Raw genomic sequence first — 57,045 nt, forward strand, 5'->3', positions numbered from 1 at the left:
CGACCTGTTCGGTGGTGCCAATGGGGAGCTTCGAGGCCCGCGCGAAGGCGAGGCCGTAGCCGCCGAGGAGCGTCCACGCCCCGTCGGCAGCGTGACCGGGCGCCACGGTCTCCATCAGCCGCAGAGCGAGCTCGACCTGGCAGAGCAGAGCGGGCCGGGTCCCGGCGTGTTCTTCGGGCCAAGGCCTCAGTGCGGCGACGACCGGCTGGTACCAGCTGCTGCGGTCACGCATGGTCTGCTCCCTTCTTCCCGGCGCCGTCGGTTGCCGCCGTTTGACTTTCGGACCGGGACGACGCCGTGCGGGCCCCGTCGTGCTCCCTTGCCGGAGGCACGGTGTGCAGGGGCGCGATGGACGCGTCCGGCCCGCGTTCGCCGGACAGCCGCAGCCGCGCGGTCCGTTTCAGCTGGTCGTCCGTCAGCAGCCGCAGACCGCACGCCCCCGGGCCCCGCTCCCTGGCATACATGGCCAGGTAGTCGCGGCGGGCACCCACCCGGAATGCGGGCACCACCCAACAGGCTTCGTCGTACGGGGGCTCGGGGCGGACGGCCGTAGCGGCGCGTCCGAGGAAGGCGGGGTGTGCCCAGTCCTTGACGTCGACGGCCCACACGTGACCGTCGGGGAAGGTGATGCGAAGGTCGTACGCGTCGAAGCCGGGCCACATCTCGATGGTGAGGCCCAAGGCGCGTAGCTCGTTCTCCAGGGAGACCTCGGCGCGTCCGGGCCCGGTGACGAACTGCCTCAGAGGTTTCCGCAGTTGACGCAGCTCGCCCACCTCCGACGCGACGAGTTCCCGGCCGTGCGGCGGGGGACCTTGGTGCCGACACTGGTCGCGCTCGCACCACCACTCGGTGTCGGACACCGGATGGAGCAGGGTCAGGCAGCGGTGACAGCACAGGTACGCGCCGGCCCGGCGGAACCCGAGGGGGACGGGGGCGTAGATCTCCTCGATGAGGAAGCGCACGGGATCGAGGAAGAGGTCAGTGCTCACCTCGGCCCAGTCCGCTTCGGTGAGGACGGGCCGATTCACCAGGAGGCGCCGGAAGGCTGTGTACGACTCGGGTGACGACACGGCCCGGCAGGCGCGCAGCGCCTCATGGATCACCAGGCGGTCGTACTGCCGTCCGGTGCTGTCCCCATATCCCCGCACGCCGAGCTCGTGGCAGAGCTGCGTGGGCTCTCCGGAATCCTCGTCGATCAGCCGGTCCGCGGTGTCGAACAGGTCGGTGGGCAGTCGGTCCAGGGGCCAGCTGCCCAAGGGGCGGGCGCGGGCCCAGCGCATCATCTCGGGCACCCCGGACGGGGGCTTGGCGCCGTTGCGCAGGCACTGGAGTACCAGGGCATCCAGGGCCCGCTGCGCGCCGGCCGGGTAAGGCAGAGTGAAGGAGTCGAGGCGATCGACGGCCGCCAGGTGCAGTACGGCGGTGGCCACGTCCCGCAGGAGGACGACATCGGGGTTGGACAGCCAGTCCGGTACGAGCTGTTGGTCAGGCATGGGGCGTGGCGTCTCCTCGCGGCGAGGTCTGCGTGTCGGGGCTCGGCGGGCGCGGATGGTCGGTGACGAAGGCGCTGCCGGGCCGACACCACGTCCGGGCCTGACAGCCGTGGCAGTGGCGTCCGGTCCTCGGTTCGTAGGTGGTGTCGTCCAGGAGTGGCTGGGCGAGTTCGGCGATGACGGCCCGGGCTTCGTCGACGATCTCGGCGCGGCCGGGGTCGATGGGTTCGAGTCGACTCTCCCCACGGACCTCACGCAGATGCTCCAGTTCGACCCAGGTGCGGCGTGGGTCGTCGCCGAGCGCGCCCGAGTGGAACAGCAGGACACCGAGGGCGAGTTGGGGATAGGTGCGGAGCAGGGAATCGCGTTCCCACAGCGGCCGGGCCGACGTCTTGGTCTCGCGCCAGATCCAACGGCCGCGGTGGGTGTACACCAGGTCGGGTACAGCGAGGACGACGATGTCGAGTTCTGGCACGTAGGCCGTGACCCGATGCTGTACGAACACCTGCTCGTCGGCGTCAAGTCCGTTGAGGGGACACAGCAGCCGATGTTCCGCGAGCATCCCGGCAGCCTCGTGTGCGGAGGTGTCGTCGAGTCCGGCCCTGGCCCGTACCGCCGTCGGCTCGGGGATCTCGCGGTCCCGGCAGCCGCGCACCGGGCGTTCGGCGTGCTCTGCGTCGAGCCAGGCGTCGACGGCTCTGCCGCGCCGCGCCCCCCGGTCCTCGGCCGAGAGGTCATTGAGGTGCAGTCGTCGCACCAGGTGGTACTGGGCGGGGCACTCGGCGTACAGCCGCAGGTCCCAGACGGAGACGGAGCGGCGTTCGCGTGCGAGAGCCGGAGGGCGCCCGCCCCACAGCCGCGGGGTGCGCTTCAGATCCGTACAGCCGGCGATGGCCTTGCAGTCGACACAGCTCTCCCCGGGCCGCACGCCGGGTTCGGTGGCAGCCGTGACGAAGGCAGGCGCAGCGTCGGTCCTGAACCGCTGTCTCGCCTCGTCGGGGCCTTCGGAGAGCAGCTCCTCCACGGACCCGTCGGCGCACCCGACGTCGAAGACACGGACCAATTCGGGCAGGCAGGTGCTCTCGGTCGCGGTGGGCGGGGGCTGGGCGCGTTGTTTGCGGCGAGGCGTGGGTGCGCCGAAGGCCATCACCTGTGCCACAGCGCCGAGTTCCGCATCGGGACGGTCGGTCTTGGCTCGGCCGATGGAAGGCAGCCACAGGTCGCGCACCCTTCCGTCGGAGGAGGCGTACATGCGGCCCCAGAGGGTGTGCTCGTACTGCCGGGCGCCACGCGCATCGGGAGCGTCCGTGCGGTAAGTGCGCCACGTCCATGGCGGCTTCACCGGCTTGGTCGGAGGCAGCCCGGCCTCGACGGCGGCTGCCTGTTCGCGGATTCGGGCGGCCACGTAGCGCTCCAAGGCGTGGGCGGTCCAGGCCAGGTGGGCGGGGTGGACTGGGGCGCCCCATCCCCGGAAGGGACCGCGGGTGCCCCGGAGTTCCTCGCGCACCCGCTCCACGGACCACCCGTCGTGTTCCAGTAGGTCGAGGGCGGTGAAGAGCGGGCCGAACCCGAACCCCTCGCGGGGTGGCCGCCGGAACGGCACGGCCGGATCGGCGACGAGCAGGGGCCGCATCGCAGTGCGTCGGTGGGTGGGACAGGCCGCGTCGTCGGGTCGGGCCATCCGGGGGCTCGCCCTGATCAACCAGTCGTGGCCGATGACGCCGGGTGGGTTCTGCATGGTGACCCCCGTGGCAGGCGGTGTGGGCAGGAGGGGTGCCCAGAGCAACGGGAGTCCGGGGACATCCGGGCACCACTCGAGCATGGCACAAGATTGTGAACTGAGTCCATGGACGGCTCGCGTCTAGAGTCTTTCACGCTACGCTGGTGCGTCATATGCGCAGTGCGAAGGGGCACGGTGGTGGACGCGGATACGTACAAGCCCGGCGTGGGCGATCTGGTCGACGGGCGCTACGAGTTGAAGGACTCTCTGGGCAAGGGAGGAATGGCCCAGGTCTGGCGGGCCCGAGAGGTGTCCGGGGGGCGGGAGGTGGCAGTGAAATTCCTGCGCCACGACGCCGAGGCTCTGTACTGCCTCGACCCGTATGAGCGTGAGGCCGAACTCGTTGTCAGGAACGCCCGGTTCCGGCGCGAGGCCAACCTCCTAGGCACGCTCGACCACCCGGGCATCACCGAACTGTATGGGAGCGGATCGCACCGGGGTGTCCCCTACATCGCCATGCGCCTGGTGACCGGAGTGAGTGTGCGAACCTTCCTCGACGAGCACAGCCCGCTCCCTCTGGCCACGGCGGTCGCCGTCGCGATTCAGGTGGCAGGGGCATTGGCCTGCGCACACACGCTCCCGGTCGTGCACCGAGACCTCAAGCCCGCGAACATCATTATCGATGAAGAGGGGTGGGCCGTCCTCATCGACTTTGGCATCGCCAAGCCGTTGCACGCTGACGCCACCCGTTACACGGCACACGGTTCGACACTTGGCACCCGCGGCTATCTGGCACCGGAGCAACTCCTGGAACGCGAGCCCACCACGCGAACGGATGTCTACTGCTTCGGCTGCATCTTCTACGAACTCCTCACCGGGCGGCCCCCGTTCCCGCTCGGCGCGGAGTCCGGCCTGACCGACAAACACCTCCACGAGGAGCCGCTGCCACCCAGCACGTACGCCGCGGGCATCCCGGAGCCGATCGACGATCTGGTGCTGCGCATGCTCGCCAAGAAGCCCGAGCAGCGCCCGGCCGTTGACGAGGTCCTGGAAGTCCTCGACCCGTTCGCCCCGGGGGTTGGCGATCCCGAGCCCCGGCCCCGCACCCACCCCGACCCCACCGCCCCCATGCGTCGGCCGCAGGACCGGGCTGCTCGTCCGCGCCCGGTCGCTCTCACGCTGCCTGTCGCGTCCGCACCAGCAGATGAGTGGCTGGACGCCCGCGTCGTGGAACAGCTCTGCGCGCAGGCCGAATCGGAGATCGCGACTGGCGAGCCGGGCGACGCGATCGACCGGCTGCACGGTCTGACAGAACGGGTCCGCGAGGAGTGGGGTGAGCGGCGGCCTCTGGTGCGTCGCGTGTGGCAGGGGGCTGCGGACGGATTCCGCCTCTCCGGCAATTTCGGCGCTGCGGCTCGCCTCTACCAGGCCGTCGACGACGGTCTCATTCATGGGGACGGCCCGGCCGAGCGGGCCGATCGCGCGCTGATTCGGCTGCGCATGGCTGAGTGTCGACTCGCCTTCGGGGAACTGGAGGCGGTCATCGCGGCGGTCGACACGGCGGGCCGCACCGCCGCTGGCCTGCCCCCGGAACTCGCAGCTCGTGTCGAGGCCGTACGCCGCGCGGTCGACGCTCAGCTCACGGACCGCCTGGCCGAGCCCAGGCGAAGGGAGGCGTGACGCCGACTGGTGTGGGCGAGCCGATGTGCTACGCCTGGTTGGCCAGCCGTCCCGCCGCCAGCTCGTCGCCGAGGTCGCGGACGAGGCTCGTGCCGAGGTCGGCTGCGCGACGCAAGAGCCGTTCGAAGGCGGTGAGTTCGCGGAACGCCTCTCCGTAGCGCCGCTGTTCTCCGAGGGGGATCTGGCGGATCTGGAGACGGCGGACGTCGATGCGGGAGGAGCTCGTGGTGTGGGTGCCGGCCTGCCGGGCATTGGCGGGAGCCCGCAGCGAACCGGCGAGGAACCAGGCGTCGAGCTGTTCGGGCTGTACTTGCACGGCATGCAGTTGGGGGCCGAGGGCGGTCGGCGGCCCCTCGTGGACCCAGGCGGAGAAGGCACGGGCGACGCCCACCACCACGATGTCCCCGGGTTCGGCGATGACGGCCTCGCCGGCCGCCGCGGTGCCGGGAGCGAGCCAGCTGCGGGGTTCGCCGTCCACCAGAAGATCGGGGACGGTGAGGAGGGGGATGCCGCCGTCGGATGGCGGGCCGGCGTGGATCGATTCCTCCGGCGGCTGCTGGCCGCCGCGCAGGGTGAGCGCCCCGGCCCGGGCGAGCTCGGCGACTGTGGTTGCCGTCGGTGTGTCCGCCTCGGCCGTGGCGAGGTCGAGCGCCGCGAGCAGCCTGGCCGACTTGTTCAAGTTCGCGGTGAGCCCGGTGAACTCCCGCCAGGATTCGGCCAGTCGGAGTGCCGTGTCTGCCGGGGGCGGGGCAATGTGGCGTCCCGGGGTGAGGTCGACCTCGTCGTTGAGGAGTTCGATGACGGGCACCTGTCGTACGTAGGCAGGGGCCTGTGGGGAGTCTGCCTCTTCGACGGCCTCGCGCACGAAAGCGCTGATCGCCGCCCAGTCGGGGGTCCACTTCTCCTCCGGGTCCCGGGGGAAGCGCGAGGCCGCGTCGGCGACCAGCAGCCGATCGCCCACCGGTGTGCCTTCCCCGTGGGCGGGCATCCGCAGCACCCACAGGTGCAGGGAGACGCTGTGCGGTGCGGCGCAGCCCGGCGGCAACGCGACGACGGCCCGCAGTTGCCCGGTGCGTAGCAGCGAGCCGCGGATGCGGCGGCCGGCCTTCCTGGCCGCGACGGCGGGCGGCAGCAGCAGTACCGCGGCGCCGCCAGGCCGCAGCTGGGCCAGGCAGTGCTGGACCCAGGCGAGTTCGGGCTCGGTGCGCGGGGGAAGGCCGTGGCTCCAGCGGGCGTCGGTGGCCAACTCCTCGTATCCCCAGTCCCGTTCGTTGAAGGGCGGGTTGCACAGGACAATGTCAGCGGGGGTGCCGGAGAACGGGTCGTCGCGTAGGGAGTCAGCAGCCCGTACGGAGACCTGCGCCCACTCCTTCTCCCTATGGCCGTCGATCTCGGCGAGGGCCATGCGGGAGTCCGCCAGCGAAGCGAGGACGGCGTCCCGGTCACTGCCGAGCAGGGTGAGTGCCTCGGCGCCGGATGCCCTCGCGGCGTCGGCCGCGGCTAGGAGGAGATGCCCGGGGCCGCAAGCAGGGTCCATGGCCGTGGTGCCACCGGAGCCGCCTGGGCTGTCGCCCGCCAGGCCGTTGGCCGCCCTGAGGGCGAGTTGCGCCATGAGGGATGCCAGCGGTTCCGGGGTCGTGGCGATCTGGCGCACATGGACGTCGAGCCAGCGGCGCAGCAGAAACGCGAACGTTTCCGCGCCTCCCTCACGCTGGCCGAGATCCACGGCCCGTTCGATCAGCTCCCGTGTGTCGGCACGGATCTCTTCGCCTGCGTCGCTCACCCGCCCGGAGAGGAGCCGTCCTACCTCGGCGATCGCGGCCCCGGTCTCGTCCCGCCCGCTGAGTGCCTCGAAACCGGGCCAGAGCCATTCCCTCTCGGCGGACTTCTTCAACTTCTTGTTGTCGCGCAGCCAGTCCTCGATGTCGGTCAAGGAGAACTGCGGGTTGGTGTCGGTGCCGGCGATCCGCTCGGGGAAGGACGGATGCCGCCGCCGCCAGTTGCTCACCGCGGCTCGTCCCACACCCGCAAGGCGGGCGATTTCGGCCAAGGTCACCGGTACGGCGCGCGACGTGGACATCTTCACTCCCAGGGCATTTCTGGTGGGGGGAGGGCTTTCCCCTCAGTCATGGGTGTGTGATCAAGCCACCCTTCCGAACTGCATCGGTCAGCGTACATGACCATTGACTTTGTTCACAGATGCATCGTGGCGGGCTTGGGGGCGTACGTCGCGTTCTGGTCGGCCAGGCGCGCGGGTCAGCGCGACGGCTGGCCGTGCCGCCCCGGCGTTGCCCCCGTCCGCCCGGGTCGGCTGTTCCGCCCCGATGTTGCCCATGCCCGCACGGGCCGGGCTTCGGGTCCCATCGGGTGGGTGAAGGGTCGCAGCGGGTCCACTTCGGCCCACGGGACGATGATCCCGGCGCGACGGTCACCGGCGCGGCCGTCATGGCGGGCGCCGGATACGCCCGCCACGTCTTCCGCCTGAGCGGGATGAAGACCTTCCAGGGCTCGTCGTACGCCACCATAGCGGCGGCGTTCCTCACCGCCGACGGGCTGGGTAAGGCAGCGGAGACCTTCCCCGATGAATCCGGTCGAGCGGCGGCCCAATGGCTGCTGGAACAAGGCAACCACTTGCCTTCGGCACTTGCTCGCTGGCGGGCGCGCGGCAGCGAACAGACGACTGGCCGTACAGCTCCCAAGGCCAAACCCGAGGGGCCTGGTCGTTCGGTCCCGAAGAACGCCGCATGTCCCTGCGGTTCTGGCCGGAAGGCCAGCCGTTGTCATCCAGCGGGGCTGTGAGGCGCTGAGAACGCCGGTCTGCGGCACGCAGGCCAGGCCCGCGATAGCCAATGCTGACCGGCGTGCTCCGACCGGCTCGGTGCCGCCGTACGGTCAGCTGGCTTCGGGGCCGCCCGGAGCTGTCACCGGATGGCGGGCGGCGTCGGCCACGTTGTTCCCTCCACCGCGGCCGTGAGGATGTCGCCGAGGCGGAGCCAGGCGTTGGGGCCGGAGGGACTGATCGGGCTGTCGGCGAGCCGTTGCCAGGCATGGTCGTCGTCGCCGAGCGTGCCGACGACCAGGGCGACCACGGTGGGGTGGATGCTGTCGTAGTGGTTCCCCCTCGCTTTGAGTGCGGTCCAGGCCGGCATCGCGAGGACGGTTTCGTTGCTGCAGTCGGGCAGAGCGAGAACGTGCCGGGCCCAGGCTTCGCGGTTGGCGGGATTACCGCCCAGCCTGCTCCGAAGCTCGTGAGTCAGAGTGTGGACCGCCTGCTGCGGGTTTGTGTGGCGAGCGAGGACTTCGGGGAAGGAACGGTTGTAGCCGTAGCCGCTGTGCGCGAACGACAGAAGTGCCTTCTCGATGAGTTCGTCGTTGCCGGCATGCCGGTCGAGGTACTCGTCGAGGACGTCCGCCGTTACGGCGGAGAGGGCGCGGGGCGTCACCTGTGCGGGATCGCCGAGTGCCGTGCATCGCGTGGCGGGTGTCTGGGGGATCGGGTCGGCGACGATCCGGCTGATTTCGGCGATCAGTTCGTTGAACTGCCGGTGGTCCTCCTGCGCCTTGTAGTCGTAGGACCTGGTACGGGCCTGGCCGTGGCGGGCTTCCCGGATCATCGACTGGACCGTCTTCTTGACGGCAGGTGTCACCTTAGGCAGGTGAAGCAGCATGGCGTGGACCCAGCGGAGGTCGGCTGCCCGGCTGGTGCCGAGGTAGTCTTTCGGCTGCCAGGTGTGGAGCGCCTGTGCGGCCACATCGGCGAAGCGCTGTCCCAGTTCGGCGAGTTCCTCCGTGGGGGTGAGCCAGGTGTAGGGATCGCCGTATGAGGGCTTGGCCTCGGCAGGGTTGAGGACCAGGTGCCAGCGCCCCTCAACGGCGTTGGAAGCCCAGAAGACGGCGGCGAGCACGCCCCACCTGGCCCGGCGGCCGCCGCCGTCTCCAAGGTAGTACTCGATGTCTTTGCGGTCCTCCTCACCGAGGGTGGCGAGTTCGGCGGCGAAGCGCTCCCGTGCCTCCTCCGGTGAGGACCCGTCCTGGAGGGCGTGGCATACCCGGGCCGCCAGTCTGGCCTGAGTGAAGCGGTCCAGATCCTCCAGGGCGATCTGCTTGAGCAGGCCGGGCTCGACCATCCACGGCAGGCTGCCGAGCAGCTGGTCCGTGATGACGCGGTGGGCGTCGGTTCCTTCGGCGCGGACGATGAGCTGGGGGTGCCGGTCGGGGTGGCGCTTGAGGACCGCCGACCACATGGTCCCCCAGGCGGCGGACGCCTGCTTGAACCGCTCCCACCAGGCGTCGGAGCTCTCGTTGTCGCGCTCGCTGTCGTCAGGTGCGTCGGGCAGTAGAGAGACCGCAGTGTCGAACACGTCGTCGTGGAGGCGTTCCGTCCGCAGCACCAGCTGGGCGGGTGTCGGTTCCTTCAGCAGGGTCGGCGTGATGAACGGGCGCTCAGGCATCCGCCGGCGCAGCTCCGCTGCGACGGCCCCGCACAGAATCGGTGGCCGACGGGCGGTGCCAAGAGAACCGAGCTGGCCGGCCGTGCACCGTTGGAGTGCGTCGTCTCGAAGGGCATCCCCGCACTCGGGATGGGCAAGCGCGAGAGCCACCAGCTCGATCGCCGTCCCGACCATGTATTCGGGCTCCGACTCCGCCTTCCGCAGGCCGTTCGTCACTGCCGCTTCCAGGAGCCAGTCAGGCGCCTCGTCCCGAAACGGCTTCGTGAGCAGTGCTTCCAGCAGGCGCGTGTACTGCCGGTCGTCTGCCAGCGCGCGGGCTTGTTCGGCAGCCATCCGGGCCGCGGCCGACCCGGCGTCGGCGTCGGCCGCAACAGCGACCAGGAACTCCACGGGCAGCCGTGAGCCGTTGGTGGCCATGCCGCACATCCCTCCCCAGACACGAACGATCAGGCCCATCCTGCTCCATGCCTCGGACAATCAAGTCGACAGGCCTGTCTACGGTCCAATAGTCAGGACCGATCCGGCTTTCGCAGCGGACACGAGTGCTGCCGTCGGGTACGGTGATCGGCAGAGCCGGGTCCGGGCCGCCGACAGCATCGGCGGAGCCAGCCGCGGGCCGATACCTTCACCACAGTCCGGAGACGCGTCAGCAGCGCGTCCACCAGCGGAACTCCACACCTGTGCGGCACCACGTGCCCACCCCCTTCCTACGGAGTCCTCCGCATGCCAGAGCACCAACTCGATGCCGTGCCCCGCGACTTCTTCTGCGAGCACACGGCCAGCAAGAGCCGCGTCCTGGCTCTCGTCGGCCACCAGGACGGACCGGACTCGCTCCAGGCCGTCCTCACCTGCCGCGAGCCCGAACTCGCCCAGAGCACGGCCGAACTGCTCCGCACTCTGCGTTCGGGCTCCGGCGCGCCGCTGGAGAAACGTGTCGAGGACCTCTGCGCACGACTCCCTGACGCGCCGGCGGCCTCCTTCCGGCAGGCGGTGGCCCACACGCGCGCCGGAACCTGGCCGGCCGCCGCGGGATCACTCTTCAACTGGCCTGAACACCCGGACGGCCTCGGTGGCAGGAGGCCTGTCGACGACCAGGAAACGCGCCTGGACAACACTGAGGGAGAAGAGACCGACGGCCGGGCCGTCCGGACGCCCCACGACGCCCGGCTGCGCGACCTCGCCGGCCCGGTCGTCCGCCTCGCCGTGCTTCGGGAATTCCACGTCCACGACCGGACGGCCCTGCTGGACGCCGCCACCGACCAGGGCTGGAGCCCGTTGCCGGCCGAGGAACTCGACGAGGACGACCCGCACGACGTGGTCGGCGCGGTGATGTGGCTCGCCGACTCCGGAGCCGAGATCGAGGGAGCCGACAGCCTCCTCGACCTCGGCAAGGCGCACCGGCTGCGGTCGGCCGAGGGCCACGAAGTGGCCCAGTGGAGCCCGGAGCCCATCGTGGAGGACTTCGGCAAGGGCTGGCTGCACCGGGCCGAGGCCCAATCCGACGACAGCGACCGGTCCGAGGAACGCGTGGACTTTGCCGCGCTGTTCGCGGCGGAGCCGCTCCACTGCGATGACCCGCAGTGCGAGGACGAGGGCCGCCTGTGGCAGCTGACCCCCCGCACCGCGGACCTGCTCCACACCGCGCTCACGGTCCTCGCCGATGAGGCGTACGACGACGCCGCGGAACTCGGCGACAACCGCCTGGTGGAAGGCGACCATGAGGGCAACTGGGGCGTGTTCGCGCGGATGCCGAAGCTGACGTTCGCCGCGGACCTCCAATGGCGCCGCCGCTTCGCCCGCGCCGCCGACGACCTCGCCGACGACCTCGAACACGGCCGGTGGCCACAGCCGACCTGCACCGCCGAAGAACTCGCCCTCCACTTCGCCCTCGACGACGCCCGCGACCTGCAGGACGAACTCGGTGAAACGGACGATCCCGACCACACCGCGCTGCCGGTCCACCGCGACGACTACGACTTCGACGCCTGCACGGACATGTTCTTCCAGGACACCGACGTCCTCATGCTCTACAACGCCCGCTTCGACGGGATCGAGGACCCGGACGGCGAAACCAACCAGCAGATCGGCATGGGCGACCTGCGCGCGGCGGCCTGGTTCAACCCGTTCGGGAACGTGAAGACCCGCGACCCGCACCGCGGCTTTCGCCGCTGAATGATCCCTGCGTCGCACAGGGTGGTGGGGCCAGGCCCGAGGGGCGGTTTCCAGCGGTCGTTGCAACACACGGCCGGCGTGATGTGCGATGGCCCCTGCCTGCGCATCCACGCATGCAGGGGCCATGCAACCGCTGGTTCTGCGGCGAGAGCCGCGATCAGGGCAGCATCCATGCTAGCGGTGTCGACAGAGAGGTCACTCTCAAGGAAGTGGCCTTCGGCGCCTGCACCGGAGCCGACGCTGCGTACCGCCGCACCTACGACGGGCGCTCTCCGAGTATCATCAAATACATCCTCACCCGGCCGCGCGCGAGTCAACCCTCAAACTCCCGCCCCGCCGAGCGCTCGCCCGGAGTGGAGCGAACAGCGCCTCTAGGTTCGACGTTTGGGGGGAACTGGGCCGGGGATGACGTCGAGATTCAGGTGCTCTTTGAAGAGGTGGACCAGGTTGGCTCCGTCGAGGAGCTCGAGTCGGCCGTGGTCCTGGGCGAATGCCTGGCTGGCTCTGCCGAACCAGGAGGTGGTGACCAGGATGCCCTTCGCCGCCCGCTTGTGCTCGACGACGCCGGCCAGGGCCGAGACGGTCTCGAAGGGCACCACGTTGCGGCTGCGCTTGGCCTGGATGACACACAGCCCCTTCATCACCGGGTCGGTGTTCATCACGACCGCGTCCACCCCCTCGTCCTTGGAAGGCTGCGTGTTCCACCCTTCCATGCCGATGGCTTCAAAGAGCTGACGGACCAAGTGCTCGAACTCGAGGGGCGAAAGGTCGATCAGCACCGGTCGGCTGTCAAGGCCGGCAACCACGTCCATGCTGTCCATCAGCCTGAACTTCGACAGGTCAAACGTCACCAGCGGGCGCACCGGTTCCAACTCGTAGGGGTTCGGGGAGATGAGAGCCCGAAGCCGCTGGAGACACAACCGGGGTTCCACCTGGGTCAGAACGAGGGCCTCGAACTCCTCCCTGCTCGCCTGCAGGGTGATCAGGCACGGATGGACACCGCGTCCCGTGGCACGGTCAATGGTGTCGACGTGGCAGTTGAGGGCGATGGACCGGATGACCCGGTCCGGGTCGGAGACGAATACGTCGTGCAGAGTGCGAAGCGCGCTCTGGGCGAGCACCGACGCGTACAGCTCCTTTCGCTCCTTCTCGGACCGCGGCACAGGAACGATCTCGTCCCGCGTCTTCACGTACTTGAAGGAACGGGCTGCCGGCACCACGTCCTCCAGCGGCAGGTCCAACTGCACAAGGAGATCACCGGTGTCGGCCTGGTAGGACACCTGGTGCTGCTTTGGGAAGCCGAGAGGATAGACAGATGCGGCCAGCACCTGGTCGACGAACCATTCCACGGCCTCGACGTCGCCGGCCCTGTACGCCGCTTCCCGCTCTGCTAGCGCGGCGTTGAACGCGTGGACCCGCTCGGCAGCCTCTCGGACCTTCGAGTTGTGCGCAGCCCGGCGCTCCGCGAGCTTGGCCACCCGCTTCCTTTCTTTTCGGGCGTGCTCGCCGAGCGCTTCGTCGAAGCGCCGCCGGGCTTCCTCGACCGCAGCCTCGTAACGCGGGCTGGCGAATCCCAGCGAGGCCAGCAGGCCACGGCGAGCGGGTGGCTCGAATTCCTCCCACCGTGGTGCTGGCGCTGCACGGTCAAACTTACCGGCCACGAACGCAGCAGGCGTGAACTGCTGGCGAAGCGCGCTGAACGACAACGGAGCCGCGTGTTGGACCGACCGGGCGAGAAGCGTCCGCAGCTTCTCGGCATCGTCCTCCGCCATGCTCGTGAGGTCCACCGCCTCCTGGGCCCGCGCCACCGCGTAGGCGGCACGCTGCTCCCGCTCAGCTTGCTTGGCGCGGGCCTCTGCGGCCTTGCGTTCACGCTCTGCCTGCTGCTGAAGCCTGCGCTGCTCGGCTTCGGCCCGCCGTGCCTGCGCCCCGTAGTCCGGCTGCCGCTTCGGACGCGCCGCCCCTCCCGCCACTGGCCCTCCTCGTGCCCACGCATCTTGTGCCGCTACCACCTTGCCCTAACCGACCCGCCACCATCAGGCAAAGTCGACTAGGGCGCGTATCTGGTTGTGATCAATCTGCGGGTTTTGCCCTCGTGGTCGCGCCTGATCCGCTAGATCATGTTGCGTGACGCGAGTGCAACTGACTGACACCGAGTGGGAGTTCATCGGGCCGTACCTGCCGATCGGTGAGTACGGTCCGTACCCCGAGCGGCTGCGCCGGCAGTTCGAGGGTGTGATCTGGCGGTTTTGGACGGGCAGCCAGTGGAGGGAGATGCCTCGGGAGTTCGGCGCCTGGTCGACGGTCCACAACCGTTTCCGGCAGTGGAGGGACGCCGGGGTGTTCGAGGCCCTGCTGGAGGGCGCTATCGCGGAGGCCGCGAAGCAGGGTGAGGTGGACTTGTCGCTGGTCAGCGTGGATTCCACCACCGTCCGGGCCCACCATGACGCCGCCGGGATGCACCTCGACCCCGACACGCTTGCCGACCTGGAGAAGGCCGCCGAGGAGGCGGAGAGGGCCCGGCAAAAGGTGCCCCTATGGTTTTCGTCAAGCGGCGGTGGCGGCCGGGGGTTCGTAGAAGGTGCCGTCTCGGAGCATGGCGAAGAGAACGTCGATGCGCCGGCGGGCGAGGCAGACGAGGGCGGCGACGTGGTGCTTTCCCTGTTGTCGCTTCTTGTCGTAGTAGGCGCGTGACTCGGACTGGGACAACGACGCGAACGCGGCGAGGTAGAAGGCTCGTTTGAGCTGCTTGTTGCCTCGGCGGGAGGGGTGCTCGCCGCAGATAGAGGAGCCGGAGCTCCTGGTCACCGGTGCCAGACCGGCGTAGGCGGCCAGGTGTCCGGCGGTGGGGAAGGTGCTGGCGTCGCCGACGTCGATGAGGATGCGGGCTCCGGTCCTGACCCCGATGCCGGGCATGGAGGTCAGGACCTGGGAAAGAGGGTGGGCCTCCAGCAGTTCCTCGATGCGGGCGGCGAGGAGCTTGCGCTGGTCGAGCACGGAGCTGAGTGAGCCGGCGAGGCTGGGGATGATCAGCGAGGCCGCCTCGGTGCCGGGCACGACGACGCTCTGCTCGTCGAGGGCGTCGAAGATGTCCTCGACCAGGCGTTCGGCCAGTCGGGGGGCCTTGGGTCGCAGCCGGGTCACCAGTCGACGCCGTCCTGCTTTCCTCAACTGGGCTGGGGATCCGTGCCGTTCGAGCAGTATCAGGACGGCAGGATGGTCCAGTCTGGGGCCAAGCACCCGCTCCAGCGAGGGGTGGATCTGGGTGAGTAGGCCGCGCAGCCGGTTCTTGATCCTGGTGGACTCGGCGGCCAGGTCGTCATCGAAGCCGACGATCATCTCCAGCTCGGCGACGGTCGCGTCGGAGGGTGCCAGGTCGCGCAGCGTGTGCGGCATCGTTCGCGCGGCGTCCGCGATGATCGCCGCGTCCCGTGCGTCGGTCTTGGCCTCGCCGGGGTAGAGGTCGGCGATCCTTCGCATCGTCAGGCCGGGCAGGTAGGCGACGCGGCAACCCGTGTCGCGGGCGACGGCCAGGGGCAGTGCGCCGATCGAGGCGGGCTGGTCGACCACCACCAGCACGGTGCCGTGCTTGGCCTTCAGCTTGCTGAACACCTCACGCAGCTTCGGCTCGGTGTTGGGCAGCCGCTTGTCGAAGACCCGCTTGCCAGCTGGGGTCAGGGCGGTGGCATGATGCTCGCCCTTGCCCACGTCCAGGCCCAGGTAGACGTCGATGTCACCCGTGTCGATCACGCGTACTCTCCACAGTGGTCGTGCCCTCCCCGGCCTTACCTACGGCATCAGCGTGCCGGCATCCACGTTACGAAGAGCCTGCCTCACCCATGAACGGGATCGGCGCTCGTGCCCCTAATCAGCGGTCTGCCAATGCCTCCGGTACCCGGTGACAGCACCTTTTCGATCATGATTGACTGGGGTAACAAGTCATGCCGGGCCCGGAGGCCGGGAGCCCCGTTGCGGGGCCGTGAAAAAGGTAACGGGGCGGCACGAAGGAACAAGACGGGCAGGACACTGCAGACGACCCAGAACGGGACGAGCGGCGACGGGTCCGACGCAGACGCAAGCTCCGCCTGAAGGCGGCACTGCTCGGACGGTCCAGAGGCGGGCAGACCAGCAAGGTTCACATCGCCGGTGAGCGCACGTGTCGCCCGCTGGCGATCGTCCTGACCGAGGGGCAGGCCGCCGACAGTCCGCAGTTCATCCCCGTGCTGGCGAAGGTCCGGGTCCGCGGGCCTGTCGGCCGCCCCCGCACCCGGCCCGACGCGGTCGCCGGCGACAAGGCCTACTCGTCCCGCGGCAACCGTGCTCACCTGCGCAAACGCGGCATCAAGGCCGTCATCCCGGAGAAGCGGGACCAGGCCGCCAACCGGAAGAAGAAGGGCAGCAGGGGCGGCCGGCCCGTCGATCACGACGCCGAGCTCTACAAGGAGCGGAACACCGTCGAGTGCCTGATCAACAGGCTGAAGGCCTGGCGGGGCATCGCCACCCGGTTCGACAAGAAGCCCGAGAGCTACCGCGCCGGCCTCCACCTCCGCGCCTCGATGATCTGGATCAAGGACCTCACCAAGACCACCCATTGATCACGACCAAATACGCTCCCTAAACGGCGATCCAACGGCTGGTCGTCCGGATACCGGCGGATCCGCTGGCATTCCTCACAGTCGACGGACTCTGTAGGGGTGAGTCGAAGTGTCCGAACGGGATCCGCAGCTGGGCAGGAGGTCGGGCATCCCGATCCTCGGGGGCTTGATCCAGAGGATCGCTTGCGAAGCCGGTCAATGTCCCACCGGACCATAGCGGCGTACCACCAGGGGCAGGAGGGAGGCCCTCCGTCGACGCAGGGCACGGATAGAGTCGACGCAGCGGCCCACGACCGGGACGTGCGATGGAGGAGAAGGGCTGGAGGACGGGGCATGTACCTCAAGAACGTGCGGGTGCGGAACGTCCGCGGCTTCCGCGGCGCCCGTGAGGTGGACCTCGACCTGACCCGGCCCGACGGCTCCTACGCCGGATGGACGGTGCTGGCCGGCCGCAACGGCTCCGGCAAGTCCACCCTGCTGCGCGCCGTCGCCCTGGCTGTCAGCGGCCCGAGCGCTGCACGCGGGCTGGTGACCGGCTTCGACTCGTGGATCAGCGACGAGCGCGAGCGGGCCGTCGCGGAGGTCTGCCTCCAGCCGGATACGGCGGAGGACAGGTTCACCACGGGACGGCCTCCGGCCGGGGTGTTCTGGGCGGGCCTGCAGTGGACCGCGCCGGAATCCGCGACCGCGTCCGGTCGCCATGCCCAGCCGGCCCTGAGCCCAATGGCCTACAGGAAGGCACCGACCGCTGCCCAGCGCGGGCCGTGGGCGGACAACCCGGTGGGCTGGTTCTGTGCGGGCTACGGGCCGTTTCGTCGGCTCGTCGGTGGGTCGGGGGAGGTCCAGCGACGAATGGCCGGGTCGGGTGCCGTGGCCCGGCTGACCAGTCTCTTCCACGAGGACGCCTCGCTGGCCGAGGGCGTCAGCTGGCTGATCGAGCAGCACCTGCGATCCCTGGAGAACCGGCCGGGGGCGGCCGAGCTGAAGCGCACCGCTCTGGAGATCCTCGGCGACGACCTGCTGCCCGACGACTACACCATCGGGGACGTGGACTCCGACGGCCTGTGGGTCGCGCACGGCGGCCGGTCCTTCGCTCTGCGGGAGATGAGTGACGGCTACCGGACCGTGGCCGCGCTGGTGGTCGACATCCTCAAGCAGCTTCACGACACCTACGGAAACCTTCACATCGACTACGACGACGGTCACCCCGTCGTGATCGTCCCCGGTGTCGTGATCATCGACGAGATTGACGCGCACCTGCACGTGTCCTGGCAGAAGCGCATCGGCGGGTGGCTCAAGCAGCACTTCCCGCTCGTGCAGTTCCTGGTCACCACCCACAGCCCCTACATCTGCCAGGCCGCCGACCCCGCCGGGCTGATCCGCCTGCCCGGCCCCGACGTCGACGAAGCCCCCGAGGTTGTAGGGACTGACCTGTACGACCGGGTGGTTTTCGGCAGCGGCGACGACGCGGTGCTGTCCGAGCTCTTCGGCCTCGACACTCCGTATTCGCAGCGCGCGGACGAGGCCCGGGCACTCCTGGTCGCGCTGGAGATGAAGATCGTGGCCGGCGAGGCCGGCGAGGAGGAGCGGGAGCGCTACCGGCAGCTGAAGCGGACCCTGACCAGCTCGCCCGCCGCCCGGGTCGACGAGGTCGCCGCCCGCCTGCACTCCCTGACCGGGCACGTCGCGTGATCCGAATCCAGCGGCTTCCCCTGCCGGAGCCGCCGCGCTCCCGCATGGCCGAGTGCACCTGCGACATCGTGCTCGCCGAGAAACCCGCGGCGCGGGCGCGAGGGCTCTGGAAGCATTCGACCGTCCGACGCCACGTACACGGGCCGCTCAAGGACCTTCTCGCGGACATGGCGGCCGGACGAGAGCGGTGCATGTACTGCGGGGACAACCAGGGCACGGACATCGACCACTTCGATCCCATCGACCGGCACCCGATACGCGCCTTCGACTGGACCAACCACGTCCTCGCCTGCTCACTGTGCAACAGCCACCTAAAGAAGGCCGTCTTCCCGCTCGGCCCCGACGGCAAGCCGCTGCTCATCGACCCCACGGCCGAGGACCCGACACCGCACCTGCGCCTGGTCCTGGCGGTCGGCCAGTACCACCCGCTCACCCCCAGGGGCCAGGCCACCATCGACCTGTTCGACCTCAACCGTGGCCTGCTGGCCAAGGGCCGGGTCAACGCCTACCACGTCACCAAGGCCTGCGTCGCCCAGTGGGCCGACGCCACCGCCAAGGGCGACCACGAAGACGCCGCCCACTGGGCCGCGGTCGTCAATGAACAACCCATAGCCGACGTCGTCCAGGCCATGCTGCACCAGGCCCTCGACCCCGCTGCCGAGATCGTGTTCGACGACGACCCCCAACTCCTCACCCACCTCCGCGAAACCACGCTCCGAACGGCGCTGCTCATCCGGTAGGGCACTGCTGGCGGAGACCCCATCCGCCCTCCGCCGCCCGAAGGGAGGCGGGAAAACCCGGATGCACCTGCCGACGCACATCAATGGCAGCACGAACCCGACGTCGAGGAACCAGCAGTGCGCGCGTACGCCCCTGGCACGCGCCCCGAACGAGCGGCTTAAGGTACGGCATCTGCTTTGCGGGACTCGAGAGTTGGGGGAATGCCATGGAGGGAAACGAGCCGAAGAACGTGCGCGAGGTGCTTGAGCAGCTCGCGCAGCCGTCGAACGTCGCGGTCCACTCCAGCGACAAACTGCTGGGCGAGGTCGAAACCGTCGCCGCGAAGGACGACGAGGATCGGGAGCAGAATCAACTCGACGCGCTGCGCCGCAAGCCGGGCCTGCGACCCGTGCCATCCAGGGAAATCGGCAGCGTCCAGCTGACACCGTGGGACGTGCTGCACACCCTCGGACGCGCGACCGCACTCGCGCGACGCGGTGCCGGGCGGGGGCTCGCGGAGCACTGGGGCTGCCTCAAGTACAGCCAGGCGCTAGAGGGAGCGCTTGGAACCTTCATGGCCCTGTCGGCCGAGGGCCGTGACACGGCGGACTACTACAAGGCGCTGCAATCGGACGAACTCGGCGTCGGATTCGCGCTGGCCGTGGCCAAGCACGTCCTGGCCAGGCGCTATCCGGACCACAGCGTGTCCATCGTGCCCGCGGACGCCGCCCTGCGGGCGGGCTTCGCCGTGACCGGCCGGGACAAAGGGGTCTCCGCCGGCTACCGCTACCGTCCCCAGTACTTGGCGGAGGTGTGGAAGCCCGGCCGGCCTTCGCGGGTCTTCCCGATCGCCTGCAAGGGCAACCACAGCGGCGCCTCCGCCTCCCACACCCAACTCGCCTCGGCCGCGGTCCACGCCGACGCCGTACACATCGGCGGATGGATGGACACCCCGGCCCTGATCTTCAGCACCGAACTCCCCGTCGACGGGCCGATGACCGTCCACCTGCTGCACGCGCGCGGCAACGGCGGCACACCCACCCGGCCGGCGAAGCCCGAGACCTGGACAAGGAACTCGACCAGGACAACATCTTCCCCGGAATCCTGCCGCCCGCACAGGACGGCGAGAACCCCGAATCCGTTCCGGGCTTCCACATCCAGGCCAACCACTTCGCCTGGTTCCAGCACGCCCTCGCCCGCACCGGAGCGGCGGGCCTGACAGCCTTCGCCGGCGACGCGGCGGCCACCGTCCCGTACCTCACCGGCCGACAGGGCCGCAAACGGTACGAGGGCATCTCGCACGCCGCGATCGGCAGCGTCCAGGACGCGGACCACGAACTCCTCGGCATCCCGTTCGTTGGCACCGACCACGTCCTGCGCCTCAACCGCACCCGGGTCGAGGCCTTCTCGGGCGTCGCGGAAGACCTCTTCGAACACCTCGCAGGGCGCCGCCTCACCCAGTACCGCGACGAGGCCCACGCCCGCCGCGCCTCGTGGCCTACCGCCACCTGGGACGACGACTGGGACGGCCCCGTCTCCATCCACCCGGACGGATCCGTCCTCGCCCTGCGCGTGCTCCCGGAACGAGACTGCTGGCGGTGCAGCCGACCTGCCTGAACCGAACCCCTGCTTTCGGAACCGCGCGGGCCTGTCGTGGCAGAGGCCCGCGCGGCGGCTGGTGCGGCTCCCAGGCCCGATACTGTTTGTAGGCGTGTTAACTTCTCGGATCATGAAGGCGGAACCGGGCTGATGGTCGCCGTCCTGATCGCGACATCATCTTCCTGGAGGCCCGCTCGGCCGGAATCGCGGCCAGCCCGGTGCACAGCAGGAGACGACCTCGTCGGTGTCCGGGACGCGCGGGGAGTGGATGTCCCAGACACCGGGGCCGACGTTGCGCGGGTAGCCGGGCGGCGGCGAGTTCGCCGGCCACCTCCATGTCGGAGCGGGTGAGGCGCGCTCGAAGGTGCAGGGGCGGCATGTGCGGAGTCCCAGGGCGCGACAATGCCCGTTGCCTGGCCCCACAGGTCAGGGCACCACGAAGGCGACACTGTGTTTCGCCCGGGTGACCGCCACGTACAGCTTCTCGCGGCTGCCGGCGTCGGCGGGGTTGCGGGTCCGCAAGTATTTGATCATTGGTTTGGTGGGGAAGAGCAGGACGCGTTCGAAGGTGCTGCCCTTCGACAGCCCGATGTTCACCGCGGCCAGCCCGAGTGTGTCGGCGCGCTTGTCGTAGCGCAGCACCGTCGGTGAGTACCGGTGGGCGTACTCGTTCACTTCGTGGGGCTTGATCTCGAAGATCCCGTCGTGGTCGGTTGTCTCGGTGTTCTTCGAGACCGTCGGTTCGAGCTCGGGGAACAGACCGTCGGCGAAGTCGCAGATCTGCTGGTTGCAGCGGTAGCTCTCGGAGCGTGACTCCAGGGTGCAGTAGTCGGCTCGTTTCCTCAGCCAGTCGACTATGCCGCCGCCCTTGTACGCCTGGTTCTTGGCCGAGTTGTTGGTCGCGTAGGTGAACTGGCGGGGGTCGCCCACCAGGGTGACGCCGATCGAGGACCGGAACAGCAGGTCCAGTAGTTCGAGGTCGTGGCCGACAAGGTCTTGGACCTCGTCGATGTAGATGTGGTCGAACATGGCCGCGAGGCGTGCGATGACTTTGCCGCGGGTGGCGGTGTTCGCTCGGACGCCGAAGTCCGAGAGGCCGTCACGGAACATGTCGTGGTGGCGGTCCATGTAGAACTGCCGCGGTTTGGCCCGCGGCACGTACCGAGGGCGTGCCGCCACGAAGTCCAGTCCGCGAATTAGTCCCACTTCGTCGAGGACGGCTGCCTGGTAGGGCCGGGCGCATTCGTTGAGCAGGAAGGTGAACCAGCCCATCGCGGTGACGTGGACGGGCAGAGTCCCTGCCGCAGTGTTGAGCCGCTCGGTGATCTGGCCCAGGTTCTCGGTGGTGAACGTCGTCACCAGGACGCGTTTCGTTCGGTCTGCCAGGACGCTGTCCACGATCTGCTGGGTCTTGCGCGATCCGGCGGCCGCGATCACCGCGAGGTTGTCAGGCGACGGCGTCACGGATGTACTCCGGCATGGTGATGGTGTCGCCGTCGAAGACGGCCAGGGCCACCGTCGTCTTGTTGTTCTTCATGTAGTCCAGCAGGTCCTGCGAACTGCTGAAGACCTTCCCGAGCACCCGGTTCAGCAGGACGAGGTTGTTGGCCTTGAGGAGCTGTGGTTCCAACGTCTTGAAAGCCTCGTCCTCGCCGACACAGACCTTGATGTTCGGTTTGCTCGTGTATGCGGCGTAATTCCCTCGCACGACGGCTGCATCCTTGCCGTCGTTGTCGGTCACCACCGCCACCTGGTTCCGGGACAGGAGCGCGGCGATGTCCAGGAACCGCGTGAACGACAGACCGCGGATGTTGATGACGTCGACGCCGCCCTCGCTCGGCAGGCGGCCGTGCCGGTCCAGGTAGGCGCGCTGCACCACCAATTCGTCGGAGGGCCCCTCCACCAGGATCGACCGGCGGGCGAGGACCACACGCAGGGTGTCGTAGCCGGAGAGCTTCCTGAAGTAGTCCCGCGTGTCGGGGGGCAGTTGGTCGAGCCGGAACCCGCCGTCGGCCGTCAGCAGGACCAGTTTGTCCAGGCCGAGCTTGTTCAGGACGAACGAGCTGTGTGTCGTGATGAAGACCTGCTTGCCGGCGCACTTGTCGCCGATCTTCTTCACCAGCCTGCCGAGGTTCGGGAAGGACAGGTGGTTCTCCGGCTCCTCGACGAGCAGGACGTGGGCCTCGGCGACCTGCTTGTTGAGTGCGAGCAGGATCTTCAGCGTGCTCTGCTCGCCCTTGCCCACGTACTGGAACGGCAATTCGGGTGCGGGACCAGGCTGTTCTCCCAACTGGCCCTGTGCGACAGGTCGATGCCGAGGGTCAGCTCCCGATCGCTGACCTCCCGCGGAGCGCCCCGCAGTTCCTCGTTGATCTTGCGGATCGCGTCGTCGTTGGCGAACTCCTGCTGCAGGTTGCGGTACGCCCGAGTGAGCCCGACCCGTTGCCCGGCCTCCAGATTCTGGCTGATGATGCGGTTGAGGTAGTAGTCGACGCCGCTCTGGAGCTGGATGTTCGACGCGTCGATCAAGGAAGCAGTGGCCGGCACGCTGCGGAAGGTAATGCCGTTCCCCGAGAACCCCAGCCAGTCAACCCGGTAGTACTCGGTGGGAACCAGCTGCACCTGGCTGGGGTACTTGATGAACTCCTCGTACTCCGGGGCGAAGTCGGGATTCAGGTATGCCCGGATGCGGACCCCGCAACTGTCGGCCTTGCGCAGGTTGTTCATGCCTCGGAGCGTCGCGGACTCGGCCGTGTCGGCGAGGAAGAGGTCGATGATGATCTCCGGTGGCCGGGCGTCAACGGCACCGCTCCGGAGGGCGTGAAGATAGTCCTTCACCGCCCCCTGGTGGAACAGGAAGGGCGACAGCTCCTGCGAGAAGACCGGCCTCGGAGCCGGCCGGTCAGAGCAAGCCCGATGGCCTCCAGGATCGTTGACTTACCGGTGTCGTTGTCACCCACGAGGATGTTCATCGTAGGATCGAACTCGAGCTCGAAGCTGCGAAACGCCCGGAAGTTGCGAATCGAGATACCGGTAAGCAAGCAGGCACCCCTCGCCCTTGATTGACGCAGACATGCTCGAAACTCGTGCAGATCTGCAGAATTGTCCAAGCATGCCGCACCGTCAATCTGCTCGTATGAGTTTCATCCGGAATTTCTTATCGCTTTTTTGTTCGAGTAACTTATTGGTGCCCCTGTTGACACCAGCGCATGGCGACTACCCGTTGGCACAGCCTCGTACAGAGGTGGTCCCGCAAGACCGGATCGGGCAGAACGTAGATCCGTCCATGAGTCTCATCCCGGTCGGCCCGCAGCGGCTGCTCACGATCCCGACGAGATTGAGGAGCAGCAGGAGATCGAAGGCGGTCGCCGCTCTACGGCCTACCGAGCCCGTCGATCTCGAGGCGACGAGGAGCAGGAGCCGGACGACGCGCGACGCTGGATTGGCTTCAATTCGGAGCGAGCGTGCCGGGGTACCACGGACGCGCTCCGTTGTGGTGCGGTTCGCCCGGAACACGCGCTCGCGGGGCCGATGTCCGTGCTCCCGGATATGCTCACCGGCCGAGACTGATAGGGGAGTTACGTGCGCGACTCTGTGCTGACTGCTGACGTTCCGCTTGGCCCGTTCGACGGCCATCCCTGTCTTCGCGGCGAAGGGCAGAGCCTCCAAGCTGCACGCACACCTGCGATGCCCCCGACTCCGCGCGGACGGAGCGGTGGCCTCCGAGGCGCCGCTGAACGCCGCGACGATCGCCCGTCTGTGCTCCGCCTGCGCACATCACGGGGACTGGGACCGTCCGGACAGCGGTGCCGGCCTGTTCCTGCGCGCGCTCGGCGGCCACCAGGGGCTGCTCTCCCAGCTGCAGGAGTACACGGAGGCGGATCCGGACGATGAGGTGACGCAGAAGGAAGCAGAAGGCGCCGCGGAGGTTCTGCGCGCCGATCCGGTTCCCGAGGAGGACGAGACCTATGGCGAGGGCAGGGATGCCCGCGACGACGCGGAGCGCCTCCGGGATCTGGTGCTGTCCAGGTGGCGTGACGCTGTGGACAGCCTTCACCTCGCCGAGAGTGTTGTCGCGAAGTTCCCCTGGCTTACCGACTGGGCGCGGCCGAAGGTGGCACTGAAGGAGGAGTACCTCCAGACGCTGCGCGAACGAGCGGGACTGTTCGTCGATGCGGCCGCACTGGTGGAAGCCGCGGCGGCCGCGAGCCTGGAGATGCCGGAACTCCCCACGGATGAGTAGGCGTTCAGCGCCATCGGCGGCCGCAAGGAGATCGCCGGCCGGCTGCGGTCGATGTGGTCCCGCTGGCAGGGGACAGCGGCGGACGCATGGGGACTGCCGGGTGACCACCTGGTCACGTATCACGCCATCGGGGGAATCAATTCACGGCGCAAGGGGTACGGCGAAGCCTGCCGTGCGGCAGACCGGCTGCTGGCTTCCTGGGAGGAGGAAGCACGCCGGGTCGCCCATATCTCGAACCCGGGTGTGATGGTGGCGCTGACCGCACACCTGCAGGAACCCCGGGATGAGGACCCCTACTCGCAGCAGCGAGAGCGGACGCTGCGGGGCGGCCTCGACAACTGGACGATCGGCGTCCTGCTCACCTTCCTGACCAGTGCCGACTGGGGCCGGCGCAGGCTCACTTTCCGCGCACCCCAGCTGGTCGTCGACCAACTCCTGGCCCGCACCGCGCTCGTGCGGTGCGAGCCCGAGCCTCCCGACGCCCCGACGGTTGCCGACGAAGCGAGTGCACTGGGGCCGGGGGTGTTCGACGACAGCCCGGTGCACCAGCGCCGCCCCCTCACCGCGGAGCACCTGCGGCTGCTCAGCACCGCGCCCCGCGCCGAGGACCAGCTGTACACCGTGTTCTCCACCGACGCCGGAACGGAGGTCCTGCCCTTCAAGGAACTCGAGCGGCGTGCGGCCCGTGGCTGGCAAGGCGTCCTCGTCGCCAGCTCCGCCGACCTGCCCGCGGCACTGATCGAGCCCTGGTCCGAGGCGATCGGCCATCCTCCCCAGGAGCCCTCCGCCATGTGGCGGGAACGGATGCGCGAGGCCGACGACCCGCTGTTCGGTGAGCGGCTGGGCCTGGCCGTCGGCGCCGAGCACGCCGCCTGGCTGGTCTTCGGCGACAAACCCTGGGCGCGGGAGTTCAACCTGAGGCTGCTCGCGGTGGCCCGCGGCGTGCCCGACCTGCGCAGTCTGGACTCCGGGTACGACCGAGCTGGGCGTGCGCGCAGCCTTCCCAGCGCGGTGTGGCACGGACTCCTCGCCCACAGCCAGGACTTGGACCTTGAACCGTTCGAAGCACCCGACGACAGCACCTGGAAGCGCAGCGGTAGCGGCATCCCGCTGGGCCTCCTCGCGCAGGCCGAGGTCTACGCGGTAAACGCCGACCCCCGCTACCAGGGCAAGGGGCACTCGCCGTTCTGCTCCCATGTCCGCGAACGCGGTGTCGCTACAGACGACGACCTGCTCACCATCGCCGACCTGCTCGGTGACACGAAGTTCGACTGGTGCAGCAAATGCGGCGGCTACGCGATCCGCCGCCTGACGGACACCAGCTCGCTCACTACCGTGCCGCCCACCGGCTCCACGACATCGCGCAGCAGTTGGACCCCGGCTGGGGCGGGTACGATCCGGGCCGCCTCGGCCAGCTGGTGGAGCAGCTCCTGAAGCTCGAGAAATGGGATCCCGCCGCTGACGACCGCTCCTTCAGCGAGGACTCTCGTCGGTGGCGTCAGCGCGTCCAGGAGCTGCTGCTCCGAGCCCGGTCCGCCCAAGCTGGCTAGCCCTGCAACCGCCCTCGACCTACTGCTGCCCCAAAGCACCCTGACGATGCTGGCCTGCGTGCCTACGCCTGGAGTTCGGCGAGTTCGGCTGCGATTTTGTCGACCTCGGTGGCGAAGATACGGAGATCTGACGCGAACTTCCGAACCCGGTCGGCATCGCGCATGTAGCTGCTGCTCATGCCGGTGTCGCCGAGATCGATCCAGACGCACGGACCGCCGTCCTCGGGGGCGGCGAGGATACCGGCCTTGAGAGCTGCGTGCTCGATGTCACCGCCGGGACAGTCGCCCTGCGGCAGAAGGACGGTGGGTTCCTCCGTGTTGGCGCGCGCGGTCCCAGATGCGGCGGCGGTCGACGTCATGCTGTCTCCAGTGCTCGAGGGTGGCTCGGAAGGACGAGGCAGGGGCCACCAGCTGATACCCGCTGCCTTTCTTGGGGGGATCGATGACGGGCAAGGCTGTGATCGTCTACGCGGCGAACCGCAGTGCGCGGGTGTGGCCGTCAACGACGTGGTGGGCGTCGGCTTGGTCGAGTGCGGTGGAGAGTGCCTTGACGGCTTCGTCGGCGGAGTCCTTGAAGAGGTGGCCGTAGAGGTTGATGGTGGTGGCCAGGGTGGCGTGGCGCAGGGTCTTGGAGACGATGGCGATGGGGATGCCTTTGGCGATCACGATGCTGGCCGCGGTGTGGCGCAGGTCGTGGAGGCCGATCTTGGGCAGTCCGAGTTCGGCGGTGCGTTTGCGGAGCTGGTCGAGGACCCACTGCGGTCGCAGGGGCGATCCGTCCGAGTTGGCGAAGACGAGGCCCTCCAGCCGGCCCTCCAGGTGGGTGTTCATCTGGAGGTCGGCCTGGTGATGGAGGGCTGCCGTGACTCTGGGGGAGAGGCTGATCCAGGCGCGGCTGGCCTCGGTCTTCGGCTGGTTGAAGTGGAGGGCGCCGTTGTCCACGGCGGACAGGGTCCAGCGGACGAACAGCTTGCGGTCCATGAGGTGGACGTCCGACCAGTGCAGCGCCAGGACCTCACCGCGGCGCATGCCGGTGCCGAGCAGGACCTCGAACAGGTCGGCCAGCTGGTCGGCGTACTGCTCCGCGTTGTGCCGCAGAAACGCCGCGGCCTCCTTCGGGGTCCAGCACATGCGCTCGTCCGCGCGGGGCTTGGTCGGCACGCAGTGCTCGGCCGGGTTGAACTTCAGCCGCCACGACCGCACCGCGTGGTTCAGCGCGTTGCGCAGCGTCGAGACCACCCGGTACAGCGTGACCCGGCCCCGGCCGGCCTTGCGCTGTTCGGCCACCCAGTCCTCGATCTGCCTCGGCCGCAGGTCCAGCAGCCGGCAACGCCCGAACGCCGGGACCAGGTCCCGCTCCACGTAGGCCTTGTACCCGACGTAGGTGTTCGCGGTGAGCTCCTCCTTCCTCGCCGCCAGCCACTCCCGCAGATACTCCGCCACCGTGGTACGGCGCTCCTCGTATGCCCCGCTGAGCTCGCCCTCCAACACCGCCGCCAGCTCCTGCGCGGCCTCGGCCTCGGAAGCGAACCCACCTCGCCGCCGGGTACGCCGCCGGCCGGCCTCCGGCGCCAGGTCAACGCAGTACGTCCACGACCCGTGCCCGCCTCCTCCAGTAACCGCACACACCACGCACCCAACTGCCGCCCGCCCTCGTCCCGGCACCCACACCGCCGGTACACCCTGCCCCGCTGCGTACGCTGTCCCATGAGCTTCCCCTTCTCCCGGACTGCCTGGTGGTTCTGAGGCAAGAGTGGCTGCTGTGTCGGGTGTGGCGGCAGAGCGCATCGTGCGGTGCGTGAAGCACGTCAGAACCAGACGGCGACGACACGCGCCAGGCGACACACCGCCCGGAGGATCACGATCCGTAGCCAGTGGGTAAGCGACCGTGATCCGCCCGAGGCACTCCACCTGGCCAGGGGCGACCCGTGGAGGGTTGCGGCGGTCAGCGGGAGGCTCCTGCTGGCGGGTCGACAGCTTGCTGTTACTCGCGGTGACCAAGGTCGGTCTGGGGGTCTGGGGACCACTTGGGGACCAGCTTGGGGCCGTACCTGGTGAGCGCCCATGAGCGCCCGTGGGCGCTTACGGACATCTATGTACGAACTTGAATCCGACTGGGCATCGATCGGGTTCGACCTCGGTCGACGGTGGACTTTCATGATGAGCGTCAACTCCCCGTGTGTTCGGCATGGTTGAGCAACAAGAAAGCCGAGGTATGGAGGCCTCGGCTGCCGACAATAGTTGAACCCCTTGACTTTGGGGGTCAAGGGGTCGCAGGTTCAAATCCTGTCGTCCCGACCGGCGTTTTCGCAGGTCGGAGGCCGTTTCCACCGAGAGGTGGAAGCGGCCTTGATGTGTTTTCAGGGCCTTGTGAGTGCATTGTGAGGGCGGGATCTCGCCGAGTCGATCAAGGTGAGTGCTTGGTCGTGTCAACTCGCCTTTGGGGGCTGGCCCTTGACCGTAGCGGCTTGGTTGTGGTGTTGGCCGGTGTGAGCGGCGGGTGTGTGTGGGCGTGGCAGCTTCATGGAGTCGGCCGAGGTGAGGGCTTGGTCGATGGTGTCGACGGCGTCGCGGGCGGCCTGGGTGGTGAGGTGGCCGTAGATGTTCGCGGTGGTGGACAGGGTGGCGTGCCGCAGGGTCTTGGAGACGACGGTGAGGGGGACGCCAGCTGTGATGGAGATGGTGGCGGCGAGGTGGCGCAGGTCGTGGATGGCGGTGCGGGGGACGTCGAATTGCCGGCAGAGGTCGTGGAAGTGGTTGAGGACGTACTGAGGGTGCAGGGGGCGTCCGTCGGGGCGGTGGAAGACGAAACCGCCGTGGTCTGCGCATGAGGGCGAGGGGCCCTTGTCGACTGAGCGGTGGCGCAGGGCGGTGGCGACCCGTGGGGAGACGGCGCCCAGGTCTTGCTGCTACGGGCCTTGGGGTCGGTGAGGACGACGCGGTTGTTGTCGACCGCGGACAGCGTGTACTGGATGTAGAGGACGCGTTCGGGCAGGTGGACGTCATCCCAGTGCAGTCCGAGGGCTTCGCCCTTGCGGATGCCGGTGCCGATGAGGACCTCGACGAGGTCGGCGAAGGCCGGGTCGGTGGCGCGGCAGTGGTGCAGGAAGCGGATCGCGTCCTGCACGGTCCAGATATGGCGTTCGGCCGCGGCGGGGCGGGGGATGACGGTGGGTCGGGCCGGGTTGTAGGAGAGGCGGCGCTGCCGGACGGCGTCGCCGAGGGCGCTGGACAGGGTGGCGAGGCAGCGGTGGACGGTCACCTTGCCTCGGCCAGCGTCGAGCTGGGCGTGGGTGAAGGCGGCGATGTGGGAGTGTCCGAGGTCGTCGAGCCTGACCTGGCCGAGGGCGGGGATCAGGTCGTTGGTGACGTAGTCGCGGTAGCGGGCGAAGGTGGTGGGCTTGAGTGCGAGCTTCTTGTCCTTGAGTCAGGCTGTGAGGTACTCGGCGACGGACTGGTTGGGGTCGGCGGTGAAGCCGGCGGTCTCGCCCTCGATCATCCGGCGGAGGGCGGTTCGGGCGGCTTCGGCGGTGGGGTAGCCGCCGCGGCGGACGTTGTTGCGTCCGGGGCCGGGGGAGGGGAGGTCGAGGGGGAAGGTCCAGGTGCCGTGATCGGGGTCGGCGGCGAGCTCGGGGCAGCTGGCTCCGAGCTGATTTCCCTGCTGGTCGCGGCAGCCGCACCGGCGGTAGACGTGCCCGGCGTGGGCTGCGGAGCGCATGGTGATCACTTCCTGCGGGTCGTACGAACAGCCACGCTCATGGTCTCCCGGCAGGCGCCAGCAGCCGGTGAACCCCCGCACTCACTCCGTACTCACAAACGGGCTGAATGGTGCCCTGACCTGCGGCGATCCCTTGTCGCGGCGACAAGTGGTCGTGGACTCGCCGGCGCTGCTCGGTGTCGCAGGGCGTAGCGTCCCGATACGACCGCTGACCACGGGCTCGAGAGCAGCCGGATCATCGCGCCCTGCGGAGCCGGCTTCGCGCAGATTGCTCACCTGTCGTGAGCGAGGCCGACCAATCCGGGGGATGCCAGCCTGCGCATACCGATACGTGGGCTTGACCTGCGGCGACGACTCTCCGAGCCCCGCAGGTGGCCGGTTGCGAGAGCGAGGAGGTCGCCCGGCGCTTCATCCAGGGCACCGCCGCCAAACAGGGCTTCGATGAAGGCGAGTTGACGATCCACTCCGAGCGGGCCGGCGCAACCTGTGGCTGAGGACCCTGGACCGGCTCGGCCTCGGCTTCGACTCCTGACAGTTCGGCTGCTATCCCGGCTGGAGCCGGGGCAGCAGCCGGCAAACGGGAATTTCGGGGTCACGCCGTCCGGCAGCCTATTATCGCTTCTTGGGCCTGTGGACCTGATCCCCGGCTCACCAGGTACGGAGAGGCGTCACCCGGCCTGCTGCCGACGCGTACCCGAGGAAACCCGTGAGCACCGAACAGTCCGTCCCCGTCCCGCAGGTCCTTCATGAGGCCGGCCGCCGACGGACCTTCGCCGTGATCAGCCATCCGGACGCGGGCAAGTCCACGCTCACCGAGGCGCTGGCGCTGCACGCGCGGGCGATCACTTCTGCCGGTGCGGTGCACGCCAAGGGTGACCGACGCGGCGTGACCAGCGACTGGATGGAGTTGGAACGCGAGCGCGGTATCTCGGTGACCTCGGCCGCATTGCAGTTCGGCTATCGCGACCACGTGATGAACCTGGTCGACACCCCCGGCCACGCCGACTTCTCCGAGGATACCTACCGGGTGCTGGCCGCCGTCGACTGCGCGATCATGCTGGTCGACGCGGCCAAGGGCCTGGAGGAGCAGACCCGCAAGCTTTTCGCGGTCTGCCGCCATCGCGGCGTCCCCGTGATCACCTTCATCAACAAGTGGGACCGGCGCGGCCGGGATGCACTCACCCTGCTCGAGGACATCGAGACGCACCTCGGGATCACCCCCGTCCCGGTCGTCTGGCCGGTCGGCAACGCCGGCAACCTGCGCGGCCTGGTCGAAGCGGGGAACACCGAGCAGATGCTGCGCTACACCAAGGTGCCGGCCGGCACGCACGCAGCCCTCGAGGAGCAGCTCACCTCCGAGAAGGCCGCCGAGCAGGAGGGTGAAGCCTGGACGACCGCGCTGGAGGAACTGGAGCTGGTGCTCTCCTCCGGCCCTGGCTACGACCAGGAGGCCTTCGAGGCCGGCAAGATCAGCCCGGTCTTCTTCGGCGCCGCGCTGACCAACATCGGTGTGAAGCCCCTGCTGGACGCCGTGGTCGACCTCGCTCCGGCTCCCGGGCCCCGCCCGCTGGCCAAGGGCGGCAGCCGCGAGGTCGGCGAGGAGTTCTCCGGTCTGGTGTTCAAGATCCAGGCGAACATGGACCCGGCCCATCGCGACCGGATCGCCTTCGTCCGAGTCTGCTCCGGTGTCTTCGAGCGCGGCATGCAGGTCACCTGCGCGGCCAGCGGCCGCTCCTTCGCAACCAAGTACGCACACACCGTCTTCGGGGCCGAGCGCACCGTGGTCGACACCGCGTACCCCGGCGACGTGGTCGGCCTGATCAACGCGAGCGCGCTGCGGGTCGGCGACACCCTCTACACCGGCAAGAAGGCCGAATTTCCCCCGCTGCCCGCCTTCGCCCCCGAGTACTTCGCGGTGGCACGGCCCAAGGACATCAGCCGTTCTAAGCAGTTCCGCAAGGGCGTCGCCCAACTCGATGAGGAAGGCGTGATCCAGGTGCTGGTCTCCGACCGGCGTGGCGACCAGTCGCCGGTCATGGCTGCGGTCGGCCCGATGCAGTTCGACGTGATCCTGCACCGGATGGAGCACGAGTTCTCTTCCCCGATCACCCTCGACCAGCTCTCCTACCGCTTGGCCCGGATCACCGACGCCGACGGCGCCGCAGCCCTGGCCAAAGCCCGCCTGACCAACGGCGAGGTGCTCACCCGCCGCTCGGACAACGTTCTGCTGGCCTTGTTCGCCGACAAGTGGCACCTGAACGCCTTCCAGCGCACCCAGCCCGACATCCTGCTAAAGCCGCTGATCGCCACGGCGGACTGATCACCGACCTCTCGGCGCGGCTTGGCGCGGCGGACGGCGCCTGATGCGGCCCCTGCCGGGGGTCTTCCGGCGCGCGCCGCCCCTGTGGCTGCCGATGAGTTAGTCCGTGCAGGTCATGCGGCATGTCGGTACGCGTGGAGGGTGCCGCCGAGACGGTCGCGTCCGCGGACGTCCAGCCGGGCGATCCGCCCGGGATCGGCGATCGGGACGGGCCGTGGTGTCAGTGACGTGTCCTGGTGGAGTGCGTGATGTGGGCGGTGGGTGTTGTAGTGGTCCTCGAACTCCCGCAGCATGCAGGAGATGGCGCTGGTTCCAGATCAGCGTCCCGTCGAGGAGTTCGCGTCGGCATGTGAGTGCCCAGCGTTCCATTTAACGGGGACATTACGGGCAAAATGCCAGGATGATCACACGGCCCGCTCACCGCTGACGAATTGAGGTCGACACCGTCGCCGACTGCTGACCGAACCAAAACGAAGGCCGGGCCCGACGCACACAGTGCGACGGGCCCGGCCTTGTTGCGTAGTAGCGGGGACAGGATTTGAACCTGCGACCTCTGGGTTATGAGCCCAGCGAGCTACCGAGCTGCTCCACCCCGCGTCGGTGACACCGACTCTACGGCACAGCCGACACAGAACGAAATCTCATTTCCGCCGCCGCCGAGAAAACGCCTGCAGCAGGTGGCTGCGGCGGCCCAGGAATCCATGGAACATCACCTGCCGGATAGCTGGTCACCGGCGGACAGGCCGTACGCAATCGCCGCCTCGGAGACGAATTGGCTCCGGGCGACCGTCGCCCTGATCGTCCACCGCATGCATGGCGACGACGTTCAGGTCGGGCGGTTCGTTTCCCGAAAGGGGCCGCACGCTGTCATCGCGTCCCACCCCCAGGCATCCGGTTCGTTCCAGGCCCGGCCTGTGCTGTCAGGGCGGCCCGGTGCATTGCATTCCCATGATGATGCTGCCCGTTCGACCGATCGCCACGACCAGGCCGTTGACGCCGGAAACGGCATCGTCGCCAGCCGGTGCCTCGGCGGTTCCGGCCGGGCACGGCCCAGTGTCGTGGGTGTAACTGATCGTTTCAGAATGACTTTCGAAGGCGCTGGAGGCAGATGATGCTGCAGGTAAGGTCGAGTAGTCCCTGGTGGAGATCGGCGCGTCGCTCGTAACGGGTGCGCAGGCGATTGAACCGGTGGAGCCAGGCGGAGGCGCGCTCTACGACCCAGCGCACCTTGCCGAGTCCGGAAGCGTGAGCGACGCCCCGTCGGGCGATCATCGGCTTGACGCCGCGCTTCCATAGCAGGCGGAGCGCCCGGACGTGCGAGCCGTCCACCGCGCAGTCGTCCAGGTCCAACAGGTCCGGGTGGCGCAGTTCGGTCAGCAGCGTGGCGTGCAGGCGGGGCCAGACGCCGGCCTCGGTCCAGTCCCGCAGCCGGCGCCAGGCCGTGACTCCGGAGCAGCCCACGGCCTGCGCGGGGACATCGCGCCATGCGACACCGGTCCGGAGCACGTAGACGATGCCGGCCAGGGCGCACCGCAGCCTGCTTGCTGTCGGACAGCACCTGATGCTCCCCGACCCGCCGCCCGCGCGGACACCAGATCAGCGCCTCACGCCCGCCGTTCAGCCACTTCGCCCACCAGCCGTCCACCGCCTTCAGCGAGACCTTGAACACCACTGCGACGTCCTCACGGTCCGGCCCTCCGCCAGCGCGGCCACCGCCCGCAGCCGCAACGCTTCCTGTGCCGAAGGTGACAAGCGCCCTGCGTCCCGCACCAGTTCACTCACGTGGGGCTCAACGACCGAGAACCCCTACCATTGAGGATCAATAAAGACCGCACCCAACAGTCTGCCCTTCGCCGCGCTCCTGGAGGGGAACCTCGCCTCGGAGAGTCCGGACTTGTTGCGGGCGATGGTGAAGACGTTCGCCGAGTCGATGATGTCCGCAAACCTTGACCGCGCCTGCGGCGGCGAGTACGGCCGCCCGAGCACGGACCGGATCAACTCCCGCAACAGATACCGCAATCGTGACTGGGACACCCGAGTCGGCACGATCGACCTGGCCGCCTCCGGTCGCGGTGCCGCTCGCGACGACTGAAGCCGGCCCGCGGCTTCTCCCAGGGCAGAACGTCGCTCCCTTCCCCCGGGGCCCCGGATCCTTAGGCTGAAGGGGTGAGTACTCATGCGCCGAACGAAGCCCGCGTCATCCCCCTGCGCCCGCAGGCCTCGTCGCCCGGTTCCGGTGGGGCGAACCGCGCCCCGCTGCGGCCGGCGGGGGCCCCACGGACGCCTGCGCCGAGGGAACCCCTGTGGCGCGACCTCGTCGGCGATGTGCTGCGGCGCGAGCGGCTCGCCCAGGAGCGGACGCTGAAGGACGTCGCGGAGGCGGCCCGGATCTCGGTGCCGTACCTGTCGGAGCTGGAGCGCGGGCGCAAGGAGGCCTCCTCCGAGGTGCTCGCGGCCGCCGCCCGGGCCCTCGGGCTCGGCCTCGCCGACCTGCTCTCGCTCGCCCAGGAGGGGCTGGCCCCGAGCCGGGCAGGCCGGGGCCGCACCTCGCCCACGGCGCAGTACAACGGCCTCTGCCTCGCCGCCTGATCGGACCTGACCTGACCGGCAACCGGATCGGACCGGCAACCGGATCGGACCGGCAACCGGATCGGACCGACGGCCGGTACGGCGGGGCTCACCGCCGCCGTACCGGTCACGTCCGCGCGGGGTCAGCGGGGTCAGACGAACGCGAGCCGCCGGCTCAGCACCTCGTCGGCGATCCCGTAGGCGACCGCGTCCTCGGCGGTGAGCACCTTGTCCCGGTCCATGTCCGCGCGCAGCGTCGCCACCTCCTGGTGCGTGTGCCGGGACAGGATCTCCTCCACCTCCGAGCGGATCCGGACCATCTCCTTGGCCGCGAGGCTGAGGTCGGAGACCGTCCCCTGCCGCCCGCCGCTGGCCGGCTGGCCGAGCAGCACCCGCGCGTGCCGGAGCACGAAGCGTCGCCCGGGATCGCCGCCGGCCAGCAGCACCGCGGCCGTCGACGCCGCCTGACCGACGCAGAACGTGGAGATCGGCGCCTGCACGAACGTCATCGTGTCGTAGATGGCCATCAGCGAAGTGAACGATCCACCGGGCGAGTTGAGGTAGATCGAGATCTCGCGCTCCGGGTTCTCCGACTCCAGGTGCAGGAGTTGCGCGATGACCACGTTGGCGACCCCGTCGTCGATCTCGGTGCCGAGGAAGATGATCCGCTCGTTCAGCAGCCGGCTGAAGACGTCGTAGGACCGTTCGCCCTGCGCGGTCCGCTCGATGACGTAGGGAACCGTGTACGACCCCATGTCACAGCCCCATCCGTCGGCGCGACGAGGCCGGGCGGATGTCGGCGAGCGACTCCACCACCCGGTCCACGATCCCGTACTCCCTGGCCTGCTCGGCCGTGAACCAGCGGTCCCGGTCGCCGTCCCGGGCGATCGTCTGCTCACTCTGCCCGGTGTGCTCGGCGGTGATCCGCTCGATGGCCTTCTTGGTGAACTGGAGGTTCTCCGCCTGGATCTCGATGTCCGCGGCGGTGCCGCCGATGCCCGCCGAGGGCTGGTGCATCATGATCCGCGCGTTCGGCAGCGCGAACCGCTTGCCGGGCGCGCCCACGGTGAGCAGGAACTGGCCCATGCTGGCGGCGAACCCCATGGCCAGCGTCGAGACGTCGTTCGGGATGAGCCGCATGGTGTCGTAGATGGCGAGGCCCGCGGTGACCGACCCGCCGGGGCTGTTGATGTACAGGCTGATGTCGGTGCGCGGGTCCTCCGCCGACAGCAGGAGCAGCTGCGCGCACACCCGGTTGGCCGACACGTCGTCGACCTGCGTGCCGAGGAGGACGATCCGCTGGGCGAGCAACTGCGCCGCGAGGTGGTCGTCGAAGCGGCTGGGCGGCGTGTCGCCCTCCTCCGCGCGGGGTTCGAGCGTGGTGAGTGAAGTCATCTGGTCTCCTTGCCGGGGCGGGATGCCGTCGACTCCACTCTTGACCCCGGGAGACCCCTGGATGCCGTTTCTCTGCCCACCGCAGATTCGCCACGGGCAGAGCCGACGACTCAGCCCGCCCTGCCTGCTGCCGGACGGCGGCCCGTCGAACTGCACCTGCGGCCTCGACTACCTGAGCGCTGAGCCCTTAATGGCCTCAATGGCCTGAATCGGCGACGGAAGGTAGCAGCCACCAAAGCGGTGACGGCGCCTCGTTCGTTCCGTTCAGCAGACAGCAGACAGCAGACAGCGGACTTCGGCGGCTCACCGGATGCTGCACCTGGACGGAGGCGGCCGTCCTCCGCAGCAGGTGGAGCACGCGGTCGGCAGTGCAGTCGTAAGAGTTGGATCGCCGGCGTGTTCCACCACTGGTTATTACCGCCGTGACACTCCCACTGCCCCGCAAGGTCGCCATTGGACGTCCCCCAGGAGAGAATTTCCAGACACTTCCCCGAGTTCTTGTTCCACACCACGGGATTCGACTTCAGTTGAAACTCCCACTGCTGCGTTGCGGGCCCGTTGCACTGCCGCTGGTTCGCCGTGGCCCCATCTGCCCTGGAGTCACCACGGATCTCCAGGAACATGCCGGAGTGCACGTTCTTGATGTTCCCCCAGACAGTCGACACTGCCTGATTTTCTGCCGCCGCCGGCGATACGAGAGTCAGAGCAAAAGCAGTCGACGCCAGAAGGCAGCCGGATGCTCGCGCCATGTTTCCTGGCCACGCTGCGCCCGCTCCGGGACAGCGCCTCGGCAGCAGCCCACCGCCAGGTCCCCCCTGGAGCTGACGGGACCGTCCCACGGCAGCACCATCATGCACGTACGGCCCCGACCAGTCCCCGATCCCGAACCGGACTACGACGGACTGCCGCTGGACATCTCACCGGCCGACGCCGGCGTGCGCGCGCTCGTCAACCTGCTGCGCGCCCTCGAAGACGAGCAGGACGTCCGGGCCTGGAGCGAGATCCTCGACCCGGTCGACGTGGTCGTCAACCTGTCAGGCCGCAGAGCGGGCGCCCTGAGCCGTGCGCGGCGCCGACCCCGTGATCCCGGATCCCAGTGGTAGCTCCGGCCCAGCGGGTGAGAGGAAGCGCCCGTCATCGGATGGTGGTGTTGGTGCCAAGGAGTTCGGGCCAGGGACCCGCGCAGCGGGTTCGCGCGTAACGGTGGAGGTTGGAGGTGACGACGGACCGGACCTGTTGCGCCACCGAGGTGTCGCGAGCGAGCTCCTGGTACCAGGCGGGCGGCTCGGCGGTCGGCGTGGCCAGCATGGAGATGGCGTCCATCGCGGCTCTGCCGAGGGCCGGTTCGGTTCGCGCGAGCGCAATCGCCAGGCGCCGTCGCGGCACCGTGCCCAGCTGGCCGAGGACGGTACCGATGGTGGCCTTGGTGAAGACGGCAAAGCTCTCCGCCAGGCCGTTCGGCTGGGCACCGAGGCGCTGAGCGGCGGTGGTCAGACCCTCGGCCGCTACGTCGGGGTCGGTGGTGGCCAGCCGGCCGAGGAGTTCCGCGACCAGGCGGGAGGAGTCGGCGTCGACGTGGCGCAGCGCGGGACCGGCGGGGAGCGCGAGGTCGAGCACGGTCTTCAGCGCGGTACGCGCCTGCTCGCGGGCGGCGAGGGGGTCTCGGCGGGCGACGAGGGTGGCGAGCGCGCGGTGCGGCGAGGGGGAGCCGGGCTTGCGCTCAGGCCGGGTCTCCGTGTCCGCGGCCAGCCGCTCCCTCAGCCGGGCGAGCCTCCTCCACTCCCAGTCGCGGTGGTCCGCGCAGGCTTCGGTGAGCAGCAGCAGCACGGTGTAGGTGCCGGACTGCTCGGCGAGTGCGTCGGCGAGGTGGTCGGGCTGGGGCGGGCTTCCGTTCCAGTGCGTGACCAGGGCCTGCCACAGCTGGATCCGCGGGGAGGTGTCGAGGCCCGCGGCCTTCGCGAGACGGAACTCGGCGAGGGCGGGCGGGGCCAGGCCGGCCGCGCCCGCCGCGTCGACGACCTTGGTGGCCCGGGCCAGGTCGGCCTTATCGAGGGCGTCGTCGAGCAACTGGCCCAGGGTGGTGTCGGTGAGGTGGGTGAGCAGGGCGGTGTGGATCCGGTCGAGCGCCCAGCCCGCCTTCTCGCGGTCGGCGGCGGAGGAACCGGCCCATTGCTTGAGCGCGCTGAGCGCCGGGCGATGGCCGATCGCGGTCGCCGGGCCGAGCAACGCGATCATCCCGCCGGGCGCCAACCACCTCTCCGTGTCGTCGTCGTCCGGCAGCAGCCGTGCCAGGCGGTCGGCGCCGAGACCCGCGCCGATGGCGTCCCTCACGGCTGCGGCGATCCACGGCCCCGTGATCAGACTGCCGTCGCGGTCCTTGACCGGGGAGGGAAGCGTGGCGAGCGCCTCCCGGCACGAGGCGTCGAGCGCCTCACGGAAGGAGCTCGGATCGCCGAGGAGGACCGGGGTGACGATGTGGGTGCGGACGGCGGTCTGTACATCCGGCTTGCGCAGCGTCATCAGCCGGTCGACGGCCTGCCGGGCCGGGACCGGGGACAGTCCGGCCGCGAGGAGGCCCGCGCCGTGCAGGCGTGCGCGGGCGGTACCCCGGACGCCCTTCTCCACCGCCTCGGCGAGGAGTTCGGCGAAGAGCGCGGCCCTCTCGTCCTCGGTCGCCTCCTGCGCGCGGTACCACAGCTGCCCGACGGCCCGTTCGAAGAGGTCGATGTCGCGCGGGGCCTTGGCGGGGCGTTCGTCGAGCAGGGCCTCGGCGACCGGCAGCGCCATGCGGCGCAGCGGCCTGTGCCGGGACTCCGGCTCCGTGCGGCGCACGCTGTGCTCGATCTGGTCGATCGCGTCGGCGCACAGTGCGTAGGCACCGACGCCCGCCAGGACGCGGCAGCCCTGGGCGAGCCAGGTGAGGGCGGGGCCGGGATCGTGGGGGAAGAGCGCGGCGAACAGGGCGAGCCATTCGACCTTGTGCGGCTTGATGCGCCGGGGGCCGGCCTCGGTCCACCAGGCGAGGCGCTGCGCGGTGCAGAAGTCGACGGCCTCGCCCGGGTGCTGGCTGGCCAGCCGGCCCACCGCGGCGAACACGGTGCGGCGCAGCGCCGGGCGGTGTTCGGTGAGCGGCCACAGGTTCTCCAGGTCCTTCACCCACCTCTCGGCGTGGGGATGGACGTGGCCGGGCAGGCGTTCGACGAACCGTTTGAGGCTCTGCTCGGACGCGGACCGCAGGGCGGCCCGGGCGGCGTCGCAGTCAGCGGCGCCGGGATCGTGCATGTCGGCGTACCACTCCAGGGCGCGTTCGGCGAGGACGTTGTCGGCGAGCAGCGGAAGGAGCAGCGCGCTGTCGGTGCCGCGGTCGGCGCGGGGGATCAGCTGGCCGGCGACGGCGGCCAGGACGAGGTCGCCGGGGTGGGCGAGCATCCGGTCGACCAGGTCGTGGCTGCGGTCGGCGTCGCGCAGGTATTCGGCGGCCATGTACTCGAAGAAGGTCTGGTGGAAGAACCGCAGGCCGCCGGCCGGGGCGTCGGTCAGCAGTCCGCGGCGGCGCAGTTCGGCCAGTTCGGCGTCGATCCGGGCCCGTGACACGTGCGGCATCAGCCGTTCGAGGGCGTTGCCCGCCTCGCGGGCACGGTACTCGATGGTGTTCGCGGCGAGCATGTAGCGGGCCAGGGCCTGTGCGGTCGCCGTGAGGTTCCAGTCCGCGCGCTCACCGCGGACCTGGTCACCGGGGCGTTCGTCACGCAGGATCCGCTTGATGCGCACGAAGTCGAACAGCCCGGCGGCGTCGATCTGCTTGAGCGGCTCGTGGGGGGCGTACACCTCGAACAGCAGCCTCAGGTAGAGGGGGTTGCTGCAGACCTCCTTGACCGGCAGTCCCTGGTAGACGGCGTTGAGGATCTCCTGTGCGAGCTGTGCGGCGGCGCCGCCACCGTACTGGGAGTCAGGGCAGAAGGCGGCCGCGTGGCGGCTCACGGCGTCGGCGCGTTCGGCGTCGGTGTACGGGCCGAGCATGACCTGGGTCCGCCGGAACCCGGTCGTCGAGGCGGGTGGGGCCGGGGTTTCGGGGCCCTCGGCGGGATCGGGCGTCGGGGGGAACTGCAGCTCGACGGCCTCCTCCGGACGGCAGGTCAGCACCACCGGCACCCCGAGCGTGTCCATCGCGTCGAGGAGCCCGCGGGCCGCCTCGGTGCCCCTGGGATGGGCGATGAGCAGGTCCAGGGTGTCCACGAGGACGACGGGGTGCCGCCCGCGCTTGCGCGAGCAGGTGGCGGCCGCCGTGAGCATGGCGGCGTCCACCGCGGTCGGGCCGGCCGGTTGCGCGAGCGAGTCCAGGAGGTAGCTGGCCCGTACGAACAGCGGGTCGGTGAGGTCCTGTTTCGCGAGCGTCCTGTACAGGGACCAGAGCAGCGAGGTCTTCCCCGAGCCCGGATCGCCGACGACGAGCTGGGCCTGGGCCGGCCGCCCCGTGGCGGTGCGCTCCAGGATCGGTTGCTCGGCGGCGCGCCGGACGTAGAGGTCGTCCAGGCGCACTTTCCCGTCGGACCTGCCCACGACCGTGACTGTCGAGGCGTCCCCGTACGCGTCCTCGCTGAGCTCGACCAGCCGCCGGTAGGACTTGTTCCCCGGTACGTGCCGGTCGGCGCTGAGGTCGCGCAGCTGATTGAACAGCCGGCGGGCCTCGTCCCGGTGGAGCGCAGTCCAGGTCGTGAAGGCGATCAGTTCGGCCTTCATGTAGCGGCCGAGGAACTCCTCGACCCTGCTCGGCACCGGGACGTTGACGCCGGACCGCCATTGCGAGAACGCCGTCTCCGTCACGCCGAGCTGTTCGGCCAGGGCCTTGTAGGTGGGCCTGCGTCCGGCCGCCTTCGTCGCCCTGCGCGGGAGTTCTGCTACCAGGGAGTCCAGGACGGACCCGAAGGTGACCTCCCCGAAGGTGGATCCCGTCATCCGTCCCGTCTCCCGCCCTTGTGACCGCACCGAACGGTCGTTTTCTACCGCACCCGCTGGCTTCCCGGCAGGTGAACCGCTGCGCCGCTCTCTCGCTGAATTCAGCTGAACCCGAAAATCCAGGCCCCTGACCTGCGGGTTCGCGCCCGTAACCGCTCTGAATTCCCCCGCGGGTCGGCGGATCGCGGTTCATTCGCAGGGACGCCGCCCGGCGTCGACCGACTCGACCCGATCGGGGGAGAACCATGCTGTACGACGTTCACACCGACGTTCTCGCGGCCGCGGCCGGCTGCACCGCACCCACCCTCGCGAGCCTCGCCCTCACGTTTCTGCCGTGGGCACTGCTCGTGGCCCTCGCCGGACTCCTCACGGGTGTGGTGGTGGGCTGGATCAGCCGACAGGCCGGGGACAGCGCGTGGGAGGCCCTGCGCCACGGGCTGCTGGCCATGGTCGCGGGCACCGGTCCGCTGCTGGCCGTCCTGCTGGCCACCGCAAACCTCGCCAGCCAGTGCCGGTAGCTCAGCGCGTCAGGCCGGCTGACGTGCGGTGAGTGGGGGCGGGGGGCTGTGGGGGAAAGACTCACCTGCGGCCCCCTGGCGGAAGTCGGTCGCCCCTCCGGACGACCAGGTTGACCAGCCAATTATCGGCCGTCGAAATGCTGCCGCTGGCGGGCCGACCCGAGTGGTGCAGCCGGGGCCCTTGACCGGCCCAGGCCACCCGGGCCGGTCAGCGGCGATGCACGGCGGCCTGCAGACGGGCTCTTCTGAAGGGTCGACAGATTGCCGTCACTCGCGGTGACCAAGGCCGGTCCGGGGCCCTGGGGACCAGTTTGGGACCGTGCCTGGTGAGCGCCCATGAGCGCCCGTGGGCGATAGCGGGCATCTATGTACGAACTTGAACTCGACTGGGCATCGAGCGGGTTCGAATCCTGCCGGCCAGCGATCTCCACAGAATTCGTTAACTTCCTTTGATTTACGAGCAACTGGGCAACAAAAAGCCGAGCCCTGAGGCCCTCGGCTGCCGACAAATAGTTGAACATCTTGACCGGGGGTCAAGGGCAGCAGATTCACATCCTGTCGTCCGACAGTGATGTCGGAAGGCCGTTGGCCGGGAGAAATCCCAGGCCAACGGCCTTCTTCTGATTGGTCGACGGCCGTGGCGCCGCCTTTTTGCGACCTTGCCAGGGATCAGCCGGGGACCGCAGCCGCTGGCGAAGGGCCCCTTGTTCGCGCGGGTGTGCCGGGGTTCAGCGTCGGCCCAGCACCTCGGCGAGACGGCTCACCCCGTCCTCGCCGTGGCCGAGGGCGATGGTCCGGCGGACCAGACCCTCGGCCGCGCGCATCACCCCGGACTCGATGCCGTGCGACTCCGCGGTGTGCACGACGTGGGCCATGGTGGAGACCGCCGAGGTGAGCGGGTTGATCGCGCCCGAGTAGCTGCCGCTGTCGAAGTCCTCGGCGAACTCCGCGATCAGCGGGGGCAGGATCGCACCGATCCCCTGGGCGAACGGCGCCAGCTCCCGCCCGCTGATCCCCTCCGCCTTGGCCAGGGCCAGCGCGTGCACGTACCCGGCCATCGCCGTCCAAAAGATGTCCAGCAGTGCGATGTCGAAGCCGGCCGCCCGGCCGATCTCCTCGCCGAGGTGGGTGTGGGTGCCGCCGAGCATTGCCAGCACCGGCGCGTACCGCTCGTAGAGGTCGGCCGGCCCGCTGTGGATGAAGACCGCCTCCGGCGTGCCGATGCTCGGGGCCGGCGTCATGATGGCGCCGTCCAGGTACTCGACGCCGTGCTCCGCCGCCCAGGCGGCCGTGGACCGGGCCCGGTCCGGCGAGTCGGCGGTCAGGTTGACCACCGTGCGGCCCTTGAGCGCGGCCTCGACCTCCTCGCGGTGCAGCACGGCGTCCGAGGCGTCGTAGTTCACCACGCAGATGACGGTCAGCTCGCTCGCCGCCACGGCCTCCTCTGCGGTGCTCGCGCTCACCGCGCCCCGGGCGACCAGCGCGGCGTCCCGGCCCGGGGTGCGGTTCCAGACTGTGGTGCGGACGCCGGCGTCCACGAAGGCGCCGGCCAGGGCGCGCCCCATCGGCCCGAGGCCGAGCACGGTGACGGTGGGCTGGGTGTGGTTGGTGGGCATACTTCATCTCCTGTAGGCATGGTGGTGGACAACGACGAGCCCGGGGAGAGAGATGACGCGCAGTCAGGCCGTGAACCCGAACGTGTGCGGGGTGACCGCCGCGATCGCCGTGATCGACGGCAAGTGGAAGACGTCCCTGCTCTGGCTACTGGAGGCTGGCCCGCAGCGCCCCGCCGAAATCCGCCGACGGCTGCCCGGCCTCAGTGAGAAGGTCCTCACCCAGGCCCTGCGCGAGATGGAGTCCGACGGCCTGGTGCACCGCGAGGTGCACGACGTCCTTCCGCTGAAGACGGTCTACTCCCTGACCGACTTCGGCCGCAGGCTCTCCGACGCCCTCGGCCCGGTCTCCGACCTGGGCCACGAGCGCCTCGACCGCATGAGGGTCGAGCAGGCCGGACAGGCCGAACCGTCGGCCTCCTGACCTGCTGTCATCTCCCTTCGTCCGTGGGCACCAGTCTTGTCGCACCGCACGTCGCTGCCCAGTACGCACAAAAAGGTGGCTACTGGGCAGGGACGCGATGGTCACCGGGCGACGGGCCGAGCCGCCGGCATGGTGGCCATCCGGCCGGACGGAGAAGGGGTCGACACCCCCTTGGGCCGGCAGCCCTCCCACGGTTGACTGCGTTCTGGTGCAACGCCGACCGACAGGGAGCAGTCTGTGGAAGGCCCGGAGTCCGCGGTCTTGCCTTGAGTCACCGGCATTGGGCCTAGCCGACCGCGTCGAGGTGTGGGTCGGGCCGCAGGCTCCGGTCGGCATCGTTCTCGTTCCGCTCCGAAGTTGGCTGGGAAAGCTGCTTCAGGCATTCGCTGCCAGGGCACGGCGAGAAGGTCGCGAATACCCATCGAGCACTGGACGTATCGGCCTCTCGCCCCCGCAGATCCGCGGCCCGACGGACTCCTTCGCCTCGTTCGTCATTGACGAGGCCACGAACTTCTGGATCAGGACCGCTGCGGGAGTGCTTGCGATCCTCCCGGAAGGGCGACACGGCGGCTACAGCGTCGGATACAGCGGCGGCGGGCCGACGGCCCTGGCGTCGTACCTGCGGCAGCTGATGGAGACGGACGGCGAGGACCCTGCGCCGCATGAGCGCCGGTTCGACGAGAAGCCGCACCGAGGGCTGCTCGCTTGGACGATCTGGGTACGCGCGGTGGCCGGAGGGCGACCGCTCCACGCGGCGTGCCCCAGGGTGTCCACCGACATGACCCTCCCGGGGCTCAGAGGCAGCAGGGCAAGCACCGTCCGCTGCCCGTACCCCCCACCGGGAGCTGCCCCGTGGCGACCAGGAGTGGACCGAGAATCCCGAAGCTGAGCCGCTCACCCAACGCATCCCCCAGTGGCGACCGCGCCTTCCGGCAAGATCACCTCACAGTCGGGTCCTCCGTTCCGTCCTCACGGGGCCCCACGCGGGGCGTCCGTCGCCGCAGTGGCTGGGGGAGCCCGGCATCGACGATGTGCTCGGCGAGTGCGCGGGCCGCGGTGGCCGGCGGCCGGTCTTCGGGGCGGGCCGCGCCGGTGGCGAGAAGCCCGTCGACGAGGATGAGCAGTTGGTCGGCGGCGAAGCCGGGGCGCGCGTGTCCGAGAGCGGCGAACTCGTCCGTGAACAGCCCGTGGAGGGTGCGCCGGTAGGCTCGCGTGACCTCGTGGCCGGGATGCTCCCGGTCGGTGAGCGCGAGGTCGGCCGCGAGGTAGCGGCAGCCGTGGAAGTCCGGGCCCGCGGCGATGCGGCCGAGCCGGTCGACGACCGCGAGGAGCCGGGTCCGGGGGTCGTCCCCCGCGGCGTCCATGGTGGCGCGATACGCCGCCACGTCCTCGGAGGTGCTGCGGCGCAGCACCTCCGCGATCAGGCCGTCCTTGCCGCCGAAGTGCTCGTACAGGGAACGACGTGCGACGCCGGCCGCCTTGAGCAGGGCGTCCACGCCGACGCCGACACCGTGCGTGTAGGTCAGCTCCTGGGCGGCGAGCAGCAGGCGTTCGCGGGGACCCGGCTTGTCGGAAGCGGTCATGGCGTGATTGTGCCAGCACTTGACGTGGTAGATCAATCGGTCTATCTATATCTCCATGGGCCGGTAGATCGACTGGTCTATCTCGTTCGAGGAGGCGTCATGTCCGTACGCAGCACCGCCGAAGTCATCGACCGTTTCAACCGCGCGTTCACCGACCGCGAGGCCTGCCTCCTGGCCGACCTGATCGCCGAGGGCTGCGTCATGGAGAGTGTCCAGCCCGCGCCGCGCGGGGAGCGGGTCGTCGGGCGCGAAGCCTGTACGCAATGGTGGACGGCCCTCGTCGAGGACCACGCCTCGCAGTTCACCCCGCAGGAGGTGATCGTGGCGGGCGACCGCGCGACGATCGTGTGGACCTATCGCTTCGGGGACGGCCCCGGCCAGTGGGTGCAGGGCGTCAACGTCATGCGCGTGACGGACGGCCGGATCGTGGAGGCCCTCGGCTTCAGCAAGACGGCCGGCGAGGTCCCGCTGGCCAGCGAGTCCGACGACGCGTGAAGCGGCACTGAACCGCCGGAGCCGACCCCGGCTCCGGCGCACCCGCATCTCCCCCACCCGTGTACCACCGACGTCATGAGAAGGGCCCTCCCAGATTCTGAGTCACCACCTGTCGCACAGTGGTGCCGGGCTGTCCGGCCTTGCCGTACGCGAGCACGACACGCCCGTGCCCGGTCCCGGCCAGGCCCTGGTGGCGGTAACACGCGACGTCCCTGAGCTTCCGCGAACTCATGGTGTTCGTGCTGCTCGACATGGACTCGCTGGTAGCCATTCCGGCCACCTGTCGTACGAGGAAACGGCGACCCTGCCGAGCGTAGCGGTCACGGCGTGGCACGCGCTCACCGGCGACGGAGCGGGCCCCAAGCCCGGCGACACCGTCGTCGCGCAGGGCTCCGGCGGCGTCTCCGTCTTCGCGCTCCAGTTCGCCAAGGCCCTCGGCGCGCGCGTGGTCGCCACGACCCTCAGTCCCGCCGAGGCCGCGCGGCTGCGCGGCCTCGGCGCCGACGAGGTGGTCGACTACTCGGCCCACGCCCGACTGGGCGCCGAGGTCCGCACGTTCACCGGCGGCCACTGCCACCGACACGGCTTGCCGAAGGCCGGCAGCGGTTCGCGGAACTCCCCGCATGGCCGTGCGTCGTGATGACGGACGCCGCTGTGCGGTGGATGTGTCAGTCGCCCGGGACTGTGCCCTCTTCGAAGCGGAGATAGCGTTCGACGGACCGGGCCAGAACCTCGTTGCCGTGGCAGGTGACGACCCGGTCCCACCAGGCGCCGTAGATCCGCTCGAAACGGTAGCCGGCGAGCAGGTCCGCCGCCGCGCGGACCGCCTGCGGGCGCTCCGGGATGTGGTTGGCGTAGCTGTGCATGAGGGTCACCCAGCGGCTGTCCGGGCAGACGTTGACGACGTCGCCGGTGAACAGCGCCCCGTCACCCGCGCTCCAGTGCAGCACCGCGCTGCCCGGGAAGTGCACGCCCGGGTTGATCAAGGTCACCTCGTCGGTGAGGTGGAGTGTGCGCCCGCTCCAGAAGCGCACGGCCGGGTCCGGCCGGCCCACCCACTGCCGGTCGGCGTCGTGCAGATGGACCGGCGCGTCGAAGGCGTGCGCCCACTCCACCATCGAGGAGTAGAAGTGCGGGTGGCTGATCGCGATGTGGTCGATGCCGCCGAGCTCCTCGACGGCGCGCACCATCGTGTCGTCGAGGTATGGCACGCAGTCCCACAGCACGTTCCCGGCGGCGGTGCGCAGCAGCAGGGCCCGCTGGCCGATGGCGAACTCCGGGGTGACCCCGACGCCGAGCACATCGGGCCCCTGCTCCGCGAAGAGGCCGCTGTGGCCTTCCTCTCGCAAGCCTGCCAGCGTCGTCCACTGCTGGCCGTTCCGGCCCACGTACTGTCGTTCGTCCAGGCAGACCGGACAGTCCGGACGCGCGGCGGCGTACTGGGTGCCGCAGGTGCGGCAGATCGGAGGTGCCATGACGGCGGTGTCAGCCACGGCTGCCTCCGGCGAGTTCGGTGAGGACGTAGGGGCGGCTCGGCCGCCAGCCCAGTTCCTCGACGGCGCGCTGTCCCGACACCACCTGGTCGAGCGCGAGCGCCTCGGCGAACGGCGCGCCGAGCACCTCGGCGGCATCCGCGAGCGGCCACGGTTCGGCCCGGCCGGTGCCACCCGCAGCGACGTCGGCGGCCGCCGCGACCGCGGCCGCCGGGACCGACTCCCACGCCACGCCGTGCAGGAGGTCACCGGAGTGGCCCTTGGTGAGCGCGAGGACGTACAGCTCGGCGAGGTCGTCGATGTGGACCATCGGCCAGCGGGTCGCGACCGGGCCCACGTAGCGGCCCGTGCCGTGCTCCCGGGCCCACCCGGTCATCAGGGCGGGAATGCCGCCGTTCCGGCCGTACACGATGCCCGGGCGTATCACCACGGCCCGCACGCCGTCCCCGGCGGCGGCCAGCACCCGCCGCTCGATCCGCGGCCGGTAGCCGACGATCGCGATCGGGTCGGTACCGGCGTCCTCGGTCAGCGGGGCGTCCCCGGTGGCGCCGAGCACCCACACGCCACTGGTGTAGACGAACGCCCGGCTCGTGCCGCGCAGCGGTGCGAGCAGCGCCTCCAGGGCGGCGGTGTCCACCGCCTCGTCGCCGGTCGGCGTGGCCAGGTTCACCACCGCGTCCACGTCGTCCGTCACCGCCGCGCGCAGCGACGCCGGATCGGTCAGATCGCCGACCCGCACCGGCACGTCCGGATGCAGCGCGGCCGCGTTCTTCACCAGGGGCACCACGTCGTGGCCCTCCAGCGTCAGGCGGGACACCACCGCGGAGCCGATGTAACCGGTGGCACCGAGTACCAGAACCTTCATGAACCCTCCCAAGCGGACGTCGAACAGGAGAACCGTAGGAACCGCACCCGCACCCGCGGATCCGTCGAACGACCGGGGTGCGTACCGGCGTTCACACGTGACGGGGCTGACGGGCTGACCGGTCGACCAGGTGATGGGGGCGAGGAAGTGACGGGGGTGGCGGGACCGGGCGGAGGTCAGCCCAGGTTGAGCGCTCCCAGGGCGGCCCGCGACGTCACGCCGAGCTTCGGGTAGGCGTTGGACAGGTGGTAGCCGACCGTGCGCGGGCTCAGGAACAGGCGCGCGCCGATGTCCCGGTTGCTCAGGCCAGTTGCCGCGAGGCGAACCACCCGCAGCTCCTGCGCGGTCAGCCGGGTCACGAGATCCGCGCCCGCCGCCGACGCGGCTGGGGCGACACCGACGGCCCGCAATTCCGTGCGGGCCCGGTTCGCCCACGCGGCGGCAGGCATCCGCTCGAACGACTCCAGTGCCACGGTGAGCGCCTCTCGGGCGTCGGCCCGGCGCTTCGCCCGGCGCAGCCACTCCCCGTACACCAGCCTGGTGCGCGCCTCCTCGAAGGGGCGGCCGTCCCCCTCGTGGGCGGCGAGCGCCCGCTCGTAGAACTCCTCCGCCCCCGCGTCGTCGGCGGTGAGCAGGGCGCGACAGCGCAGGTCCACCGCCCCCGCCCAGGCGGTTCCGGTGGCCCCGGCCCAGCGCGCGAAACTCTCGGCGGCCGGCCCGGCATCGGCGGCCCGCTCGATCCGCACGGCGGCCTCCACCTGGTCAGGCAGGCTGTGTACGGAGACCATGAGGTGCCGGTGTGGGCCCCCGGTCAGGGCGGCGAAGCGTTGCAGCGCCCGATCGTAGCGGCCGAGCCCGAGGTCGAGCAGGCCTTGCGCCCTGGTCAGCCAGAACGGGGTCGGTGCGACATCGGAGCACAGGTCCTGTTCCGGCCGTCCGGCGGAACCCCGGCCGCCGCCAAGCAGGTCCCCGCCGCCTGGCCCGTCAGTTCCTTCCGGCACCTCCGTGACGCCCGGCTCCTTCCCGTCGAGCGCTGCCAGCACCGCCAGGACGCCGCTGAGCATCGTGGCGAGATGGCGCTGACCGGTGTCGCAGGCGATCTCCAGACCCTCGACCGCCGTCGTGTACGCGTCCCGGTGCCGGCCCAGGAACAGCCGCAGCCGCGCCAGTCGCAGCAGCACCCGCGGCAGCACCCCGACGGCACCCTCCGCCCGGCACTCCCGCTCCAGGGCCACGGCCTCGTCGTGCACCGTGCGGTACTCGCCGAGCAGCATGTCCCAGCCGTGCAGTCGCACCTGATCGGTCAGGCTGCGCTCATGCCGGGTCCGCACGACGTACTCGGCGAACTCCCGTACCGCCGCCGCCCCGTCCACCAGATCACCCGCCAGCATGTCGAGAATCCCGGCCGCGCCCCGGTGCACGGGATGCTCACCGAAGTCCAGACCGGCCACCCGCGCGCGGGTGTCCCGGGCCGCCGCGACCGGGTCCGGCGCGCCCCAGGCCATCGCTGCGGACTCGAACAGCAGCCACGCCCCCATGGCGGGACGGTGCGCCGTCACCTCGGAAGTGGCCTCGACGAGCAGCAGCCGCGCCGACTCCGCGCGGCCCTGCTCGTGTTCGAGCGTCGCCCGGACGCTGGCAAGTCGGGCGACCGCCGGCGGACTGCTCACCGGCCCCGCCTCGTCGGCGAGCATCCCCGCGAGCTCCGCCTGTCCTGCCTCGGCTGCGGCGGCGGCCGCGGCGGCCAGCCGCAGCGACCGGGCTTCCTGGTCCTCGGTCAGCCGTGCGGCCCGCCGATAGGCGGCGGCGACCGCCGCCCGGCCGCCCCGCGAGCGGAACGCCTCGGCGCTGCGCTCCAGTTCGGCGGCGACCTCCTCGTCGTAGCCGACGGTCGCCGCGGCCAGATGCCAGGCCCGGCGGCCCATGTCGCCGGCGGCCGGCGCCGCTTCGGCGAGCGCCCGGTGCGCGGCCGTCCGCTCGACCAACACCGCACCCTGATATGCGGCGGCACGCGCCAGCGGATGCCGGAACACCAGCCGGCGTCCGGACACTCTCACCAGGTCCGCCGCCTCCGCCAGCCCGAGATCGCCGGCGGCCGCGCCCACCCGTTCCCCCGCCGCCACCAGCAGTGCCACGTCGCCGGTGTCGTCCGCCGCGGCGACCGTCAGCAGCAGACGGGTCGGCGCGGGCAGCGCTCGAATCCGCTCGTCGAAGATCCGCCGCACCCGCCACGAGGCCGGCAACACGGCGATCTCCCGTGCGTCCAGCGGCTCGCTCCCGTCCCGCTGGGCCGCCGTCAGAGCCCCCACGAGCTCCACCATGGCCAGCGGATTACCCTGCGCGAGCCCGAGGATGCGGCTGCTCACGGCGGCATGCAGATCGGGCGCCCGGCCCGCCAGCAGCGCCGCCCCCTCCTCGTCGGTCAGCGGCCCCAGATGCAGCATCGGCAGGCCCTGCGCACCGTCGAAGGCCGCCGCATCCTCATGCGCTGCGACCACCATGGCCACCCGAGCCCTGCCGAGCCGGCGGGCCGCGAACAGCAGAGCATCCAAGGTCTCCAGGTCCAGCCAGTGCGCGTCGTCCACCAGGACCACGACCGGACGTTCCTCGGCCAGCTCGTCGAGCAGGCCCAGTGTCGCGGCCCCGACCAGGAAGCGGTCCCCGACGGGCACCTCGTCCGGCGCGATCGCCCCACGAAGCGCCGTCAACTGACGCTCCGGCAGGCTCCTGACCCGGTCGAGGGTTCCCCGGAAGAGCACCTGCAGACCGGCGTACGGCAGCGAAGCCTCCGACTGGACACCCGTACACCGCAACAGCCGGGCTCCGCCTGTCGCCGCGGAGGCACACCGGTCGAGCAACGCCGTCTTGCCCGCCCCTGCCTCGCCGAGGAGCACCACGGCCCCGCCCCGGCTCTCCCAGACTCCCCTCAAGAGCCCGTCGAGCACTTCCCGTTCGTGCTGCCGGCCGCTGAGACCGGCGGGCCGCCGATCGGCGGCGTTTGCCCGGACCGCGTCGGTCATCGGCGCTGTCCCCTTCTCCAGTGAGCGTGGCTGACGATGTCATCGGTCCAACGGTCGTGCACGCCGGCCCGACGGGGGGAGGTCAGGGGTCCTCGCCGAGGCGACCGTATGCGGCTTCCGGTGACGCGGACCGTGTGCGGCGAAGTCCGGCTGCCTGCCGCCGGTGTCGGTGAGTCCACATGCGGTACAGACCCCGGGTGGTCAGCGTCCGACCGCTCCACCCCGCCTACGGTTCTCTGGAGACCTCGAGGTCCGCCGCTACGTGGGCTGGTATCGGCGCATCACCCCGGTCGTGTCGGCGCACGTGCTCCCGGGGCGATGACCGCCCAGGGTCGGGTGGGCGTGCACGTTTCGGAAGGCCTTCCAACAGGGCGCATGTCGACGACGTTGAGCGGCATCATGCCGACGGAGCCGCCGGTGACACCGCGGGCGGCCAGCCGGGCGCGTTCCAGGGATTCGTGCAGGCCCGCATGGACCGGCTGCAGGTCGTCGCGCAGCCGGCGTTCGACGCTGGTCGGGCGCACAGTGCGGATGGTGCGGTCGAACAGCGCGGCGCCGATGTGCCGTTCCTGTTTTCTGGTGATCCGGCTGACCGAGTCTGACCAGCCGGATAGCAAAACGCTGCTGAGTACTAGCCGGCACGGCCCCGGCTGAGCTCCCTCGGCTCGGCGGTCTCGCCGCGTGCGGGCGGCACGGCCCCGACCACCGTGGTGTACACCGCCTCGGCCGGCAGTCGCCGCTCCAGGGTGAGCAGCATGACGGCCCCCGCCGTCGAGCTCGCCGCCAGCACCAGCCAGGGCAGCCGGCCGTCGACCGCCAGCAGCCCGGTGAACAGTGACGGCGCCAGGGTCTGGGACAGCGCCCAGGACAGCTGGTAGGTGGCCAGGTAGCGGCCGCGGGCCTCGGCGGGAGCGGCGCTCACTGAGAGTGCGCCCGCGCTCGGGCTGTGCACCAGTTCGCCGATCGTGTAGAGGACCAGAAGCCCGACCAGGCCGGCCATCACGCCCTGGCGGGGCATGCCGCCCAGCAGGGCGTAGCCGAGGAACGCGGTGGCGAAGACCAGGGCGCCGACCGCGGCCACCCGGGTACGCCGGGCGAAGCGCCGGCCGAGCCTGCCGACCGGCACGCCGGCGAAGGCGCAGAGCGCGGTGTTGACCGCGAACAGCGGCCCGGCCACCGAGGCGGGCAGGTCGAACTGGCTCACGGCGTACACCGGCAGCAGCACGCTGAGCGCCGAATAGCCCAGGGCGATCAGGAAGTTGGCCAGGGTGAGCCCGGCGTACGGGCGATCGCGCAGCACGGCGCGGTAGCCGGCCCGCTGCCGGCCGGTCGCGGGGCGGACCGGGTGGGGGGTCCTGATCCGCAGCGCGAACAGTGCCGCGACGAAGAAGGTGGCCGCGTTCAGCCAGGCGACCGCCAGGAAGCCGCGGTCACCGCCGAGTTGGACCAATCCGGCGGCGAGCAGGCCGCCGGCGCCGAGGCCGGCGTTGTTCACGCTCCGGGCGAGTGCCATCAGCCGGTCCCGGTGCTCGCCCTGGGCGAGCTCACCGATCAGGGCCTGCTGGGTCGCGGGGAACGCCTGGGCGCCGGCCGCGGTGAGGGTGGCGACCAGGGCGAAGACCGGCAGGGTGGTGCCGAGCGGGAAGGCCAGGAAGCCGAGGCCGCGCACCAGGTAGAGGGCCAGCCGCACCCGCCGGGCACCGAACCGGTCGACGGCCCAGCCGCCGACCGGCATGGCACCCATCGCCAGCAGCCCGGCGACGGTCAGGACGGTGCCGATCGTCGGCAGTGGCAGTCCGGTGATCCGCTGGAAGAAGACCAGGCTGAACGGCACGTACATGCCGGTGCCCACCGCGTCCACCAGCATCCCGGCGATCAGGTTCCGCTCGCCGGGCACCCTGTGGTCCTTCGTCTTCACACCCTCTCCCCGAGTGCAGGGTGCGGGTGCTGCCTTCCCCGGCCGGCCGTGTCGAGCAGCAGCTTCGCGGCCGCCGTCGCCCCGTCGGTGCGGATCGTGGCGGCCACGGCGGCCGCTCGTGCGCGGGTCCCGGGGGTCAGGGCCGCCTTGAGTGCGGTCGACAGGGACTCGTGGGTCAGGGTCGGACCGTCGTGCGCCGCGCCGATGCCCAGCTCGGCCACCCGGCCGGCCCAGTAAGGCTGGTCCGCCATCTGGGCTGCCACCACCTGGGGCGCGCCGGCCCGGGCAGCCGTCGTCGTGGTGCCCGCGCCGCCGTGGTGCACGACGGCGGCCACCCGGGTGAACAGCACCTGCTGGTTGACCTCGCCGACGGCGAAGCAGTCGTCCCGGTCGTCGGTCAGGGCCAGGTCGGCCCAGCCGCGGGAGAGGAGGACGCGGCGGCCCTGCGCGCGGACCGCCTCGACGGCCGCGCGGGTGACGTTCTGCGCGTCGCGGACGGGCATGCTGCCGAAGCCCACGTACACCGGGGGTTCGCCGGCGTCCAGGAACGCCTCCAGAGCGGCCGGGAGCGGGCGTTCGTCCGGCCGGATCCACGCGCCGGTCTGCACCACGTCGAGGTCGACCGGCTGCGGCCACGGGCTCAGGGCCGGGTCGGCTGCCAGCCAGGGGCGGTCGGTGAAGACGTGGTCGCGGACGTTCTGCACCGGGGGCAGACCGATCGCGGCCCGGTGGGTGTTGACCGCCTCGCCGAACAGCGCGTTCATGTGCTCGGTGTTCAGGTCCCACAGCACCCGGTTGTCGGTCACCTCCGGCGGGAGCGGCCGGCCCGGCCACGCGAGTGGCGGGTGGTGCGGCGACGGCAGGTAGGTCGGGAAGTAGGCGACGAACACGTAGGGGACGCCCAGCTCATCGGCCACCGCCCGCGCGGCGGCCGCGGCCGGGATCAAGCCGGTCGCCACCACGACGTCGCATCCCTCGGCCACCGCGGCGACCGAGTCGTACGTCGCGGCGATCATCCGGGCCGCACGCTCGGACAGGCTCTCCGCCGGCAGCGGCTTCCCCGTCCCGGTCACCGCCCTGGTCGCCATCGCGCGCAGCGACTGGCCGAGCGGCACCAGTGGGATGCCGGCACCGTCCAGCAGCTCGGCGAAGTCCGGCGGGGCGCACATCTGCACCTCCGCGCCGAGTGCCCGCAGTTCCGCCCCGAGCCCGAGCATCGGCTCGACGTCCCCGCGCGACCCGTACGCCACCAACAACACACGCATTTCAGGATTTCCCTTGCTTTCCGTGGATTCCGGCCTCGGCCGGCGGGGCGTGGCCCGTGGTCTTGCTGTAGCCGAGGGACTCGACGATCAACCCGTCCCGTACCAGCGTGAGGCTCACGCCGCGGACCGAGTCGGTGGGTCCGTCGCCGAAGTGGTACCGCCAGCGGACCGTTGCCCGTTCACCGGTGATGACGACGGCCTCCGGCTCGAACTGGATCGTGCGGTCCTCGGCGAGTGCCCGGCAGAACTCCAGGCACTCGGTGCGGCCTTCATAGCGGGCCCCGTCGGGGGCCGGCTCCTTCGCCTCCATCACGCAGTCGTCGGCGATCAGCTCGGCGAGCGTGGAGGCGTCATGGTCGATGAAGGCGCGGTTGAAGCAGTGGATGACCTCGGCCGTGGTACGGAACGACATGCCGCAATCCCTTGGGAGTGGAACGATCGGTCTACTATTTCCCGTCCGGGCCCGGCCGGGTGGCCGGCCTTCCCCGACGGTGCACATGCCGTCCCGTGCCGACGGCCGGGTGCCCTGGGTGGCCCGCAAGGCCCGGTTCGGCCGGGGCCTCCGGGCCGTCGGGTCACCGCGTTTCCCGCTGAGCGCCGGTCCCCGACTCCTCGACCGCGGTGGCGGGAGCGGGAATCGCGTGTTCCGCGGCGCGGCTGACGTGCTCCCATGCCGCCCAGGTGCCCATGCGGGCGCGGGCGATGTCGAACGCGAGGTCGTAGACCGTGCTCCCCAGGAGCAGGCGCAGCGGCGGCTCGTCGCTGTCGACCAGCTTGAGCAGCGCGGCCGCGGCGAGCCTCGGGTCGCTGTCGACCGAGCCTTCGGCGAACTGCTTGGCCAACTCCTCCCGCAGCGGCGCGTACGCCTCCATGGGGCTCGTGTTGCGCATGGCGGTGTAGAGGTCGGTCCAGTAGCCGCCGGGGAGCAGGGCCACCGGCACGAGGAGGCCCAGCGCGCCCACGGCCACGAACGCCGTCCGCCAGTCCGCGAGCCCGCCGATCAGCGTTCCGGCCGGTACGCCCAGGACGTCGGCGGCCGTCGCGCCGCCGAAGACGACCGAGACGGCCCGGGGGGTGGACCGCTCCGGTACCAGCCGCACGGTGAGGCCTGCGGCGAGCGCCCAGAATCCGCCGATGCTGATGCCGACGAGGAAACGCGAACCCAGCAGGACGGCGATTCTGCTGGGCGTGCTCGACCTCGGCGACGAGCCTGACAACGGCGCGCACCTCCTCCTGTGGAGCGGTGACGCCGGCGCCGAGCGGCTTCATGGAGAGGTCTCCTTCCTTCCTTCCTGGGTTCGTGGGCGTGCTGACGCCCTGGGACAACGGCTTGTCTCCCGTCCGGCACGCTCCGGCGGCCGCAGGCGGTCCGCTGGTCGGTGCGGTGTCACCGGTACGGGCACGGCACCGCTCACAGATCACCGAGCGGCTCTTCCGGTCTGCTGCCGATCTTTCAGCTTCCCGCCGTGCCCATCAACATCGAAGATCAGTAGGATCCGATAACTCAGGCTTATGACGGGGGTCGGAAGCACGTGGAACTACGCGACATCGAGATCTTCCTGACGCTGGCCGAGGAACTGCACTTCGGCAGAGCTGCTGCCCGGTTGCACCTCACGCAGGCGCGCGTCAGTCAGGTGATCGGACGCCAGGAGCGGCAACTCGGCGGCCTGCTGTTCGACCGCTCCAACCGCCGCCAGATCCGCCTGACCCCGCTCGGCCAGCAGCTACGTGCCGACCTGCGGCCGGTCTACGCGAACCTGCGCGGCAGCCTCGAACGCGCCCGGATGACCGCCCGCGGCAAGACCGCACGCCTGCGCGTCGGCATGCTGCCGTTCAACGTGCCCGACATGTACCGCTACTGGGAGGCCTTCCGCTCCCGTCATCCCCAGTGGGAACTACAGCTGCGCCGGGCGCCGTACGTCGACCCGTTCGCCCGGCTGCGCGAGGGTGACATGGACGTCTTCCTCGCCTGGCTGCCGGTGGACGAGCCTGACCTCACCGTCGGCCCGGTCCTCTTCCGTGACCCTCGCGTCCTGGCCGTCGCCGCCGGCCACGAACTCGCCGAACGCCACTCGATCCCGTTCGAGGCCCTGGCCGACTTCGCCCATGCCATGCCACCCGACATGCCCGACTACTGGGAAGACGCCTACCTGTCGTTCCACACGGCCCAGGGGAAGCCGATCGAACGCATCGAGGAGGTCACCAACGCCGACGAGCTGATCCACCTCGTCAGCACCGGCGAGATCGTCCACCCCTTCCCGTCCCACGTCACCCGCTACTGGTCCATGTCCCACGTCCGCTTCATCCCCGTCCCCGACATGGGGACGATTCCCTACGCCCTGGTGTGGCGCAGGGACGCCGAGAACGACCTCATCCGGGCCCTCGCCCAGACCGTCCGCGACCTCGGAGTCCTGCACTTCTGACGACGGTCGGGGGTGAAGCACCCCCGACCAGCCTGTCGATGCGGGAGTCGGCGATCGCAGGAGGACGGGAACGGCCACCGCTGTCCCGGGAGGCCATGGGGACAGCCACCTCTGGTGACCGGGACAGGCCGCGGCTGACGATGTTCCGAGTCCGGATTGCCTGGACCCGGGCGGGCCGCTCACGGGCGCCCGGTAGTAGTCGAGAGGAGTCGAACATGACGAGCGCAACGCTTCAGGACAACGAGGTCGCCGAGCTTCTCGGCCTGGATTTCGAAACCCTGATGGTCTCGGCCGTGGGGCATGACCACGGAGACCTCGCCCCGATGATGAACTCCGAGGAGTACCACTGCGGCGCGACGACCGAGACGTCGGACCTGTGCTGTATCAGCGCCCGCGCGGACACCGGCTGCTGACCTTCGCCGTGCCGCGGGGCCGCGGGTGACCGTTGGTGCATGGGCGCTCGGGCCGCCGCGGTCCCGCTTCCGGGGAGCTTGCGGTGAGGCCGCGCGAACCTCGCGGGGCCGGGGAGGTGGAGGCGGGGGAACGCATGGAGCAG

General features: G+C 70.1%; 46 protein-coding genes, 1 tRNA gene and 5 pseudogenes (1 of these 52 cut by a window edge). 21 read left to right on the forward strand and 31 right to left on the reverse strand.

Annotation, left to right across the window (positions count from 1 at the left end):
* The 3 genes in view from ACZ3YO_RS32640 to ACZ3YO_RS32650 are tightly spaced (each overlapping or abutting the next) and all read right to left on the reverse strand, a layout consistent with a single transcriptional unit that may run on beyond the window.
* Positions 1–232: the 5' end (the start) of a pPIWI_RE_Z domain-containing protein gene (locus ACZ3YO_RS32640; RefSeq protein ID WP_465576620.1), read on the reverse strand. Its footprint begins 3,536 nt before the window's first position; 232 of the gene's 3,768 nt are visible here — the first part of the coding sequence; it begins with the start codon at positions 230–232; its stop codon lies off the left edge, out of view.
* Positions 225–1,493, reverse strand: coding sequence for a pPIWI_RE_Y domain-containing protein (locus ACZ3YO_RS32645; protein ID WP_465576623.1), 1,269 nt, complete (start codon positions 1,491–1,493; stop codon positions 225–227). The genes ACZ3YO_RS32640 and ACZ3YO_RS32645 overlap by 8 nt, the downstream gene beginning before the upstream one ends.
* Entirely contained in the window at positions 1,486–3,231 is a 1,746-nt protein-coding gene (locus ACZ3YO_RS32650) for a PD-(D/E)XK nuclease family protein (protein WP_465576625.1), read from the reverse strand. Before ACZ3YO_RS32650 ends, ACZ3YO_RS32645 begins: the two co-directional genes overlap by 8 nt.
* 207 nt (positions 3,232–3,438) lie before the next feature.
* Between ACZ3YO_RS32650 and ACZ3YO_RS32655 the strand changes: the two genes are divergently transcribed.
* On the forward strand, positions 3,439–4,893 hold the full coding sequence (locus tag ACZ3YO_RS32655; RefSeq protein WP_465576627.1) for a serine/threonine-protein kinase: 1,455 nt from the start codon (positions 3,439–3,441) through the stop codon (positions 4,891–4,893).
* Positions 4,894–4,921: 28 nt separating this feature from the next.
* Here the strand turns inward: ACZ3YO_RS32655 and ACZ3YO_RS32660 are convergent, their stop codons facing one another.
* Entirely contained in the window at positions 4,922–6,973 is a 2,052-nt protein-coding gene (locus ACZ3YO_RS32660) for an HsdM family class I SAM-dependent methyltransferase (protein WP_465576630.1), read from the reverse strand.
* Between the two features lie 410 nt (positions 6,974–7,383).
* Between ACZ3YO_RS32660 and ACZ3YO_RS32665 the strand changes: the two genes are divergently transcribed.
* Positions 7,384–7,692 (forward strand): SEC-C metal-binding domain-containing protein, encoded by a 309-nt coding sequence (locus tag ACZ3YO_RS32665; protein WP_465576633.1) that lies wholly within the window; start codon positions 7,384–7,386, stop codon positions 7,690–7,692.
* Between the two features lie 122 nt (positions 7,693–7,814).
* Here ACZ3YO_RS32665 and ACZ3YO_RS32670 read toward each other — a convergent pair whose 3' ends face one another.
* Entirely contained in the window at positions 7,815–9,761 is a 1,947-nt protein-coding gene (locus ACZ3YO_RS32670; protein WP_465576636.1) for a hypothetical protein, read from the reverse strand.
* 306 nt (positions 9,762–10,067) lie between these two features.
* Between ACZ3YO_RS32670 and ACZ3YO_RS32675 the strand changes: the two genes are divergently transcribed.
* Positions 10,068–11,516 carry a hypothetical protein gene (locus ACZ3YO_RS32675; protein ID WP_465576639.1) on the forward strand — a complete coding sequence of 483 codons (1,449 nt, stop codon included), beginning with the start codon at positions 10,068–10,070 and terminating at the stop codon, positions 11,514–11,516.
* 371 nt (positions 11,517–11,887) lie between these two features.
* Here the strand turns inward: ACZ3YO_RS32675 and ACZ3YO_RS32680 are convergent, their stop codons facing one another.
* On the reverse strand, positions 11,888–13,489 hold the full coding sequence (locus tag ACZ3YO_RS32680; RefSeq protein WP_465576642.1) for a restriction endonuclease: 1,602 nt from the start codon (positions 13,487–13,489) through the stop codon (positions 11,888–11,890).
* 154 nt (positions 13,490–13,643) lie between these two features.
* Here ACZ3YO_RS32680 and ACZ3YO_RS32685 point away from each other — a divergent pair.
* A pseudogene (locus ACZ3YO_RS32685) lies at positions 13,644–14,045 on the forward strand (transposase); the annotation flags it as partial.
* Positions 14,046–14,063: 18 nt separating this feature from the next.
* Here the strand turns inward: ACZ3YO_RS32685 and ACZ3YO_RS32690 are convergent.
* Entirely contained in the window at positions 14,064–15,266 is a 1,203-nt protein-coding gene (locus ACZ3YO_RS32690; protein WP_465576645.1) for an IS110 family RNA-guided transposase, read from the reverse strand.
* A gap of 242 nt (positions 15,267–15,508) precedes the next feature.
* Here ACZ3YO_RS32690 and ACZ3YO_RS32695 point away from each other — a divergent pair.
* The 4 genes and pseudogenes from ACZ3YO_RS32695 to ACZ3YO_RS32710 form a co-directional block, all read left to right on the forward strand.
* Positions 15,509–16,111, forward strand: a pseudogene (locus ACZ3YO_RS32695) (IS5 family transposase); the annotation flags it as partial.
* Between the two features lie 333 nt (positions 16,112–16,444).
* Positions 16,445–17,803: an AAA family ATPase gene (locus tag ACZ3YO_RS32700; RefSeq protein ID WP_465576649.1), complete on the forward strand. Its 1,359-nt coding sequence runs from the start codon at positions 16,445–16,447 to the stop codon at positions 17,801–17,803.
* 167 nt (positions 17,804–17,970) lie between these two features.
* Positions 17,971–18,543 (forward strand): HNH endonuclease, encoded by a 573-nt coding sequence (locus tag ACZ3YO_RS32705; RefSeq protein ID WP_465576652.1) that lies wholly within the window; start codon positions 17,971–17,973, stop codon positions 18,541–18,543.
* A gap of 206 nt (positions 18,544–18,749) precedes the next feature.
* A complete protein-coding gene (locus tag ACZ3YO_RS32710) occupies positions 18,750–19,742 on the forward strand; it encodes a hypothetical protein (RefSeq protein WP_465576654.1) in 993 nt (330 codons plus the stop codon).
* A 570-nt stretch (positions 19,743–20,312) separates the two neighbouring features.
* Here ACZ3YO_RS32710 and ACZ3YO_RS32715 read toward each other — a convergent pair.
* The 4 genes and pseudogenes from ACZ3YO_RS32715 to ACZ3YO_RS32730 form a co-directional block, all read right to left on the reverse strand.
* Positions 20,313–20,468: pseudogene (locus ACZ3YO_RS32715) on the reverse strand (5-methyltetrahydropteroyltriglutamate--homocysteine methyltransferase); the annotation flags it as partial.
* A gap of 80 nt (positions 20,469–20,548) precedes the next feature.
* Positions 20,549–21,586: a UvrD-helicase domain-containing protein gene (locus ACZ3YO_RS32720; protein ID WP_465576657.1), complete on the reverse strand. Its 1,038-nt coding sequence runs from the start codon at positions 21,584–21,586 to the stop codon at positions 20,549–20,551.
* Positions 21,570–22,709, reverse strand: a complete 1,140-nt coding sequence (locus ACZ3YO_RS32725; protein WP_465576778.1) for an ATP-dependent nuclease — start codon at positions 22,707–22,709, stop codon at positions 21,570–21,572. The genes ACZ3YO_RS32720 and ACZ3YO_RS32725 overlap by 17 nt, the downstream gene beginning before the upstream one ends.
* Before the next feature lie 247 nt (positions 22,710–22,956).
* The gene (locus tag ACZ3YO_RS32730) at positions 22,957–23,232 is read right to left on the reverse strand and encodes an AAA family ATPase (protein ID WP_465576659.1); all 276 of its coding nucleotides are present in this window, start codon (positions 23,230–23,232) and stop codon (positions 22,957–22,959) included.
* A 605-nt stretch (positions 23,233–23,837) separates the two neighbouring features.
* Between ACZ3YO_RS32730 and ACZ3YO_RS32735 the strand changes: the two genes are divergently transcribed.
* Positions 23,838–24,365 carry a hypothetical protein gene (locus ACZ3YO_RS32735; protein ID WP_465576661.1) on the forward strand — a complete coding sequence of 176 codons (528 nt, stop codon included), beginning with the start codon at positions 23,838–23,840 and terminating at the stop codon, positions 24,363–24,365.
* A 246-nt stretch (positions 24,366–24,611) separates the two neighbouring features.
* Complete coding sequence (locus tag ACZ3YO_RS32740) at positions 24,612–25,799, forward strand: hypothetical protein (protein WP_465576663.1); 1,188 nt, start codon at positions 24,612–24,614, stop codon at positions 25,797–25,799.
* 178 nt (positions 25,800–25,977) lie between these two features.
* Here ACZ3YO_RS32740 and ACZ3YO_RS32745 read toward each other — a convergent pair whose 3' ends face one another.
* The 4 genes from ACZ3YO_RS32745 to ACZ3YO_RS32760 form a co-directional block, all read right to left on the reverse strand.
* The gene (locus tag ACZ3YO_RS32745; RefSeq protein ID WP_465576665.1) at positions 25,978–26,274 is read right to left on the reverse strand and encodes a hypothetical protein; all 297 of its coding nucleotides are present in this window, start codon (positions 26,272–26,274) and stop codon (positions 25,978–25,980) included.
* A gap of 106 nt (positions 26,275–26,380) precedes the next feature.
* Positions 26,381–27,406, reverse strand: coding sequence for a tyrosine-type recombinase/integrase (locus ACZ3YO_RS32750; protein ID WP_465576669.1), 1,026 nt, complete (start codon positions 27,404–27,406; stop codon positions 26,381–26,383).
* 938 nt (positions 27,407–28,344) lie between these two features.
* Positions 28,345–28,815: a tyrosine-type recombinase/integrase gene (locus tag ACZ3YO_RS32755; protein ID WP_465576781.1), complete on the reverse strand. Its 471-nt coding sequence runs from the start codon at positions 28,813–28,815 to the stop codon at positions 28,345–28,347.
* Between the two features lie 527 nt (positions 28,816–29,342).
* Complete coding sequence (locus ACZ3YO_RS32760; RefSeq protein ID WP_465576672.1) at positions 29,343–29,633, reverse strand: hypothetical protein; 291 nt, start codon at positions 29,631–29,633, stop codon at positions 29,343–29,345.
* 706 nt (positions 29,634–30,339) lie between these two features.
* Between ACZ3YO_RS32760 and ACZ3YO_RS32765 the strand changes: the two genes are divergently transcribed.
* On the forward strand, positions 30,340–31,953 hold the full coding sequence (locus tag ACZ3YO_RS32765) for a peptide chain release factor 3 (RefSeq protein WP_465576674.1): 1,614 nt from the start codon (positions 30,340–30,342) through the stop codon (positions 31,951–31,953).
* A gap of 113 nt (positions 31,954–32,066) precedes the next feature.
* On the opposite strand, the gene ACZ3YO_RS32770 is transcribed toward ACZ3YO_RS32765, so the two are convergent.
* From ACZ3YO_RS32770 to ACZ3YO_RS32780, 3 genes and pseudogenes are all read right to left on the reverse strand, one after another.
* Positions 32,067–32,246 carry a hypothetical protein gene (locus tag ACZ3YO_RS32770; RefSeq protein ID WP_465576677.1) on the reverse strand — a complete coding sequence of 60 codons (180 nt, stop codon included), beginning with the start codon at positions 32,244–32,246 and terminating at the stop codon, positions 32,067–32,069.
* A 230-nt stretch (positions 32,247–32,476) separates the two neighbouring features.
* Positions 32,477–32,550: transfer RNA gene (locus ACZ3YO_RS32775), tRNA-Met, on the reverse strand.
* 480 nt (positions 32,551–33,030) lie between these two features.
* Positions 33,031–33,486, reverse strand: a pseudogene (locus ACZ3YO_RS32780) (transposase); the annotation flags it as partial.
* 289 nt (positions 33,487–33,775) lie between these two features.
* Between ACZ3YO_RS32780 and ACZ3YO_RS32785 the strand changes: the two are divergent.
* Both ACZ3YO_RS32785 and ACZ3YO_RS32790 read left to right on the forward strand, forming a co-directional pair.
* Positions 33,776–34,012: pseudogene (locus ACZ3YO_RS32785) on the forward strand (transposase); the annotation flags it as partial.
* Between the two features lie 107 nt (positions 34,013–34,119).
* Complete coding sequence (locus ACZ3YO_RS32790; protein ID WP_465576680.1) at positions 34,120–34,542, forward strand: helix-turn-helix domain-containing protein; 423 nt, start codon at positions 34,120–34,122, stop codon at positions 34,540–34,542.
* A 131-nt stretch (positions 34,543–34,673) separates the two neighbouring features.
* On the opposite strand, the gene ACZ3YO_RS32795 is transcribed toward ACZ3YO_RS32790, so the two are convergent.
* From ACZ3YO_RS32795 to ACZ3YO_RS32805, 3 genes are all read right to left on the reverse strand, one after another.
* On the reverse strand, positions 34,674–35,276 hold the full coding sequence (locus ACZ3YO_RS32795) for a ClpP family protease (RefSeq protein WP_465547032.1): 603 nt from the start codon (positions 35,274–35,276) through the stop codon (positions 34,674–34,676).
* 1 nt (position 35,277) lies between these two features.
* Complete coding sequence (locus tag ACZ3YO_RS32800; RefSeq protein ID WP_465576683.1) at positions 35,278–35,916, reverse strand: ClpP family protease; 639 nt, start codon at positions 35,914–35,916, stop codon at positions 35,278–35,280.
* Positions 35,917–36,026: 110 nt separating this feature from the next.
* Positions 36,027–36,665: an RICIN domain-containing protein gene (locus ACZ3YO_RS32805; RefSeq protein WP_465576686.1), complete on the reverse strand. Its 639-nt coding sequence runs from the start codon at positions 36,663–36,665 to the stop codon at positions 36,027–36,029.
* A gap of 102 nt (positions 36,666–36,767) precedes the next feature.
* On the opposite strand from ACZ3YO_RS32805, the gene ACZ3YO_RS32810 reads away from it, so the two are divergent.
* The gene (locus ACZ3YO_RS32810) at positions 36,768–37,019 is read left to right on the forward strand and encodes a hypothetical protein (RefSeq protein ID WP_465576689.1); all 252 of its coding nucleotides are present in this window, start codon (positions 36,768–36,770) and stop codon (positions 37,017–37,019) included.
* A 31-nt stretch (positions 37,020–37,050) separates the two neighbouring features.
* Here the strand turns inward: ACZ3YO_RS32810 and ACZ3YO_RS32815 are convergent, their stop codons facing one another.
* Complete coding sequence (locus ACZ3YO_RS32815; RefSeq protein WP_465576691.1) at positions 37,051–40,872, reverse strand: NACHT domain-containing protein; 3,822 nt, start codon at positions 40,870–40,872, stop codon at positions 37,051–37,053.
* A 245-nt stretch (positions 40,873–41,117) separates the two neighbouring features.
* Between ACZ3YO_RS32815 and ACZ3YO_RS32820 the strand changes: the two genes are divergently transcribed.
* Complete coding sequence (locus ACZ3YO_RS32820; RefSeq protein WP_465576694.1) at positions 41,118–41,390, forward strand: hypothetical protein; 273 nt, start codon at positions 41,118–41,120, stop codon at positions 41,388–41,390.
* A gap of 728 nt (positions 41,391–42,118) precedes the next feature.
* On the opposite strand, the gene ACZ3YO_RS32825 is transcribed toward ACZ3YO_RS32820, so the two are convergent.
* The gene (locus ACZ3YO_RS32825; protein ID WP_465576696.1) at positions 42,119–43,006 is read right to left on the reverse strand and encodes an NAD(P)-dependent oxidoreductase; all 888 of its coding nucleotides are present in this window, start codon (positions 43,004–43,006) and stop codon (positions 42,119–42,121) included.
* A 52-nt stretch (positions 43,007–43,058) separates the two neighbouring features.
* Between ACZ3YO_RS32825 and ACZ3YO_RS32830 the strand changes: the two genes are divergently transcribed.
* Positions 43,059–43,427 (forward strand): winged helix-turn-helix transcriptional regulator, encoded by a 369-nt coding sequence (locus ACZ3YO_RS32830; protein WP_465576699.1) that lies wholly within the window; start codon positions 43,059–43,061, stop codon positions 43,425–43,427.
* A gap of 938 nt (positions 43,428–44,365) precedes the next feature.
* Here the strand turns inward: ACZ3YO_RS32830 and ACZ3YO_RS32835 are convergent.
* Positions 44,366–45,010 carry a TetR/AcrR family transcriptional regulator gene (locus ACZ3YO_RS32835; protein WP_465576702.1) on the reverse strand — a complete coding sequence of 215 codons (645 nt, stop codon included), beginning with the start codon at positions 45,008–45,010 and terminating at the stop codon, positions 44,366–44,368.
* A 99-nt stretch (positions 45,011–45,109) separates the two neighbouring features.
* Here ACZ3YO_RS32835 and ACZ3YO_RS32840 point away from each other — a divergent pair, with 99 nt between their 5' ends.
* Together ACZ3YO_RS32840 and ACZ3YO_RS32845 are read left to right on the forward strand one after the other, a co-directional pair.
* Positions 45,110–45,505: a nuclear transport factor 2 family protein gene (locus tag ACZ3YO_RS32840; protein ID WP_465576705.1), complete on the forward strand. Its 396-nt coding sequence runs from the start codon at positions 45,110–45,112 to the stop codon at positions 45,503–45,505.
* Positions 45,506–45,671: 166 nt separating this feature from the next.
* Positions 45,672–46,145 carry a zinc-binding dehydrogenase gene (locus tag ACZ3YO_RS32845; protein ID WP_465576708.1) on the forward strand — a complete coding sequence of 158 codons (474 nt, stop codon included), beginning with the start codon at positions 45,672–45,674 and terminating at the stop codon, positions 46,143–46,145.
* A 28-nt stretch (positions 46,146–46,173) separates the two neighbouring features.
* Here the strand turns inward: ACZ3YO_RS32845 and ACZ3YO_RS32850 are convergent, their stop codons facing one another.
* The 3 genes from ACZ3YO_RS32850 to ACZ3YO_RS32860 form a co-directional block, all read right to left on the reverse strand.
* Positions 46,174–46,998 (reverse strand): MBL fold metallo-hydrolase, encoded by an 825-nt coding sequence (locus tag ACZ3YO_RS32850; RefSeq protein ID WP_465576711.1) that lies wholly within the window; start codon positions 46,996–46,998, stop codon positions 46,174–46,176.
* Positions 46,991–47,863, reverse strand: a complete 873-nt coding sequence (locus ACZ3YO_RS32855) for an NAD-dependent epimerase/dehydratase family protein (RefSeq protein WP_465576714.1) — start codon at positions 47,861–47,863, stop codon at positions 46,991–46,993. Before ACZ3YO_RS32855 ends, ACZ3YO_RS32850 begins: the two co-directional genes overlap by 8 nt.
* Before the next feature lie 176 nt (positions 47,864–48,039).
* Positions 48,040–50,883, reverse strand: a complete 2,844-nt coding sequence (locus ACZ3YO_RS32860; protein WP_465576717.1) for a helix-turn-helix transcriptional regulator — start codon at positions 50,881–50,883, stop codon at positions 48,040–48,042.
* A 470-nt stretch (positions 50,884–51,353) separates the two neighbouring features.
* Here ACZ3YO_RS32860 and ACZ3YO_RS32865 point away from each other — a divergent pair, with 470 nt between their 5' ends.
* The gene (locus tag ACZ3YO_RS32865) at positions 51,354–51,485 is read left to right on the forward strand and encodes a hypothetical protein (protein ID WP_465576720.1); all 132 of its coding nucleotides are present in this window, start codon (positions 51,354–51,356) and stop codon (positions 51,483–51,485) included.
* Between the two features lie 29 nt (positions 51,486–51,514).
* On the opposite strand, the gene ACZ3YO_RS32870 is transcribed toward ACZ3YO_RS32865, so the two are convergent.
* The 4 genes from ACZ3YO_RS32870 to ACZ3YO_RS32885 all read right to left on the reverse strand — a co-directional run bounded on the left by ACZ3YO_RS32870 (position 51,515) and on the right by ACZ3YO_RS32885 (position 55,283).
* Positions 51,515–52,801, reverse strand: coding sequence for an MFS transporter (locus tag ACZ3YO_RS32870; protein ID WP_465576722.1), 1,287 nt, complete (start codon positions 52,799–52,801; stop codon positions 51,515–51,517).
* Entirely contained in the window at positions 52,798–54,066 is a 1,269-nt protein-coding gene (locus ACZ3YO_RS32875) for a glycosyltransferase (protein ID WP_465576725.1), read from the reverse strand. The genes ACZ3YO_RS32870 and ACZ3YO_RS32875 overlap by 4 nt, the downstream gene beginning before the upstream one ends.
* Before the next feature lies 1 nt (position 54,067).
* A complete protein-coding gene (locus tag ACZ3YO_RS32880) occupies positions 54,068–54,478 on the reverse strand; it encodes a nuclear transport factor 2 family protein (protein ID WP_465576728.1) in 411 nt (136 codons plus the stop codon).
* 163 nt (positions 54,479–54,641) lie between these two features.
* Positions 54,642–55,283, reverse strand: coding sequence for an MFS transporter (locus ACZ3YO_RS32885; protein WP_465576731.1), 642 nt, complete (start codon positions 55,281–55,283; stop codon positions 54,642–54,644).
* Positions 55,284–55,598: 315 nt separating this feature from the next.
* On the opposite strand from ACZ3YO_RS32885, the gene ACZ3YO_RS32890 reads away from it, so the two are divergent.
* Both ACZ3YO_RS32890 and ACZ3YO_RS32895 read left to right on the forward strand, forming a co-directional pair.
* Positions 55,599–56,489, forward strand: coding sequence for a LysR family transcriptional regulator (locus tag ACZ3YO_RS32890; protein WP_465576734.1), 891 nt, complete (start codon positions 55,599–55,601; stop codon positions 56,487–56,489).
* A gap of 215 nt (positions 56,490–56,704) precedes the next feature.
* A complete protein-coding gene (locus tag ACZ3YO_RS32895) occupies positions 56,705–56,902 on the forward strand; it encodes a hypothetical protein (RefSeq protein WP_465576737.1) in 198 nt (65 codons plus the stop codon).
* Positions 56,903–57,045: the final 143 nt, after the last annotated feature.

Source organism: Kitasatospora sp. NPDC022785 (assembly GCF_055561295.1).

Coding starts and splice junctions, on each gene's coding strand:
- ACZ3YO_RS32645 (WP_465576623.1), bottom strand. CDS start 1,493: ATGCCTGACCAACAGCTCGTACCGGACTGGCTGTCCAACCCCGATGTC.
- ACZ3YO_RS32650 (WP_465576625.1), bottom strand. CDS start 3,231: ATGCAGAACCCACCCGGCGTCATCGGCCACGACTGGTTGATCAGGGCG.
- ACZ3YO_RS32660 (WP_465576630.1), bottom strand. CDS start 6,973: ATGTCCACGTCGCGCGCCGTACCGGTGACCTTGGCCGAAATCGCCCGC.
- ACZ3YO_RS32665 (WP_465576633.1), top strand. CDS start 7,384: ATGAAGACCTTCCAGGGCTCGTCGTACGCCACCATAGCGGCGGCGTTC.
- ACZ3YO_RS32670 (WP_465576636.1), bottom strand. CDS start 9,761: ATGGCCACCAACGGCTCACGGCTGCCCGTGGAGTTCCTGGTCGCTGTT.
- ACZ3YO_RS32675 (WP_465576639.1), top strand. CDS start 10,068: ATGCCAGAGCACCAACTCGATGCCGTGCCCCGCGACTTCTTCTGCGAG.
- ACZ3YO_RS32700 (WP_465576649.1), top strand. CDS start 16,445: ATGTACCTCAAGAACGTGCGGGTGCGGAACGTCCGCGGCTTCCGCGGC.
- ACZ3YO_RS32705 (WP_465576652.1), top strand. CDS start 17,971: ATGGCGGCCGGACGAGAGCGGTGCATGTACTGCGGGGACAACCAGGGC.
- ACZ3YO_RS32710 (WP_465576654.1), top strand. CDS start 18,750: ATGGAGGGAAACGAGCCGAAGAACGTGCGCGAGGTGCTTGAGCAGCTC.
- ACZ3YO_RS32740 (WP_465576663.1), top strand. CDS start 24,612: ATGGTGGCGCTGACCGCACACCTGCAGGAACCCCGGGATGAGGACCCC.
- ACZ3YO_RS32745 (WP_465576665.1), bottom strand. CDS start 26,274: ATGACGTCGACCGCCGCCGCATCTGGGACCGCGCGCGCCAACACGGAG.
- ACZ3YO_RS32760 (WP_465576672.1), bottom strand. CDS start 29,633: ATGCGCTCCGCAGCCCACGCCGGGCACGTCTACCGCCGGTGCGGCTGC.
- ACZ3YO_RS32770 (WP_465576677.1), bottom strand. CDS start 32,246: ATGCTGCGGGAGTTCGAGGACCACTACAACACCCACCGCCCACATCAC.
- ACZ3YO_RS32795 (WP_465547032.1), bottom strand. CDS start 35,276: ATGGGGTCGTACACGGTTCCCTACGTCATCGAGCGGACCGCGCAGGGC.
- ACZ3YO_RS32800 (WP_465576683.1), bottom strand. CDS start 35,916: ATGACTTCACTCACCACGCTCGAACCCCGCGCGGAGGAGGGCGACACG.
- ACZ3YO_RS32805 (WP_465576686.1), bottom strand. CDS start 36,665: ATGGCGCGAGCATCCGGCTGCCTTCTGGCGTCGACTGCTTTTGCTCTG.
- ACZ3YO_RS32810 (WP_465576689.1), top strand. CDS start 36,768: ATGCACGTACGGCCCCGACCAGTCCCCGATCCCGAACCGGACTACGAC.
- ACZ3YO_RS32815 (WP_465576691.1), bottom strand. CDS start 40,872: ATGACGGGATCCACCTTCGGGGAGGTCACCTTCGGGTCCGTCCTGGAC.
- ACZ3YO_RS32820 (WP_465576694.1), top strand. CDS start 41,118: ATGCTGTACGACGTTCACACCGACGTTCTCGCGGCCGCGGCCGGCTGC.
- ACZ3YO_RS32825 (WP_465576696.1), bottom strand. CDS start 43,006: ATGCCCACCAACCACACCCAGCCCACCGTCACCGTGCTCGGCCTCGGG.
- ACZ3YO_RS32830 (WP_465576699.1), top strand. CDS start 43,059: ATGACGCGCAGTCAGGCCGTGAACCCGAACGTGTGCGGGGTGACCGCC.
- ACZ3YO_RS32835 (WP_465576702.1), bottom strand. CDS start 45,010: ATGACCGCTTCCGACAAGCCGGGTCCCCGCGAACGCCTGCTGCTCGCC.
- ACZ3YO_RS32840 (WP_465576705.1), top strand. CDS start 45,110: ATGTCCGTACGCAGCACCGCCGAAGTCATCGACCGTTTCAACCGCGCG.
- ACZ3YO_RS32855 (WP_465576714.1), bottom strand. CDS start 47,863: ATGAAGGTTCTGGTACTCGGTGCCACCGGTTACATCGGCTCCGCGGTG.
- ACZ3YO_RS32860 (WP_465576717.1), bottom strand. CDS start 50,883: ATGACCGACGCGGTCCGGGCAAACGCCGCCGATCGGCGGCCCGCCGGT.
- ACZ3YO_RS32865 (WP_465576720.1), top strand. CDS start 51,354: ATGGACCGGCTGCAGGTCGTCGCGCAGCCGGCGTTCGACGCTGGTCGG.
- ACZ3YO_RS32875 (WP_465576725.1), bottom strand. CDS start 54,066: ATGCGTGTGTTGTTGGTGGCGTACGGGTCGCGCGGGGACGTCGAGCCG.
- ACZ3YO_RS32880 (WP_465576728.1), bottom strand. CDS start 54,478: ATGTCGTTCCGTACCACGGCCGAGGTCATCCACTGCTTCAACCGCGCC.
- ACZ3YO_RS32895 (WP_465576737.1), top strand. CDS start 56,705: ATGACGAGCGCAACGCTTCAGGACAACGAGGTCGCCGAGCTTCTCGGC.